Here is a 52767-nt window from a genome sequence, read left to right on the forward strand (position 1 = left end):
CACCTCCACCGGTTCATCCGAGGCGACTGCCAGGACCTCTTCGAGGCGGCGGGACTTCTGTGCCACGTCGTCCGGGTCTGTGCCGCGGATGGACACGGGTAGGTACATGTCGGTCTCGTCGAGACGCTGCGACCGCAGGACGCTCCCGTGTGCCGCGGGGAGGGGCGTGGACTCGATGGAGCGTTTCGGGATGCCCAGGCCGGTCACGCCGTCGAGGAGGACGAACCCATCCGCCGAGGTGACGGTGGTGAGTTCGACCTCCCCGACGGTGGACCGGAGGATGACGCGGAGCCACGGGAGACCATCAGACCGGAACGGCCTCATCGGAAACCTCCCCCATATAGTGCCTGCGTCTGAGCGATGCGGTCCACGGCTTCCCCCGCGATCCTTTGGGCCTCGTACGACGACCCGTCGATGTGCTGGACCACCTGCGGGTGCTTCGCCATCTCCTGCGCCACGGCACGCGCGATGGCCTCCACATCGACGCCGCCCCCGTTCGGGATGAAGGTGCGGTTTGCGGCGAGCATCGCTCGTGACTGCGCGTTCGATCGGACTTCGGTGCCGCCTGGGAGACGGACCAGTTCCGGGCCATCCTCTCCGACCACCGCCCACCCGTCGCGCGCGGACCGGGTACCGTCGGCGTACCAGTTGTTCCGTTCGTGGAACCTCCGCGCCGCAGCCGGATCTCCGTAGCGGTCACGGATGTATTGGTAGCCGTACTCGATCTGTTTCCGCGGATCGGCGGTCTTCGGCCCGTAGGGGCCCCATGTGCCGTTAAGGAACTGGAACAGGCCGAACGCCGTCGAGGTGGGGTTCTGCGCGGTCGGGTTCCAGGACGATTCCCGCTGCACGAGCCAGTCAATGTCCGGCCAGAACTCGCCCCAGCCGATCGATTCGGCCATCTCCCGGGCCATCTGACGAGCAGGTCCGTCGGCGACGTTCCCGAAGCTCATGCTCGCGGTCTTGCCGTACTCAGCGGCCTTCTCCACGAGACCGGCCTTTGTGGCCTCCATGACCCCGGTACCGAGAGCACGCATGACGGAGTTGTCTCCGAGCTGGGCAGAGTGCTCCCGGATGATGTCCCGCATGAGGCTGTTTGCCGCACGCCGGTAGGACTCTTCGAGGTCCGCTCCAGCTGAGACTCCCGCACGGTCCAGGAACGGGTGCGAAACCGGCATGCCGTCCCACACGCCCATCGGGCCGGCAGGGACCGCGCCGGCACCCATCGGCGGTTGCATCGCCGCGAGGTGGATGTGGTCCCAGTGCATGTTCCGGGTGACACCGGTGTACATGTGAGGACGGCCACGGTGAAGCTGCCGGTTGTTCGCCGGGGAGAAGATCAGCTCCCTGGTCTGGGGGCCGTAGTTCGCGGCGAGCCAGTTGAAGATCGCCATCGATGGGGTGATGTCGATCGCCCGGCCGGCCCCGTGGTGCGACGGGTTCCCTGTCGCGGTGATGCTGCCCGGACGGTACGCAGAATGCAGGCGAGCGTTCGGGAAGTTCTCCCGAACCAGCGCCCACCACGGCCGCCAGATACCCGAGTCCCGGAAGGCGTTCACCCCGTCAAGGGCAGGCATGACCCCGCCACCGGCGAAGTGGAGCATCTGGTGGACCACTTCGTGATCCCCGCGGCGAGCTGCGTCGTTCATAGCCCGGACTGTCGCTTCGCCGCCGACCATCTGTGTCCACTCTGGACGCATGATTGCTTCTCCACCCGACAGGTAGAGATCACCTGCAGTGCGGGACCGGAAATGATGGACGTCCATGCCAGGGGTGTGCCCAGGAAGGACGCCACCAGTCGCCATGCGGATCTGCGCCGGCGCCTCCAGGTTCACACCCACGTCCCCAAACGCTTCGTTCACGGACGTCGTGAACCGGCCGAATACGTCGATCAGCCGGTTCAGGGAGTTCACCAGTTCAGGACGTGCCTCGCCCATCTGCGCGTTCATCCCGGACCGGAGCCCCGAGAACGACTCGCGGCCGACCCGCTCGATCTCGGCGAAGCCTTCACCCGACGTGCGTCGTAGGCCTTGCATGTGGGCGGTGTAGTCGTCGCGCAGGGCCCTCATGGTCGAGTCGGTCCCGGAGCGCATCTCGGTCAGCCGCAAAGCGGCGGTGTCCTTGACTGACTGGAACCCTGTGGCCGACGTCGTCTTGAGGGTTTCGTGGTGTGCGGCGGTGTCCGCGTTGATTGCCTGCCAGGTGGCGAGGTTCCCCGCCTTCATGGCGTCCTGCTCAGAGCTCTGTGCCGAGCTCATCCCCCGAAGCCCGTCCAGGGTGGTGAACCCCATCTCGGCGTAGGCTTCATTCACCGCCTGGCGCATCTCAGCCATCGCCGTGAGCGTCACGTCGGACATGCCCGTGACCATCTCGGTTGCCTCCGCGGCATCCCCGGTAGAGACAGAGATGGCGCCAACTTGGAGGTCGGGGACCACGGCGTCGGCGAGCAGATTGGATGCCGCTGCCACGTCGGCGATTGAGCCAGCCAAGCCTAGAGCCAGTCCGTGGCCCGCGTACCCGCCGAGTTCCGCCATGACGCGAGACGGTGAGCGGATCCCAAGGACCTGCTTGAACGTGTTCTCAATCGACCGAGCGAGATCAGCGATCTGCCGCTCGACCCGCTCTTGCTGAGACTCCAGGCCACGTACCACTCCGTCGGCGGCGTCCACTCCCCCGTCGTAGAACGCATTGGTCACGTACCGGCCAGCCGCGGTGGCGTGCTTCTCGTAATCCTCGTAGGCAGAGATGTACGCTGACACGTCCGCCTGGGAAGCAGTCAGGAACTCGTCCGCAGCGAGGGAGCCGGCCTCGACTCCCATGCCGGCGATCTCCTGCACAAGGGCACCGGGCAGCCCGAGGGCGGCGAGGGACTGCAACTTCTTGGCGAAGTCTCGGAGCTTGCTTCCGTCCACGCTGAGCCTGCGGGTCGCGCCCTGAATGCCACCGTCGGTGACCCACTCTCCACCCTCGTATCGCGAGTAGTCCCCGAAATCCAGGCGACGTTCATTCAGAAGGCCGCTAGTGACGGACTGCTGAATGCCGCGGAGCTCCTCAGCTCGCTCCTGGGCATCACGAAGACGCTCGTCCAGGGCCTCTGCCTGCTGGTATAGGCGACGCAGGTCAGCTTCAAACCGGCGCGCCGACGACATCGCTCGGTTCTGCGCGGAACGGGACAGGTCATCGTTCTGGCCCAACCCAAACAGCCGATCAACAGCTGCGTAGCCGCCGCCCAGGTCCCTGGTGACCTGATCCTGAATCGTCCCACGGCGCAGGTCCGTCCGAAGGTCAGTACGCAGGACGTTGAGGCGTTCGCGGCGTTCCTGCTCCGCACGTGCGCTGTCTAGCGCCTCCCTGGCACGGTCGACACGGATCTGAGCCTGCTCACGACGGCGCTCCTCGGGCGTGACGCTGCGGTTCGCCCGCGTGATGTCTTCCAGAGCCCGTTGCGCCTGGTCGAGCCGGGCCTGCGCCGCGGCGACAATCCCGCCAGACGCCATAGGGAACGCCCCGGGCATACGGGCGATGGCCTCGGCCAATATCTCCTTGGACCGACGCGACCCGTCCAGAGGGATATACGCTTCGTCAACGTCCGGGCGGTCACCGACGATCCGCCACGTGTTGGGCGGGACCATCTGCGCGACCGGGGACATAGGACGCATGCCGCCGCGGTCCATGAACTCGACGATGCCGCCGGAGTACATGGCGGCCATGCCGGTGTGCGGGTTGGACCGGTACTGGCGCTGGCCTCCCTCTTCGCGGACCCAGGTTTCGTTGACGCGGATCCACACTTCACGAATGTCGGGAAGATTGACGAGCTCTTCCTTGACAGCCTCGATGATGGCCGTGGCGTTGTCCCGCGCCCAGATCTCCGTTTCGACGTTGTCCGGGATACCCATCAGCGACCGGGCGTACTCTTCGGCTTCCTCCGCGGTGGCGCCCATCTGGCGGGCGGAGTCGACAAGGACGTCGTACGTGCTGATCAGGTCGTCCTGGACGTCCTGCTGAGAAGCGCCCATTCGAGCGGACGCTTCAGCGGAGTCTTGCGCGGCCTGCGCGAGCTTGATCAGCTCTTCGCGGTTGGAACGGCCCTTCTCCGTGGTGACGTCCCAGGCGGCGCCGTTGTCCTCGATGGCATCTCGGACCTTGTCGAGCTGCTCCTCGTACCGGATGGTCGCTTCCTCGGCGCTGATGAACACTCCGGAGAGTTCCCAGAGGGCGTCGAGTAGATCTCGCGTGGACATCACAACGCTGTCGGTGGATGACGCCATGCCATCCAGAGCTGCGGAGTGCTCTTCTTCCGCGTCGATAGCAGCCTGGACATGCGGCGGGATGTCTCCCATTGCCCATGCGAAGAGCTGCGCATCAGATACGGTCACGCCGAGCTGTGTGGCCGTGTCGCGCAGCGCGTTAATGTACTCCGGGTAGACCGAGGCCGTCTCCTCGATCGAGATTCCATTCGCCTCGGCTTCGTCCGCCATCAGCCGGAAGTTGTTCGCGGCGGCACGGAAGTTGCCGGAGGCGACGAACCGGGCGAGCGCCTGGTCGGCGGTCTCAAGGGTCTGAGTGGTGTCCGCGATTTCAGATCCCCACCCGGTCCAGGAATGGACCCACATGTTGAAGCCGTCGTGCCAGCGGCCATTCACAACTCGGTCGATGGCAGCGCCGAAGTCGTCAATCTCCTGATGTCCAAGCCAGCGGGACGAGTCTCCCCACACGGCCTCGACGCCACCGAGGGCTTCGGTGAGGTCTCGGCCTCCCGCGGCGGCGCGGATCATGCCCTGTTCCATCTCTTCGACGCCGTCGAAACCGCCCCGGCGGAAGACCGTGTGGCCCGCCGCTTGCATGGCGATGATGGCGCCGGTGACGACACCTGCGGCGATGCCTACGTTGCGAAGGCCTCGGGCTGTCCTTGGGAACTGAGTCGACAGTTGCACCATGTTTGTGTGCAGGTCGATCATCCGGGGAACGAGCGCCGCGGTCGCACCGACTGCACCGACGCCGGCGGCGCCGAGCCCCACGATTCCCAGCGCAGTGTTACGGATGGGTTCCGGGAGCTCCATGAACAGTCGCATCGCGTCAGCGGCGAAGTTCAGGACATCTGCGCCGAACCCGCCACCATTGGGATCTACGAGGGGACGAGCGAGTTCGCCTGAAAGGTCACGCCAAGCGGCCTTGATCCGGTCAATGGCGCCCTCATGCGTGTCCTTGACGTTCTCTGCGGCACCGCCGAAGCGCTCCGTAAGGCCGTCAACTAGCGGATCCCAGATCTGCTCGACAGGAATACCGCCGGGGCGAGAGGCCATCTCCCGGATCTCTGCGCCCGACTTACCCATCTGCGCCCCGATGATGGCGGCAGCGTCGACGCCGTAGTAGCCCATCCGCTGCAGTTCTCGTCCCGAGAGCCGGCCCTGCGACTGCACCTGGGACAGGATCTCTACCAAGGATGCGATGTGTTCATTCGATCCGCCGAATGCAGCAACCGTGTCCTGGATGGCGTCGAGCGTAGGCAGGACCTTGTCCGCTTCAACGCCGAAGCCGATCATCTGCTGCTGCGCCTCGATGAACACCTGCTTCGCGAACGGGCTGTTGACTGCCCACTCATCCAGACGGTCCATCTGGGCGTTCGCTGCGGTCGCGCCGCCCAGGAGGGTCGACATCGCGGCGCGCGCGGTCTGTTGAAGGGTGTTGTACGAGACGCCCGTCTTCATCGCCGCAGCGCCCACGCCCAGCACGGCCGCCGAAGCCGCCGTAGCGGTCACACCTACGCTGGTGAGCGCAGACGAGTTCTGCTTGATGGTGTTCGCAGTCTTGCCGAAGACACCCTCGGACTTCGACCAATGAGACTCGACCTTCGCCGCGGCGTCCTGACTGGCTTTGGCGGCGGCGGCCATGTCCGCGCGGAACTGCGCCACCTCTGCCCTGAGGCGGACTGAGACGGATCGAGTCTGATCGGCCATGTGTCCCTCCTCTGGGCATAGATGGGGTCTCGCCGGTTGGCTAGAATCACGGGGAGGCGAGTGGGTAGGAGATTGAGATGAGCCAAGACGGCACGCGGCTGAGCACGAAGCTGTTCACCACGGGAGGGCTTCTAGCCGCGGTTGGCGTTGCCTTGTCGCTTTTGGATGGGCGAGCGACCGGGACAGCCGTTCTTCTCTGGGCCCCCGCGGTTGTGACGCTCATTGGCGCAGTAATCGCATTGGTGTTGGAGAAGCTGGGCTATCAGTTCCCTGAATCCACCCGCCGACCAGCCGGCGGGTTGCTCCTCGCCGGGGTCCTGGCCGTAGTGGTGGGGGTGTCGATCCTCGTGTTTGGGCAAGCAGTCGGGGCCGCGCTGCTATTCGGGGTCATCGGCGTGGTGATGATCGTCGGCGCCCAGGTGATCCGGTCCCGTCATTCCTCTGGGAACAGATAGACCTTCTGCCCCGGCTCGTGCTTCTTCGTACGGGACTCCAACTCGTAGCAGCCTGAGCAGTGGTACTCGCGCACTGAGTAATCCCGCGGCCGCTCGCCCGTGGTGTGGTCGAGGGGCTGCCCGCAGCCCTTGCAGAGCCCGCTCTCGTAGACGGTGAGGGCCAGAGCGATGAGGCGGTCCTTCTGGGTCCACTTCTGGGTGGGCTTGCGTTCACCCCGAAGGGTCGAGATGGACACACCCCACGCCCTGGCCGCACGCGCTTCGACTAGAGACTGGTCTCCCCGGCCGTCGTTCCACGCCTCGACGATTTTGGGACAGACTCCTCCGGGCTGCCCTGCGTGACCTTGCGGAACGCGTCGTTGAGCTTCCTCACCTGGCCGTCGCCGAGCTTGTTGTTCAGCTCTCGCAGGTGCTCAGGGGACAGCTTGGGCTCCACGACCGCCGCGGCGAGGATGTGGAGGCTGGTCTCGAATGAGAGGTACGTGTTCGAAGCGTTCGATGCCACGTCGCGGACGATCTTTTCCACCTCGCGCTGTTCCGTGATGCCCTGGCGCTTGCACGACACCTTGGCTTCCTCGCGGGCGTCCTTCGCGATCTTGTCGGCCTTCTCGCGGTGCTCCTTCCGGACCCGCTTGGAGATCTCTTCTATCTCATCGGGGCCGAGCGGCTGAATCCAGAAGGTGACCGCGGAGTCATGGAACTCCTGGGCGAGTGCGTCAATGCGGTCATTGAGATCCCGCACGGGCCCGCCGCCCATCGGCGCCTCGTCAGGCACGTCCAGCGCTTCCAGTTCGTGTTCGAGGGCGGCGATCTCGTCGGCGAGGTCCGGCTTGGTGTAAATCTTCACCGGGGTGCGTCGACGGCGGATGCCAGCAAGGAACTCATCTGGATTGAACTCGGTTTCTGCCACGGGTCTTTCCTTTCTCAGTACACGGGTGGTCACGGGTCGATGAAGGCGGACCTGTGGGGCCGGGGACCCGTGTGAAACCCGGCCCCACAGGCGTTTTGGGGTCAGCCGCCGCTACCGCCGGCTGCGGCCGTGACCGTGCCGTTGAGCCACATGTCCTGATAGGCGCCGACGATCTTGCGCTTGACGTAGCCGGACCGGTCGACCTGCTGAGGGTTGTCGGTGAGGAACTCGAACCCGTCGACCTCGTCGCCTTCCTCCCACGGGTCAGTGGACTTCTTCGACGTTTCGCGGTGGTAGATCCACAGCCGCGTGCCCTTGACCTTGGTGGCCTGGAACACTGCGTCGCCGATCTGGTCCGCTTCGGTCGGTTCCGCAGTCCCGTCGTCTGCGAAGTAACGGAAGGGAGTGAACTCGATCGTCGCGTTTGAGGCGCCGAATGCCTGCGCGTTGCCTTCCACGCAGAGAGGCTTCTCGTCCACGGTCTCTGACGCGGTCGGGGTGACGTTGTAGTCGGACGAGAGAATCCGGCACGACGCGTCGATACCGTTGTTGAGTTCCTGCACCGTGGGGTGCAACGGATCAGCGGGCTTCTGGTTCAGCAGGGCCACTCGGGTGTGGCCATCAGCCAGAGACAGAGGCATGTCAGTTCTCCTTCTTCGGTTCTGTGACCCGAGTGACCTGGGCCTTGGGTTCCCGCTCCTTCTGTTTCTGGAGGGGGGTCTTGCGGAGGTTCGGGAAGATCGCGAAGTGCGACTCCGGTACCTTGTGCGGGAGCTTCTGCCCGGTGGTCGTGTCGTAGGCGTCGCGGAACACGGTCTTGTCGTCAGCCATGAGGGGCCTCCTGAAATGACGGAAGCCGCCCCGGCGGGAGCGGCTTCAACGGTTACGGTGGTCAGTGTGTCGTGAGGGCGCGGAACTCCATCGGGAGGAACTGCCGCGGTGGTGTTTCGTCTGGGTCTTCCCCGACTTTCGCGCCGTTCGGGACCTGCACGTACGTGGTCCCGCCCGGGCCGTCCTGACGGTGGAGCCTCGCACGGACCGTGGCGGCGGTGGTGAGGACTTCCATCGCGGTGTGGGCTGCGACAGTCACGATGCAGCCCCAGGAGATCCCCGGCGCAGTCATATCCAGCGGCGCCTCTGCAGGCTCGTCTCCCGCGTCTGGCCAGAGCACGATGTACGGTTTGATCCGTCCCTCGCCTGTCGTGGGCACCGTTTTCGGGACGGACCCGACATAGACGGTCGTGTGGGGGATCCCAGTGAGCTTGTCCCGGACGTCCGCGGTAAGCGCGCTTCCAGTGGTCATAGCTCGACGATCTTCGCCATGGCCTGTTCGAGTGCAGGCAGCTGCCTGTCGAACGCCGGGCCCATGAACGGGTGCGGGCGTGACCGTGACGTCCCGTACTCAACGAATGCCCCGTACGCGGCGGTGGGGCCCGCGACGGCTGTCGTCCCGCCGGTGTCTTTCGTTGCGTCGAACCCGATGCTGTTCTCCAGGTTGCCTGTCTGGTTCTGGAAAGTGTGGTTGCGTTTCGCGTCAGAGACGATAGATGCTGCGGTGGCCCGGACTGCCTTATCCGCGAGGATTCCCGCGCGGCCTGACGCTCGGGTGAGATCCGCGGCGAACGATCGCAGTTCAGATGCGTCGATCCTGGGCATCACGCCTCCTGGTTCAGGTTGTCGATGCACACGAGGTCGCGGGTCCAGTTCGTTGAGGCGTACTGGACATCAGTCACCTTCAGCTGGCGGCCGACGAACGCTGGGTCGTCAGGGCATTCGGTGATTCTCACGAGAGGTGATTCTGCTTCTGCTCGTACCCGCTGCACTGTCAGTGGGAGAGAGACGAGGTACGGGCGTACGGTTCGTGTCTCGGCCACGACTTCGTTTGAGGTGGCGGTGTTGATGGGCTGGACCGAGCATGGGCCGGTGTACAGCAGTTCACCCTCGGGTGGGTTGTCGTAATCGGGGACTTCTGGCCAGTCCGGCTGGGTTGTGATTCGGCACCGCGCAGTGAACCATGCTTCGGCGGTCTGGGTGTGGTGCTGGGACCAGCCGTCAGGGACGACCTTGTGATTCGGGAACGGCATCAGAGCCTCCCGTACGGGGAGAACTCCACGATCCCGAAGTGCGAGTCCTCAGCTGCAGACTCGTCCTCGGCGGCCGCCTGTGCCCGCAGGGACGCGGCATGCTTCCTCAGAGCGTCAGCCACCGCGGCGCCGTTCGTCTGCCTGTCCTGGGTCCGCATGACCTTCGACAGCAGCGCCTCAGACGAGGCGATCGCGTCCAGCGCGTCCGCCGCGGCACGCTTCACCGACAACTGCATGTCCAGGAACCCCCGGATCATGTCATCCGACAGGATCGGGGGGTCTCGCAGGTCGGCGATGAGGAGGCGCACCTGGCCTGTGGGAGTCGAATAGTCCATCATGCACCTCCAAGGGAGGCCTGGCCGGGACGCCGGGAGCAGACGCCCCGGCCAGGGGTAGGTGGTCAGCCGCCCGTCGAAGCGAACGTGCCGATCGGGTCCAGGGTCGTGCCACCGAGGATGTGGCGGACCCGGTAATCGGTGGTGTCGTTGTCGAACGACCCCTCCGCCGGGGAGATCGCTCCGCCACCCACAGCGGTGCCCTGGTCGGCCTTCACTCGAAGGTCCGGGTTCTCCCGGCCCCGGAGGAACCCAGCCACCAGCGCCGGACGGGCAGCGTTCGGGTCCGGGAAGATGTACCAGGTCTTGTTCGCGTTCTCCGACCGGTCCACCACGGGCAGCCAATGCTGGATCACGAGCTGGATCTGCGAGGACAGCCAGTTCCGCGACCGCAGCCTCCGGTTCCCCTGGGTCGTTTCGATCTCCACCGCGTTGAGGATGTTCTGCGCACGCGGCGCCAGACCCGGCGGGACGACGAGACGCAGACCCGGGAAGATGATCGGGTTGCCGTCTTCATCCTTGCGGGAGGTGATCGTGGTGATCGCCTCCTGAAGGGAGTCGACGGTGAGTTCCACGTTCACCGGGGCGTTGCCGTTGTCGGCGTTGAAAAGGTCCGGGTTCGGGCCTTCGGCGGTGGTGTGGAGACCGACAATGGTGTAGTCCTCGGTGTTCCGGGCTGCCTGCGCGAGACGCTGCGGCAGGGACGTGAAGTCACCGAGTTCGTCGTTGACGATCGCCTCGAACGTGATCGGCAGCCGCCGGCCGAACTTCGCGACAGTCAGCTGATACTCGCGGTCGTTCAGCTTCCCAGCCGGGTACGGGGCGCCCTGACCGACGCGCTCCAGGATCTCCTGCCCACCCAGGAGGTCCACGAACTTCTTCGGCCGGAAGTCCGGCACCAGGGAGCGGCGGACGTACTGGGACCACACCGGGGTGACGGCCTGGTAGTTCGGCAGGAGTTCACGACCCAGGACGTCCCCCAGGTAGTACGGGAAGTCGCTGGTGGACATGGCCTCCTGCAGGCGACCCAGACCGTAGTAGGAGCCGGAGAACGCGCCCTGGATGATGCGGGCGGTTTCCAGGACCTTCTCGTGGTAGTCAGCGGGGCGCTGCGGGCGGCGGAAGAACGCCGACTCGCGGAGGGCTTCCGTGCCGGCGGTGACAGCGTCACTGCCGGTGAGGATCTGCACTTCGCCCTCGATCATGGTTGCGGTGCTCATGCTTTTTCCTTTCTCAGACGAGCCGCACGCGGGCGGGTGCGGTGCCGGCCGGCTTGGAGCCACCGACGAAGTGGCCGAACAGGGTGTTCTCTGCCTCGGTGGCGGTGAGACCGCCAGAGCCGTTGACGTACACGGGCTGCCCCTCGGTGAGGGCGCCGGCGACGTCAACCTCTGCGACGGGTGCGGGGCGCACAGCGACGGTGGCCTTGGTGGGCTGGTTGTTGATCGCGCCGCGGGAGGTGATGGCGACACCGACGATCCCGCCGATAACGACCGGCTGGCCGGATACGGTGCCTTCGGGGACTTCGAGTTCGAGGGTGGACGGGGAGTCGAAGATGATGTTCTTCGCCATGATCAGGCCTCCTGAATCTGACGGCCGAACACGCCCGCGATGGTGGCGTTGACGTCGGCCTCGCTGATGGTCTTAGGCTCCGTGGAGCCGATGCCGCGGACCTGCCCGAGGCCGGACTCCTCCGCGATGCGGGCGAGGTAGGTTTCCTCGGTCTCACGGGCCTTCGCCACGACCGTGGTGAGATGGTCGGTGTCAAGGCGGCCGTCGTCGGTCAGGCGGATCTTCGGGAGGGACTCCCCCACGATCCGCTGCACCGCGGCTTCGGACAGCTCGCTGTTGGCGGAATGGACGAGGTTCTCCGCGAAGTCGCGGGCGTAGTCCTTGGCCTCGGCGAGCTTCAGCTTGGTCTTCAGGTCGGTGTTCTCGGTCTCCAGCTCGGAGGTCTTCTGCTCCAGTGCGGTGACCCGACCGGCAGCCTCTTCGAGCTCACGGAGACGGGACTCCTGAATCTCAGGCATGGTGTTCTCCTTCGTTTCCTTGTTCTCGGTCGGGTTGACCGAATCCTGTGCAGGCTTGCTCTCGGTGACCGGGCCATCGGGTTCGTCCCAGAGGTCCCGCTTGTACAGCTGCGGGGCGTCAGCCTCCAGCTTCTGGACGAACGCAGTCAGGGCGTCCCCAATAGCTCCGGAAAGCGTGATGCGCTCCTCACGGGACAGACGTCCATCGCCGTACGAGTCATCGGCGATGTTGGTGAACGTCTGATGCAGGCGCGCTTCCATCCACCCGCCGATGGACCGTGCTTCCTGGACCGGCTTGGCCGCTTCCAGGACTTCAGCGATCCGGCCACCGCGGCCAGCGACCGTGACGAAGTCGACCCGATTGAACGGTGACGGGAGGAGGCGTTCGATGATCCGGTGCTGCTGCCCGTTGACTTCGCCCGTGCTGACTTCAGCGGACGCGACGATCGAAGTGCCGAGGGTGTCAGCGAAGTCCGCGATGAGGTTGCGGTATGTGGACCCCACACGGGCTTCCGCGACGAGGGCACCATGCTCTTCAGACCAGTGGGCGTCCTCGGTGAGGACCGCGGCGAGGTTCCGCACACTGCCCTCGGGCCGGTTCTCTCGGTCCAGCGCGGAATCGTGGTCGAGGTGGCATTGAGTGCCCTTCGGCCACACCCGGTCGGCTGCTGCCTGCTGGAGGACTTCCTTGCTGTAAAAACCGGATGCGCCGATTCCGGGGCTGCACAGCACGATCTGAATGCGTCCTACACCTTCGGTGGGCGAGGCGGCTTCAGATAGCGCGGTGGTCTCGCGTATCTGCGTGGTCATTCAGGTCTCCTTCGGGTGTGGCCGGTCGTAGCTGTCGCTCTAGGGGACGTGCGCCCACGCTTTCCGGCGGACAATTGAGCTGATATGGGCCTGGTCGACGCCGAACTGTTCTGCGAGGGCCACCTGCGTCACACCGCCGGTCGCGTACCGGCGCCGGATCTCGGAAACTTGCTGGGCGGTGAGTTTCGCCGCGGAGTTGTTCTCGCCTTGGACCCCTTCTGGGTTCCTCACGGTCCAGTGGTCGCTTCCGCGGTTCTGGCGGCGGCGGGACACCATGTCGCGTGCGTTGTCCGCGGGGTACCCGCGCAGCAGGTGGTTCGGGTTGCAGCAGATGGGGTTGTCGCACGTGTGCCGTGTGACTTCATCCGGTTGAAGCGGCCCGACTTTCTGTGTCAACACCCAACGGGCGACCCGCCACCTCGTCCCTGCAATCTTCTGCACGCCGTACCCGTCTGGGTCGGTGGAGTGCGTCCAGGGCCAGCATTCGTCTGGTCCCCGCTGATCGATCCTCGTCCATGGGTCGACGGGGTCGGGGCCTTTCGGTGGGAGCACCACGCTGGGGTCCCCGAATTTCATGTATCGCTGGTAGTGCTTAGCGCAGAACCCGCGAGCGAGATGGCGTCCTTCGCACTCTGGGAAGGTGCAGGTACGCTGGGGCATGTCGAGTACCTCCATACTCGGCCGTGGTCCCGGACGGTTGCAGCCGTCGCGGGACCTCTTAACTTGGGCGATGCCGTACCCGGTGCTCCTAGCGGTCACGCGATGGTCGGCATAGGGTCGAAGATGTGAGGGAGTACGGGCACTGCGATAAGCACGCGTGGAAAGTGCGGATGATCAACCTCGACACGTCCCCGTCGCAGCTGACCGTTGAGTGCCTGGAGTGCGGCATGCTGAAGATCGTCGAGCCGCACCGGACAGGCCCCGACCTGGACTAGGTCAGCTGCGGCACGGGTGTGGGGATCATGGAGTCCCGCCAGTCCGGGTTCGTTTTCCGGACCGTCAGGTCTTGCCAGGCGACGTCACCGTTCAGGTAGAGGTCGAGGCGTTTCGGGGAGCCCATAATCGCCAGCTGGTCCGCTCTCGGGAGAGCGTCGAACCACGCCTGCGCGTCAGGGATCGCGTCGTCAGGTTCATCCAGGTCCAGGCCGAGCAGATCGGACATGGACTTGACCTTGTCGACCCGGGCGCAGCGGCCATTCGGGTGGTCGATCGGCCCGAACTCCTCCACCGGGTATTCACGGCCGTGGTTGGCGAGGCACGAGATGCACGTGTCCGTGTCGAGGGTGGCCTGCCACACCCATCCGGTGAGGATGTCCCGGTTGGCGAGGGCGTTGCGTCTGGCGGCTTCGCGGTGCGCGTCGAGCATCTCCGTCCGCGCGATCCTCGCCGCCCTCGTCAGGCCGCCGTTGAATCCCCACTCCGTCCGACGGAGGATCAGCCGAGCGACAGCGTCAGGGTGCTCCCCCAGGAAGATCCCCCGAATGATTGACTGCCGCATCACCTGCGCCTGCTCGGCAGGAATGGGGAGAGTCCGTGAGGTGATCTGCTGTGTGGAGCGATCAACGATCGCAGCCATCGCCTGCGGGTCCGTCCGGGTGAAATCCACCGCCCGAATGTCCCCAGTGGGGAGCTGGGATTGGAGGACCTGCACGTGCCCTTCAGCGGCCTCCAGGATCACCCTGGCAAGATCATCCACCAGAATCGAGTCAGTATGCCGGGAAAGCTCCACCAGGACCGCTTCCGCGTGCGTGAGGGCGTCCTGCACGCGCCGTGACCTCGCGACCATCGACGCCGGCACCCGTGTCCCCTCCGCCGTGGACAGAAGGTCCGTCAGCGCGGCGGAGAACTCCGGGGCGAGTTCGTCCCAGGCTTCCACCCACGCGGCGGTGAGCCGCCCAACCTCAGCATCCGTTAAGGACCGGATCTGCTGCCGCATCCACGCCACAGCCGCGAGAGTAGCGCTATTGATCGCCATCCGGGTCCTCGACATCGTCAGGATCCTGATAGTCATCCCTAGCGCCGGCAGCCCGGCCACGACGGAAGTCGTCAGCGAGAGCCTGCCCGGCGTTCATCTCCGGTGGGATGAACTCACCCGTCTCCGGGTCGGTGACCTGCGCGAGGATCTCATCCACATCCCGCACCTTCAACGCGCGGAGGACGAGGCGCAGCAGCACCAGCGGCGGGACGATCTCCAGACTGCCGGCGGTGGCGATCGCGTCGATGATTTCCTTCGGGTCGTCCTCGTCGATCTCCGGCCACGTGATGTCCAGCGTCCGGTCCGTGCCGCCCGCAAGCTCCACGATGATCCGGTCCCCGTCACGCGAAACCGTGCCGTTCAGGGGGCCTTGGGGTGCGATGACAGCCTGATCGATGACGTACCCGAGTGCCGCGCGGTAAAAATCCGTCCACACCTCACGGCGGGCACCGAACTCCAGCTTGGTGGGGGTGTTGAGGGTCTCAGCGACCGCGCGGGCACCAGTCTGCCCTGGGTCTGCTGAGAGGGTCGTGACAGGAAGACCGAGAGCCGCCGCGACCATCGCCAGCAGCGGACGGCCCGACTCAGCGTCGATCGTCGCGCCGGACTTCGAGACCGCTTCGATCTTCTGGTCTTCAGTCGCGACAACAGTGGCGCCGGCGCCGGTGGGGTTCGCGGGGTCGTGCGGACGGGATTCCAGGGCGAGTTTCTGCCGTTTCGCCTGGGCTTTGTTCTTCGACGACGCCTGCCACGCGATCCGCGACAGCGCCTTCGTCAACGCGGCCCACGACTCCAGGAACTCCTTGTAGCTCCTGGCCCACGGCAGTGCCGCGTAGTCATCCCCGATGCCGAACTTCCAGTGCCGGCCCCCATTGACCTTCACGTGGTAGATCGGCATGTCCCATCGCACCTCCACCCCACCGATATGGCGGGGACGGGAGCGGGGACGGTATCGCAGGTCCGGGTAGTACGCGGCACGCGTCACTGTCTCCTCGCGGCCAGTCGCCACGTCGAGGGTCGTGACGTTCCAGTCGCGGCGGTAGTACCAGACGGTGGCGCGGTCCTCCGGGTCACGGATGACGTCGGTGATCTCATCGAAATCGATCAGCCGCGGGGTGACCTTCCCCGTCAGGGGGCGGGTGACGAATGCGCAGAACAGGTTGCCGTCGGTGGCGAGAAGGTTCTCGTTCGCGATCTGCGCCTGCGCGCCGGAGAAGCACGCCCTCGTGGCGTCGTCATCCAGGAACTCCTGGATGAGGGAGTTGACGTCTTCGGTGCCGTCCGTGCCGTCAGCACGCGCCGTGACACCGATCCCCTTGCCCCACACGTACGCCGCACGGACAGCGTTGCCACGCTTAATCAGCGGACTTGCAATCGCCATCACGCGGCACAGCTCGGCGGCGCGCTGCAGCCCGTCACGGGAGAATTCCTTGGAGGACTCCCCTACAAGATTCCAACCCCTGTCTTCGAGGGCCAGCTCCATGTCAGCCAAGCTCTCGGTCAGCAGTTCAATCCGATTTAGTGCGTCTTCCAAGCGCGATTCAGAGGTAGCCTCAGACATTCAGACACCACCTCCCATCAGGCTTATGCGGCACGATCACGGTCGTTGTGAGTGAACAGGCGGTTTCGGAGTGCTATAGCGGCTTCGTTCGCGGCTTCAGGAGAGTCGAAATACCCGCCGTGGTACTGGTGGCCGTGGTGCTTTGCTTTCGCGAACCATTTGCCGCGGCTGGCGGACCAGTAGACGCCGCGGTACCCCGAGGTGTTGTTGGACGGTAGCCGGACCCTGTTTTCGGCGTTCTGCTTGGCCGAAACAACCCGTAGATGCTCTGGGTTGCAGCATGCGGGGACACCGCATCTGTGATCCAGATCGAGCTCGTCTGGGATAGGGCCGCGCTCACGTTCCCAGTTCCACCGATGGACAAGGCGTGTGCGGTTGCCGTCCCAAATGACGCCGTAACCGTGCTCGTTCCTAGCCCCTGTCCAAATCAGGTGGCCGTCGAGCATCTCGGTCCGGTGGGAGAACGCCTCTTCAGGAGTCTCGTACAGGGCACTCGCTCCGGCTTCCGGGTCTCCGTGCCGATACCAGCGTTTGTAGTGGCTCGTGCACCATCCGCGAGCGGTAACGCGTCTGTCGCAGCCGTCAATCGTGCAGGTAGAATCAGGCATCGTAGCCACTCCTCGTTAGTGGTTGCCACGCCCCCGGACGGTTGCAGCCGTCGCGGGGGCCTTTCACACAGTGCTAGTGCGGGAATATGCTCCAGCCCAGCTCGTCGATCTCATCGAACTCTTCGGCCTGCCCGGACGCGTCTTCCGTCAACGGGTTCAACAGGAGGAGGTTCACGCACTGGCTCATCGCGTCGATCATGTCGTCATGCGCGCCACCAGCACCGAAGCCCTTCGCCTCTTCCAGGAACTCCCCTACGCTCGGAAGGAGATCCGACGTGGGAAGGACAATGTCCCCGGAGAACGCGAACGGTGACACGGCCGACGCGCGTGCCATCTTCGAACCCTCCGGCTCAACCGGGATCAGACCGTTGATCTGCTGCGCGAGAGCGTTCATCACCGCGGGGCCGTTCGCGCGGTTCTCCACGAACGTCTGCACCGCTTCCGGCCAGCGAGCCCGCATGGCTTTCATCGCCTCGCACGTCGCGGTGAAGTTCATCCGCGCCCGCACCTGATCGAGCAGGTACACCTTCACGCCGACCCGAAGCCACACCTGCCCGACGACGTAATCCGAGCCCTTGGTGTCGGAGAACGTCAGATCCCACGACTGGGCGAGCTCGGTGTCGAGACGGTGCAAGCCAGGGACCGTGCGGACGCCGTTGTCGTGTTCGATCCACATCGGTTGCGAGTACCGGGCCCACTCAGCCGGGAACACGCCGCCCTCTTCCGGTGACGGGCGTCCCTGGTACAGGGCAGCCCAGTCCCGCGGGCTGGTCTCGCGTTTGCGTTCTTCCCACTGCTCCGGCGTCATGCCTCGGGTCGTGGTCAGCCACTCCCCCGGCTCACGGCCGAGCGGGTCTGTCTCCCCGAGTTCGGGCCGGTGGTCCGCCTGGGCGGGAACGTTGATGACGCGCCATTTCCCGGCCGGGTCGTTCGCGAGGATCTTCCCAAGCAGGTCTGCGGACGACCAGCGTGTCGCGGTGATCACCACAGGGGCGCCGGGCGCGAGACGCGTCAGGGCGGTCGAGGACCACCATTCCCACGCTCGTTCCTGGTAGATCGGGGAATCCGCCTCGTCACGGTTCTTATGGGGGTCGTCGATGATCATCAGCTCGGACGGTCGGCCTGTGAGGGCGGACCCGATTCCCGCGGTGAACACACCGCCCTCGTGGCCCTCTAGAGTCCATTCGGACTGGGCGGACACGTCTTGCCGGATGTTGATGTCGAGGACGTCCTGATGCATGCGGATGTCATCACGGACGGCGCGGCCCCACCTGCGGGCGACACCAGTCTCATAGGAGGCGATTGTGACGCGGGTGTCTGGCCTCTGCGTGAGGACCCAGAGCGGAAATCGGCGAGACACCCGCTGTGACTTGCCGGACTGTGGCGGGCAGGAGATCATCAACCGGGCGTCGGGGGTGTTGAACGCCCACACCAGGGCCTCATCGAACAACCGCATGAGGCCGGTCTGGTTCGTGCGGTGGTCGAGTGCGACAGCCATGTCGCCGGGAGTGTCCCACTGTGGTTTCGGTGGCTCGAAGTGCCTGGCGGCGGCCTCTGCCCAGTCCAGTGACATCACGCCGCCTTCCTGGGGGCCTCCTGCCGGTCTTCGTCGTTGTGGGTGAAGAGCTTGTTCCGCAGATCGATGATGGCCTGCTCTGGCTCTGCGACCGTGTCGAAGTAGCCGGCCACGTATTCCCGGTAGTTGTGCTTGAGCCGGGCCCGCCACTTGTTGCTCTTCTTGGACCAGTCGGCTCCACGTACCATGGTGTGCGCCCTAGGTAGCGGCTTCCGGGGTTGGTGCGACAGGAACCACCGGCAGCAGCCGGCGGGCCTCCGTGTGCGGGCAGACATGCGGCACCCGATCAGCAGTGGTCGCGGTGACACGAAACCCACACCGGTGGCAGAACCCAACGTAGACACGAGACATGGGCGGGGCCTTCCAGAGAGTGAGGGGGACCCCCGATCGGGGTTCGGGGGTCCCCTCCTGGGGTCCCCGGGCCGGTGACGTCCGCGTGTGACCGAGACCGGGGAGACTATGCGGGCATGGGAAAAGCCCCGTCCCAGTGACTACCGGGCGGGGCTTCTGATTTTTGGGCGCGCTAAACTCGAACGCCTCGATTGTACATCACGCCGGCAGGTCCAGACGAGTACCAGACGGCGCGCGCCGCCCCAACGTCTCCGCCAACTCCACCAGCGCCTCCCCACCAGGCCACGTCTCATGACACACCTGGCACTCCGCCCACGACTTCTGCGTCATCCGGTCCGTCAGAATGTGCAGCGCAGCCGTACGCCGGTCGCTGATCGTCACCTCCCGGGCGTGGCACTCCGGGCATGGTCGCTCCCACAGCTGAATCGTCCGCGGCGGGTCCAGCAGTGCACGGATCCGCTGCACCCACCCCGCCAGGAGCTCCTCCGCGTTCGCCTGCTGGCGGGGCTTCGTCATCGACCCCACCCAGATACGCAGCTTCCCGATCACGGGCCGGCGGGTGTCGTCACGGCCAGTGAGGAGGTAGTACTGCGTCGCGACGGTCTCCGCGATCTCCATCCACAAGTCCAGCGCGTCGAGCGCGACGGGAGCCTTCTCGCTTCTGCGGGAGGTGCCGCGGGCCTGCTCCCCACCAGCCTGCCTGGCGTCCTGAAGGAGTTGCAGCAGTGGCGCTTCGGCACGGGATCGCATCCCCTCGCCCTGGACGTGGTGTTGCACGTAGTGGGTCTCAGTGAGCTGGTGGAGAGCGTGGTCGAGGTTCATCAGTCGCCTTTCACGTTGACGATCTGCCGGAACTGATGCTTCACGGTCACCAGGTCCCGGGCGTCCTCCATGACCTGGCCGATGTCCTTGTACGCCTGAGGGATCTCATCGATGAAGGCGTCGGTGTCGCGGTATTCGATGCCGGCCATCGCTTCGCGTAGCTGCTGGATCGTGAACGTCTTGCGGGCTTTCGACCGCGAGTAGTTCCGTCCGGCGCCGTGCGGTGCGCTGGTAAGCGAGGCCGGGTTGCCCAGACCCTCAACCACGTACGAGGCGGTGCCCATCGAACCGGGGATCAGGCCAAGCTCGCCCTGGCGGGCGGAGATCGCGCCCTTCCTGCTCACCCACACGTTCCGCCCGAAATGCCGTTCCTTCTGCGTGTAGTTGTGGTGGCAGTTGACCTCCTCGAACCGGTCCGCCGGCACGCCCATGAGGCTGGACAGCGCCGCGAGGGTGCGGTCCATCATCTCCTCGCGGTTCAGGCGCGCGAACTCCTGCGCCCACCTCAGTTCAGCAACGTAGTGGTCGAACTCGCCCGTGCCTTCGACCAGGTACGCGAGATCCGGGTGCGGGAGGTCGATCCAGTGTTTCCGGCAGTAGTCCTGCGCGACCTTGATGTGATGCTGAGCGATCTTGTTGCCGACTCCTCGGGAGCCGGAGTGGAGGAACGCCCACACCCTAGACTCTTCGTCGACGGTGATCTCGATGAAGTGGTTCCCGGAGCCGAGACTGCCGAGCTGCAGCTCCCAGTTCGCGGCGTAATCACCGGGGGACTTCGCCCCGAACGGCGCGACCGTCTCGCCCCACGCGTGATCCAGGGCGCCGGCCCGCACCGCGGCGGACGACGTTAGTCGTCTGTTGTACTTGCCTGCTGAGAGGGGAACGGCTTCCTCGATCTGCCGGCGTAGCTCCTTCAGATCGACCCCCGAGCGGACCTGGTCTTCAGTCCACTGCGTGCGGACCGCGATCATCCCGCACCCAATGTCCACGCCCACAGCCGCCGGGATCAGAGCCCGATCCGTGGGGATCACACTCCCGACCGTCGCGCCCTTCCCAAGGTGCGCGTCCGGCATGAGAGCAATGTGCGGGTAGATGAACGGCATGCTGCTGGACGTCCGCGCCTGGTCGAGAGTCTGGTCGTCGACGATGGACGCCCACGAGTACAGGCGGTCGGTGAGCTGGTTCATTGTTCGAGCCTTTCGGCGTAGGCGTTCACAGTAACGTGCAAGGGGACCCCGCGGGCGAGGGCGTCACGGGTGGCGTAGTGCATCGCGGCTTCGAATGTTGCTTCCGTGAAAGCGGGGATGCGGGGCTCTCTGATGGTGCCGGCGTGGCGGCGGGTTGTCGCGTCCAGGCAGGCCCGGTAGAGACGCTGGCGGGCTTCCTCGCCGGCTTCCCATAGGGCGGCTTCGGTGCCCATCACCGTAGGACGCTCCGGTCTCGGACGAGAGCGGTCCAGTGCTGCCCGAACCGGACCCCGCCGGTAGGGTCGGGGAGCGCCCGGGTGAACCGCTGAACGTCCTCGCTGGAGACTTGGGTGTTCTGCGCGTAACGCGTCATGCTGCCCTCCCCAACGCCCGAAGTTCACGAGGCACAATCTCTCCGACACTCTCCACCCACACAGACGACACCTCACCCTGCACAGCGTCAGGCACCACCGTGAGGACACGCGCCAACAACTGATCGAGGATGCCCTTCAACGCGGTAGCGATGAGGCTCCCCTGCTGCTCCGCGATCCGCACCTGACGCTCCGCGATACCCGCATCCAGAGCGGCCTTCGCATACCGGGCCAGCTGATCCTCAGCGGCATGCAGCAGCCGATACCACGTGTGCTGGCCAGCCTGCTCCACCGTCTCCGATGTCGGCCCCAGCGCGCCCTCGCCGGTCTTCTCCTTCACCGTGCCGAACACGAGGTCGTCCTGCTCGATCTCCGCGACCCTCTCCCGCAGGACCAGGATCTCGGCCCGTTTCCACGCGACCAGCTGCAGCAGCGCCTCCGCCGGATCCACCGGTTCGGGCTCCCCCAGGTTCGCGAGGACCTTCATGGCTTTCTCCCGGGCGAGGTTCCGCTCTGCCGCCTGGCGGGACCGTTTGTTCGCGGACCCGTGCATCCGGCATGTCTTGGAGCCCTTCATCGCGTACGCGCCACACGGCTGCCCGGTGCGCTTCGAAACCGCGGAACAGCGGGGTTGTGAGGGGTTCCCATCCCCGGGAGGGGTTGCGAGAGGTTCGGTCATGCTCCAAGCGTGGAACACACCGGGCGGGGATTTCTAGAACCACCGGTTGAAGGCCCGCTGGTAGGTGATCGTCACACCAGTCGCCTACCCCGCACTCACTGCGCCAGCTCTGAGAACCTGACGATGCTGCGAAGCCGGGTAAGCCCGGTTTTCACCTGCCGGGGGATACCATGCGGCGCTTGTCGAACAGCTCCTTGGCGTCGGCGACAAGGAGGAATGCGGTCGCAATCATCTCTTCGCGGAATTCACCTGGTGGCGGCGTCAGCTGCGGTTCGTATTGCCACGCCAATGCATGCGCGTATGCGGACCCGGTTCGCCAATGGTCTTGTATTTTTTTGCGGTAGTCGTCAGGGTCGCCGTTGACCCCGTTCAGTCGGCCCGATGACTTGAAGATCGTCTCGGTGTTCTCGACTTTGCCGGCGAGTGAGAGGCCGTTCTTGTGCGCAAAGTCCTCAATGAACGCGAGTTCGGCTTTCGCTAGGTCGCGGTAAAGCTTGGCTATCTCCGGTAGTTCGGGTGAGATCGTCTTGGCATACACTCCGTCTTTGTGGGCAAGTGATTTCATCTGGCGAAGGTTTTCGCATGCCATCTCAAGGCCGCGCTGGAACCGAACATCAGCGTCATCGGACTCGAGCAGCCATGTGACCGTAGCCCCAGCTATTATCGCTGTGCGCGACAACGCCGCGATTGCTACCGCGTTCACACCACCAGGTTCCGTACCTGCCTCTAGGTCAAGCAGACCATTCAGCGAGTGCACACCTGCTGACATGGCTCGCACCACGATTTTTGCCAGATTGAAGTTCGCGCCGCCCTCAAAGTGCGGGTATCGAAGCGAGTCCTTGTGGAGATCTGCCCCCTCGTCGCAGTGGGGGTTTCCGCTGAACTCACGGGCCCACGACCGAATTGACGCCTGATAGTCAGAGGTGTCCTCCATGTCCATATGGTAGCCCCATGCGACACGAGTGCTCATCGAGCTCTCTCAGGTCCGTCACCGCACCAGCCCGTAATCCCGTCGAGCCGCCTCCCGCGCCTTCACCAAGCCAGGGGCGAACGCCGCAGCCATAGATTCACCAGCAGCCACAGCAGCACGGGCTATCCCCCACATGGCCTGGACCGACCGCCGCGCCTGCCGGCGCCGCTCCACGACCCCGTTGCGCTGCACCGCCATGACGTGTGCTGTCTCTCGGGGCATCCCTGCCCGGATCAGCTGGACGCGGGTCTTCTTGATCCGCCGCCGCTGCGGCTTCGGAGTCGACGCCATCTCAGTCCCCCTCCAGCGCCTCGGTAATGGCCCACACGGTCGGGCATGGGTACGGCTTGGGGCCGCGCTCGTCGGCGCAGACATCGCACTCCACACCGCGCCCGCCGATGGATGAGTGCGCCTCCAGCACAGCCCGCAGGGCCGCGACGAGGCGGGGCACGTCCTCACGGGTTTCGCGCCAGAACGCGCACGGCCACTCCACCTCGTCCTCATCCTCGCCACCCGAGCACATGTCGCACACGTACTCCACGTCGAGCAGGTAGGGAGCGTCGGGACAATGCCTGGTCGCCGCGTCCGCCCGGGCCTGCACCTGATCCAGATAGTCGGTCGCGTCACTCATCGTCGTCTCCAATCACCGCGCGGAGGGCAGCGCGGGCCTCATTCAGGCGGGCCTCGCGCATCTTCCCTTCCGCCTCTAGCTCCGCCGACTCGCCTGGTAGCAGGGCGTCGATGGCACCCGCCGCCCGCTCCACGGCCCTATCGGACAGCAGCGCCTCACGCTGCCAGCGGGCCATTTCCACCAGGCCCGCGCGCATATCAGCCGCAAAATCGGAGCCACCTAAGATTCGCCGCCCGGCCTCCCCCTCGGCCCGCTCGTCCCAGCTAGTCATCGCTGCATCAGCTCCGTCAGGTGACGGTCAGCCCGGTGCACGCACCGCGTGCGCGCGTGCTGAGCCTCCTGGTCAATCTCGCCAGCCCCGCGATATGGACCGACCCACCCGTCCAATCCGGCACCATTTCCGTCATCCCAGGCTCCGCCGACGAGGCGTATCGCTTCCTCCACAATTAAGGCGACCTCAGCCCGCGTGAACACGTCGTCACTCATCGTCCTTCTCCAGCTTCTCGATTGCCTCTCGGTATGCCTGCACCTGCCGCAGTGCCTCGTCGCGCGACTCGCGCGCGCCCTCCAGCTCGACCTCTTTCACGGTCAGCCGCTCCGCCCTGTCCGCGAGGCAGTCCTGCCACCAGGCCAGCTTGTCGCGTAGCACCTGTACTGGTGTGAGTCCCTTACTCACCTGTCCGTCACCACCCTCACGCCGCGCTCGGCCAGCCGGTCGGCGTACTCGTCCACGGCCCTCTGACTCAGCGCGTAACCGGCGAGCTCCCGCATGACATCAGCCAGCTCCTCGGCTCCCTCCGGGCGGCGCGGGGCACGCTGGAGGATGCGGACCTTCCCCCAGTCCACTCCGAACAGCTTGTGCTGCTGGTAGGCCACCCGAAACTCGACGTGATCGCCCCACCCGCGCCTCTTGATGACGAGATCGCCGCGACGAGGAAAGTCGCCGCTCTTCTCCGCCTGCTCCCAGGCCGCTTCCAGCGCCTCCAGGGTGATCGGGGCGGGGTCGCGGACCGGAGTCCAGTGACCGTCTGCCATGTCCTGGTCTGAGCGCCACGTGATGCCGCCGGGGGATGTGACCCGCCACTGGTCGGGGTCGTCAGGGTCTACCCTGGCGGCAATCCGCCCGTCCGGGTGCCGTGCGAACTCGGCCCGCGCGAAGTCCTCGGCGGTGTACTTGGTCTTGTTAGTCATTGGTCTCTCCCCACTTCTCCCTCAGCTCAGCCAGATAATCCGCGTAATACGCCTCGGTCGCCTCCGCCTGAGCCAGCACCGCAGCCAGGAAAGGCCGACGACGCTCACGCTCCTCGCCCACAGCATTCGGCCACTCAGCCTCATCAGCCAGCAGCGCCCGCAGATCGTCCAGCGACCGTTCATCCCAGCAGCCAATAGTGAGGCGTAGGCCGTCAGGCGTCGGGGCGCAATACCCCGGGCCGGAGGGTGTCTGGATGGGGAAATATCCCCACAAGTCCGTGCTCCACAGGTTCGCGACCCGCAGGTCCGCGTACCGCAGGTTCGCGCCCCACAGGTTCGCGGAGCGCAGGTCCGCGCCCTGCAGGTTCGCGGAGCGCAGGTCCGCGTACCGCAGGTTCGCGACCCGCAGGTTCGCGGAGCGCAGGTCCGCGCCCTGCAGGTCCGTCCCGATAAGCGCCCGGAGCGTCGCCTCAGTCAGCCGCTCGCCAGGGTGATCTTTACGCCACCCGGCGATCAAATCTGCATTAGTCATTGCCCTCTCCCCACTTCTCCTGCACCGCGACCAGCTTGTCGTGGTGATACACCTGATGAGCCCGCAGCACCGGCACCAGAGCCAGCAGCAGCGGACGCCGCGCCTCACGCTCCTCCCCCGTAGCCTCGGGCCACCCCTCGTCACCGGAGGCGATCTCCTCCAGGCGGTCCACGCTGCACGGCAGACATCCCACCTCCAGGTGCCACCCGTCCGGCGTCGGGACCATCGTCACTTGGCCAGACGGCAGACCCTCAAGCCGGAAGCCCCCCCACAGGTTCGCTTCACGCAGGTTCGCTCCCCGCAGGTCCGTGTACCGCAGGTTCGCTCCCCGCAGGTCCGCTTCACGCAGGTCTGTGTGCCGCAGGTTCGCTCCCCGCAGGTCCGTGTACCGCAGGTCCGTGTACCGCAGGTCCGCTCCCCGCAGGTCCGTGCACCGCAGGTTCGCTCCCCGCAGGTCCGCTTCACGCAGGTCCGCTTCACGCAGGTCCGTGTACCGCAGGTCCGCTTCACGCAGGTCCGTGCACCGCAGGTTCGCTCCCCGCAGGTCCGCTTCACGCAGGTCCGCTTCACGCAGGTCCGTGTACCGCAGGTCCGCTTCACGCAGGTCCGTGTACCGCAGGTCCGTGTACCGCAGGTCCGCTCCCCGCAGGTTCGCTCCCCGCAGGTCCGTCCCGATGATGTCCCGCAAGATCTGCGCCGTGATTCGGACATCAGGATTCTCGCGCCGCCACTTGGCGATGATCAGGGCCGCATTACTCGTCATTGGTCTCTCGCTCTCTTAGCTCTCGCCCGTCCAGGCTGTGATGGGTAATCACCCAGCCGTCACCGTGATCCGTGGGTACGTGCCCCACCTCTCCAAGAAGTCCTTCGCCACCCGCTGGTCAATCTGGCTGCCGTGGATCACGGCCTCGGTCGCCCACTCGTGTGCCATCTCCGGCGTCGCACCCTCATCCCACGAGTGCGCCCACAGGCATACTCGATTCGTCACCGCATCGTCATCGCAGGCCTGGCAGGTCACCCAGTCGTAGACTCGTCCGTCGTGGACCAGTGACGCCCGCACGTACCTTTGACCTGCCTCGATCACTCCGGTGCAGGTGCCGCACCGGTGGAGCTTCCGCGCGACCGGGGATGACTCACTCAGCAGCTCAGGCATCACTCGTCCCTCTCCGACCCGAAGGCCGTCACAAACAGCCGCCCGATGAACCGCGGCACATGCCTGATAGCCAGCCACGCGACGACCACCGGCCACACGGGAGCGGCCAGCGCCAGGCGGGCTCGGGTCCGAGGAGTCCCCTCGCCGTCTGCCCACAAGGCCGCAGCGAGCCCCGCGCAGCCAACCACGCCAGGGGCGTACACGAGCGCCAGCAGGAACTCGATCAGGTCGCTCATCGCCCCTCCTTCGCCATCTGCACAGCGGCATCCATCGCTTCGGGGAGGGTGGCGCACCGGATGTAGGCGCTTGTCCTTCCCTTCGGGATTGATGGGTGCGCCCAGCTTGCGCCCGCAGCTACGACCACGAGTGGCACCGGATGGCGGGGACACCCCCGCAACCCAACGCACTCGGCGCGGTGCCGGTCACGCTCGATCACCAGGCGCATCTGGTCGGGGGTGAGTCGCAGGCGGATATCGCCGACGCACATCCAGTACGTCACGTGATGCCGGAAGTAGCCCACGGCCGCCCACACCCGCCCCTGCCGATCTCGGTACCGGCCAGACGCCAGGATGTCGTCAACGGTCGGGTTCATCGCCCCTCCTTCGCCATCAGCACAGCGGCATCCAGGGCCTCGGGGAGGGTGTCGTGATTGTCGATAAGCTCCCACGGGCTACCCGTATAGGCCGCGAATGCCCAGCCCAAGGCGATGACATGCGGGACCGGATGGTCACCGCACTTCCGCAACCCAGGGCACTCGGTGCGGTGCAGGTCACGGGTGATCAGGGTGTGCATGGCGGACATGCCTATCGTGGGGCCGTCGATCTCGGGACCAAACACTGCGTCGATTCGGATCTCGGACCAGGTATCTGTGACTTCGCAGTATTCCCACACCCGCCCCCGCCGATCCACGTATCGGCCGGACGCCAGGATGTCGTCAACACTCACACCCCCATCGAACCCGGCCCGCCCAGGTTTCTCTAGAACCACCGATCACACCTCCCCAGGACGCTTAAACAGATCCCGAATCCGGCGGCGGACTTCCTCCGGCATCCCCGTGCGCCGGCGCCGGCGAGCCTCCAACTCCCGAAGACCCTTCTCCCTGGCTTCCCGCTGCAACCGGGCATCCCGGACGCCCCGTGCCAGGTACACCACGTGCCCCGGCTTCACCCAGTCAGTCGACTCGCGGTGGTGTTTCTTCACCGCCTCGAAAGCGTCATCCACGTCGATGTCAGCCAAAACCTGGTGCCAGGCGATGATTGTCTCCGGGGTGAGGCGCCGGCCGTCCAGCTCCCCAATGAAGGCCAGGAGCTTCCCCGTCTCGTCGGGTGTCATGGGTGTCTCCTTCGGTCATGCGTCGTACCGCCTCCACGGCGGCGAGATTGCCTTGGATCCGGGACTCAGCCCGGCTGGGTGGTCGCCCGCCGCGGGGCGGCTCTGGCGGGTTAAGCCAGGCGTCAGCGTTGAGCCACGTAGCGGCGTTCTTCGTGAACTCGTCCTCGCGGTTCGGATCAGCCGCGTACCTGACGGCGCCGGCGAGGATCTGTTCCCGGTCGGCCCGTTTGAGTGCTCGCTCCCACGCTCGGAGGGCTGCGCGCTTGTCGGCCTTCTTCGGGTACGCCTGCCAGAACTCCTCGAACGCCTCCGGGTACGATCCGGCGCCGTTCTCGGCGCGGAGCAAGGAGCTGGAGTTAGTAGCAGGAGCAGGAGCAGGAGTAGGCGAAGTTTGATTCGGGCCTAACTCAACTTCATCCGAACTTTGATTTGCCCCTAACTGAAGTTCGGCTTGGCCCTGCCCGGGCTCCTCGTGAGGGTCAATGGAGGGCTCATCTAAGACCTCCAGCAACTTCGATTTGCCCCAACCCCGGAGCTGCGGCTGAGCCTCTCTCAGAGACCTCAGCTCGTGGACGATCAGACCCCGGAGCCGGATCGATGACGTGGCCGCGTACGCGCTCGCCACGGACACGGCCATCCGCTCCTGCCCGATCAGGCCATCGTGCTTCATCCACTTCCGCACGAACGCCTCTTCCGTGTCGTCATCGAAGAACACCACGCGCTGCTCCTGCAGCTCCGCGGCAGCCGCTTCGACCTGTCCCAAAGTCCACTCCTCCGACAGCGCAGCGAGCCGCTTGGGGCGCCAGTCGGCGACACCGCAGTAGGAGAGGCTGGGTGAGGTGACCAGGACGAAGTAGAGGTGCTGGGCGCGTGGGGATAGCCGGCGGAAGCCAGCGGACCCCCAGATCCCGATGTTGATTCGAGCGTGGTCACGTGCCATTACGCGCTCCGTGGTCGGTTCACGTACAGCATCAGCTTGTCCGGCCGGAACCCCGACCAATGGTCATCACCCGTCACCACAACCGGTGCCTGCGAATACCCCATAGCCCGCACCGCCTCCATGTCCATGGGTGACTCCGACAGGTCCACCACCCGCGGGGGCTCCCCCGCGTCCCGGAGGTACTTGATGGTCTGCCGGCACTGGATACACCCCGGCAGCGTGTATACCGTGATCATGGAATCTCCTCGATCGTGAATGTCATGCCCGGCTTTCCGGGCTCTCCAGCCCGCATATCCGGCCCCAGAAGATGGTCGTCGTTGTCGTCAGGGATCAGGCCGTAGTCCACGAGCCCGTCAATGCAGCTCTTCGCAGTCAGGAGGACGTTGTGCGCGTCCGCCCGGCCTCTCCTGGACCGGTGGACCTCCACGGTGATGTGGACCCGCTGGAGGCCCTTCGGAAGCTTCTGCGCCTGCGCACATGTCCGCGCGAGCATCCGCCATTGCTTCACCAGGCGAGACCGCTGCGCCCAGTGGATCCGCTGATTCGAGGACAGCCAGAGAGCTTTCTGCCGGCCGGTCTTCGTGTACCCCATCGGGGCAGGTATGAACAGCCTCATTGGCGCCCCTCCTTCGTCAGCCGGGCGCGCTCCGCCCGCCACTCCACCGGATGACACACCGGCGCCGGCGGCTCCCCAGGAGCATCCGGCACGAATGAACAGCAGTGCCCGCCATGCGGGAGCTCGGCCTCCGGGTGGATCAAGCACACACAGGGCGGCTCCACCTCACCCAGGAAGGTCAACAGCTCGCTCATGCTGCTGCCCTCCCATCCCCGGTCAGGTCGAACAGCGACGGCATGTCCCGCTTCCGCTCCTCGGCCTGCAGATACTTCACCGAGTCCATGAAATAGCCGGTATTCAGCTCGGCGCCCCGCGCACGCCGGCCAGCCCGCAGCGCCCGCACACCCACCGTTCCCAGGCCCATGAACGGGTCCAGCACCAGATCACCTTCGTTGCTGTAGCGGGTGATGAGGCGGTCAACGATGTCGAACTGCAAAGGACATAAATGGAGCTGCACACTGCGTTTCGCCTGCTCGCCGTTCAACGTGAGCATGCGGTTCACGTCATGCCACACATCCGGATGCCACGACCCCGGCGCCAAAGCCATGAACGTGCTCGGCAGCGCCCCACGGCCGTCCAGCATCTCCCCGATCCGCACATGCGACTCGTAGTCGTAGACGCCCTTCAGCGTCTCCGCAGTGAAGACCTTCGCGAGCTCGTCCGGGCCCATCGCCGCCAGCTCATCCGGCGTCAACGGGCGGTCTCCTGAGGACCTCCAGAACGCGTGCGCGTCCACCTGCCAGCGGGCGCGGGAATACTCGGCTTTGTCCTTCGTCACCGGGACATCCGCGTACCCCTTCGACCTGTCCGTCTGGGGCTTGTGGAACAGCAGCACGTATTCGGGGCTCCCGACGCCCACCTTCGTGCCGTCCTTGCACTGCTCGCTCCACCCGAGCCTGTAAGTCTGGTTGTTCTCCCGGACCACATCAGTGATGACGGTGATCATGCCCATGTAGTCGAAGCCGTGCTTCCTGGCGTGCTGGATCGCCTCGACATGAAACGGCGACACGGTCGGCACGCCGGCGCCGGTCACCGCCCCGAAATTGATCCGGTCTTTGACGTGGCAGGCGTAGATCCGGCCCGGCTGAAGTACCCGCAGCAGCTCCGGTGTCAGGTAGTCCATCTGCGCCCAGAAATGCGGGTTGTCGTCCGTGTGACCGAAGTCGTTGTAGCTGGGGGTGTACTCGTAGTGGTTGGCGAAGGGGATGCTCGTGACGACCAGCCCGACGCTGGCGTCGTCGATCAAGGCGAGCTCTTTGACGCAGTCGTTGTTCGCCAGCGTCCAGCCCTCCCCAGACGCCTCGATCCGCTCCACCCCCATCGACCGGGTCAGCTCCGCCGCGATCGCCTCCGGGTCCAACCCGTGCTCGCGGATGATCTCGCTCATCGTGTCCGTCAACTCCTCATGCCGCTGCCATTTCTGCCGTAGCTCCTGCACCACACCCGCCTCGCTGTTTGCGTGGATCAGGTACACGTGGCACTCCCGCGTCTGCCCGAAACGGTGAATCCGGTGCACCGCCTGGATCGTGTCGTTGAACTTGTAAGTGATGCCGGTGAAGATCGCGGTCCGGGCCTGCTGGAGGTTCATGCCCTGCCCGAGCATCACCGGCTTACCCACCAGCGCCCGCGTCCGGCCGGCTTTCCACTCCAGGAGGAGTTCTTCCTGCCGGTCAGGGGACTGCGAGCCACGCACCGACGAGAACGACACACCCCGCGCTTTAAGGGCCTTCTCGATGGCGTCCTGCTCGTCGTTCAGGTCGCACCAGATCAGGACCTGCTCACCGTCCCACTCGTCTACGAGCTCCATCACCCGCGCCACCCGGGCCGCGATCGACAGGCGTTTCTCCCTCGCCGCCTCCGCCAGACCCAGGTCAGCGGACCGGAAGATATGCCCCTGCCCGTCACGGTCGACAGTGTCGTCCGCGATGGAGATCTCCACCTCCTCAAACCGCGTGTGCAGGGCGGGGAGGTCGTAGCCGGTGGCGTCCAGACCGAGGTCGGCCGGGGACTGCACGAAGCACGCCCACGTGTTGAGCCACAGCCAGAACTCGCGTTCCTTGTGCGGGTAGAGGGTGAGGTTGTTGGCCTTGGTGGAGTCCCGCTGGAAGAACCGCGTGTTGTGCGTGACTATGAAGTCATCTGTCACATAGAGGTGCTCGTCATCTTCCACGGCGATGCACTGAGCCTGTTCCGCGCCGTCCGGCTCGACAGCGACGATGTAGCGCACAGGATGGTACTTCTGCCGTTCCACCACCAAGTTGGCCTTACGGGGCAGACGGAACGGTACGCATCCGTTCGGTAGTCGCAGGGTCACCACATACTGGAGGCGACCGGCTGCGCCGCTAGGCGTTCGCCCGTTGCGCTCGACTATCTGTGCGGTCCCGCCCAGCGACTGCGCGATGAACTGCACGCCTTCGGCCAGCTGACGCGATGTGGTGCACAGTCGCGTCGTGCGGTTCCGCTCGTCGGTCGACACGGTGCCGTCTGCATCCATCAGCCCCTGGAGGATTGCCAGGCGTATCTCCGGAGAGTTGTACAAGTACACGTCAGGGATGAACTTCTCCCAAGCGCGGCAAGTCAGCAGGCCCACGTCTCGCGCGGCGCGGAGAACCGCGTTCGACTGGTGGCCGCGGCCCGTCCTGCCAGACGCCCCCGCTGAGATGCGGTAGTCGTAGTTCGGTTGACCGTCGCGACGGACGTGCTCGTTCTTTACCACCTGGAGCCCGTCACGGGCCACGATGTCCCGCAAGTGCTCCACGACCCATTCATCTGCCGTCGTGAAGTTGATCGAAGTGGGACGGAAGTTGCCGTCTCCCAGCAGGAATCCCAACAGATAGGGGTCTACTGGCACCTCCCGCTCCGGAAACTGCACGGGCTCCACCATGGGCACCATGTGATTTTTAGATCCGGTGGACTTGCAGCGCAGAGTAGCCATCACTTCGCGGGTGTCCTTGACGGTCCAGTAGTGATCGGCAGACTTTTCCGGGTTGCGGAGCTGGAACTTCCTCGCTGCGTTGCGCTGGTACTGCGTGCGGGTCAACCACAGGTGATCCTCGGTGCAGCGCGTCGAGCTCCCGTCGGAGAACGTCACCTTGTAGATGGACTTCTCACCCTGCGGGTAGACGCCTAACACCTTGGTCGGCTTCCCGTTGCGGCCAATGACGTCATCGCCGACCCGGATATCACCCATCCTGGCCCACCCGTTAGGGGTGAGCACTTTGGAGGTCAGTGGCTGGGCAAGCGCTTGGCCGGTGTCCATCACACCGAGGAATCCGGCATAGTGGATCAGTTCCTTGTAGCGGTTCGGGGAGGGCGTGGCCGTGGCGACGAACCGGTACGGCACCGCATCGAACAGGCCCATGAACGATTGGAACGTCTTGCTGCCGTAGGAGCGCAGCACGCTCGCTTCGTCCAGCGACACCGCCGTGAACCGCCCCGGCGTGAGCTTCCCGTCACGGATGGACTCGTAGTTGGTGACGTAGATCCCCGACCATGCGGGGTCGATCTCCTCATCCCGCCGGACGAACCTTGTCTCCACGCCGAGGATGTCCCGGGCGTCAGCTGCGATCTCGATCCGCACGCCCAGCGGGCACACGATCAGCCCAGAACCCCCAGCCCGGGCCAGGGTGAGCCGGAGAGCTTCGAGCTGCATCACCGACTTACCCAGACCGAACCGCGCGAAGATCGCACGCCGGCCACCAGCGACAGCCCACCGCACAATCTGCGCCTGGTGAGGCTTCAACGCCGGGTGAGTGTCCGCGAGCGCGACCGGGTGCCCTTGCTGGGGTGCCGCGGCGATCTTGTCCCGCAGGAACTCCTCGTAGGTGAGTGTGGTCACGTGGTCACCTCCTGGTTGGCGATCTCCAGCAGCACATCCGCATGACACGGGGCGTCGAGCCGGCACCAGCACGCCAGATCTCGGCCGCGCAGAGGGTGAACCCACGCGGCGAACTCGTGTTTGTGGTCGCGGTCCATCACGTCGCAGTACGTGCGGAACAGCTCCACCGCATGTGCCGCGCTGGCATGGGGATCAGAGTTCGTTCGGTACAGGTGCACCTTTTCGTTGTCGCTGGTCCCGCGGGTGACTTCACTCATCGCCCGGCTGCGGTACTCCCACCACGCCGGCCCGTACGTCGTGCCGCCCCGCCCGTGCCAGGGATTGCCCCACCGGGTGCCGCGGCCGACGTAGATCGTGTCGGCCGGCATGCGCCAGCCCTTCACGAGGCGGCGCTGGATCCTCCTGGGCGCGTTCACGCCATCACCCCAAGCTGCGCGTCTAGAGTGATGCCATGGCAGCTGTGAGACGCCCCAAAAGAGAATCCGTTTCCGAACGGCTGGGGCATGAGATCGTCGTCGAGGCCAGTGCCGCCGCGAGTCGCGGAGCACGGACCTTCACCTGCACCGTCGTAACCGGTGAGACCAAGCCCAAGGGTGGCGTCGTTGGAGAGGGCCAGCTGTACATCGAGTATGAGTACGGCACACTGGTGGATGCGATCGAAAGCTGCGGTTGGTTGCTCCACAGCGTCGACCACACCTGGGCTGCAGGCGTCGAGCGCACCCATGGGATGGGTGGGAACTCCGGCAGCTATCCCAGCGGATTCGTTCGAGCGCACATGGTCTTCCGTCGAAGCTAACAGCGGTCTCAGCATGGTGGCTCCATTCCGACACGCCCCGCGTCTAGCAGGTCTCCCACAGCGGCCCACGCCGCCTCAGCAGTGGGATACTCCACCGTCCTGACCACCACACCCCCACCCGGCTCCCGCACGGGCAGGTCCACATGCCAGTAGCCGGAGAACGGCGACTGCCACACCCGGATCCGGGGAGCCCCCGTCAACACCGCCACCGCGATACCGAACAAACGCCGCCGGCTCCGATGCACCCGGACGCTCTCCACGTCATCCCGGCCCTCAGCCAGCCGAGCGAAATCCGCCTCCGCCGCCGCGGCCGTCCGCAGCAGCCTCACCGCCGCCCGATGCGGCACAGACCTCGGCGGGTCTGTCACAAGTACTGTCATTTCCTGCTCCCATAGATGTCTCGGACGATCGCTTCCAGCCGCGCCGCCCCCTCTGGGTCCGGTCCGCCGGCTGGCGCCGCCGGTTTCGTTCTCACCGCAGCCCGAGCCTCCGCAGCACGACGGCGCTCCCGCTCCCGCCGCAGCCGCGCTTCAAGGCGCTTGTTCTCGCCCTCCAGCCAGTGCACGCGCGCGAAAAGCCGCTCCAAAGTGCTCACGCGGCCACCCCCACATGTGCGAGGCACACCAGCCCATCCGTAGGGGTGCCACACTCCCCGCACACCGGGACGCCGCGTTCCCGCTCACCGGGTGTGGTGCCGCCCCAGATCCCGAACCTGTACCCGGTGCGCGCTTCGACAGGCTCGGGGAGAGTCGCGCAGAGCGCCTTGATCGGGCACGCGTCGCACAGCGCTCTCGCTCGCTCTACCGCGCGGGGGTTCATCTGGTCGGGGAAGAACAGCTCATCCGCGACGGACGCCGGCAAGCGGGCGCAGAGCGCGTCAGAACGGGGGTTCAGCGCCATTCGGGTCTCCCCACCCGCCCTGCTGGACTCCTGCATGCTGCTGAGGGGCCCCGCCCTGCTGCCGGGGCGGGTACACCGACACGAAATCCACGAGGAGTTTGATTGCGGAGCGCTTCTCCCCCGTCTGCTTGTCCTCCCATTCCTCGGTCTGCAGCCGGCCAATCAGCCGGACCCGCTGCCCCTTGGACGCGTTGCCAAGGGTCTCGGCGTTCTCGTTGAAGGCCGTCGCCCCCAAGAACAGACTCCTGACGGTTTCCCACTCGCCAGACTGATTCCGCCGCGAGTCGTTCGCGGCGATGTGGACATTCGCGATCGCCGTCCCAGACGGGGAGAACCGCAGATCCGGGTTGTTCGTGAGGTTTCCTGTGATATCGAGTACAGGCAAAGACACTTTTATGCTCCAATCTGGGCGCTCACGAGGGAGCGGCCACCGTTGTCATCCAGGAGCCACGACCGGCCCTGGTAGTCGATCACCGGCACCTCAGCCGGCGTGAGGATTCCGTTCCGGGAGACCTTCCAGCCCCTGTCCCGGCCGAGACGGGCGAACTCCGCGTCCGCCTCCAAGCGCGTATTCGAGACGAGACACAGCGTGAGCCAGTTCGAGAACCGCTCAGCGGCCTTAGATCCACCCATTCCGCGGCTCGCGCGGTGTTGGATCGTCAAGGCATCCCACGCCCCGCAATGGACACACCGGCCACCGTCACGCTCGTACACGGTCTTGCGCTGCTTCGCAGTGATCACGACTGGCCCACCGCCCCCGCAGCCCACTCCGACCGCACCGCGGCACCCAGAGAGCGGCCGATCTCCAGTCGATCCCGCAGCACCCGGATGGTCTCCCGAGCCGCGCGGACCTCCGCCTCAGCCAGCTCAGCGGCCAACTCCAGGTCGTAGGACGCGTCAGCGGCGAGCTGTTTCCGCAGTTCCACCGCCCCGGACGCCTCCAGGAACGCCCTCGTGTAGGCCCGCTTGAAGGCGATGCGGGCGTTGATCGCCTTCTTATCCAGGCCCGCGATGTCACTCTGAAGCTGGTCCAGGCGCCTGCCGATGTCCTGCAGCTGGATGACGATTTCGCTCTGAGATGGTGGGAGGCTCATGCCGCACCCACCGACACGTCTGGGGAACGACCGTCGTCGAGCTCGTGCCACTCCACTCGCCGGCGGACCCGCAAGGCCACGTCCCTACCCATCACCCGAGTCAGGAGCACCCGCTCCACCACGGAGAATCGCGGGTTCACGCCGCCACCCCCTGAGGCTTGTCGGCGGAGAGGTTCTTGATCTCGTCGAGGTAAGCCGCCGGCGCGCCATTCGCGCTGGCCTGCTGCCAGATAGCGCGGACCTCATCCAGCGTCGCCGCGTCCCTGGCCAGTCCGAGGTAGTCCTCCGGCGGCTGCCACTGCTGCCGCTGCCGCACAGGCTGCCCCTGAGACTGGGCACGGTCGTAGACTTCCGCATCCGGGTCGGTGTCCTGGGTCGGCAGAGCGAACGCCTGCAGCAAGAACGTCCGGAACGCCACACTCATGCACTTCGGCGTGGCCTTGTCGCCGTAGTCATTCGCCTCAGCCGCGACCACACCCGTGAGCGAGTCCCCTTCGGGGCCAGTGAGGGTGTACTCCACGACCATCCGGCACGCCACACCCTGGGACCCGCTCTTCGAGGTGAAGTGCTCGTAATCCCGGGAGAGGATCTGTGAGGGTCGCACTGACACGCCGTGCTTCCGCATCACCGGGGCGAGAGCGTTCACAGTCGCGTCGACGCCGCGGAAGTTGAAGTGCTGCTGCTGGTTCCGCTCGGTCTTCCCAACTGCGCGGACTTCCTCCATGACCTTGGTGATGGCCTCTTGGATCTTCACGCCGCTTCCTCCTTCGCGAACGTCACCGACACCCGCGGATCCGGGGTCTTGTCGGAGGTCTTCGTGAACTCCTTGGCCAGGGCCGGGTGCGCCTTCTTGAAGCCCGCCTGATCGAACCGCGACGCCGGCTTCGGATGGCTGACTTTCACCCGCGCCACCGGAGAGGAGTACTCCCCGCTGTGATGCGCGTCGACCTCCTTCAACAGGAGCTCCTTGACCTCGTCCGCCTCCGCCCGAGCCGACGACGCCAGGGCCTCCAGCTCCGCGGCGCGCTCGTCGAGGGCGGCGTACTCCCCGAGGAGCCGGTCGACTCCCGTTGGTGGACCCTCCTGCAGGAACCGGTCCGCGGTCTCCACCAGCTGCCCGATGCGCTCCTCATCGCGGACGATGTTGATCAGGTGGGCGTCGAAGAACTTCGGGCGGAAATCCTCGTGGTACTCCACCGCGAGGATCGCCTCCTCGGAGTCGGTGACCATGAGCGCCCACTGGATCTGGTCGTAGTAGCCCTTCGGAGCCTGGGACCACTTCTCGCCCTTCCACACGGCGGTCTTGATCTCGCCGATGATCCCCATCCCCACCAGGTCAGGGGTCGCGGCGTAGCGGGTGCCGTCCTTCTGCAACACCCACGTGTTCGGGTCGAGGCCGTACGTGTGGAGCTGCCGGGCGATCACAGCCTCCCGCTCGCTCCCCCACTGGGTGTAGCGGTTCCCACCAAACCCCCGGGCGCCGTTCTTCTCCGCCGCGACCGCGGCCCAGGTCTTCGGGCCACCCGAGGCGAGCCTGGCCACGTCCGTGGCTGTCACGAGGCCGCGGCGGGCTTCGAGCCACGCCTCACGGTCCTCAGAGCTAGCGATCCGCGTGTACGCCATCGCCGTCTCCTTCCAAATCAGAATCGAAATCAGTGAAGAGCTCGTCGAGCACCAGAGCCCCCAAGGTGGTGGCGGTGAGGATCAGCACGACCCCAGCCGCCCACACGGTGAAGGTGAACCCCGGAGACGACCAGGACTCCCGCCAGATGAGGAGCGCCCCGCACCAGCCAGTGACCACCGTCAAGACCGCGAGGATCTTCTGCGACCGGCTCATGCCGCCTCCTCCGCGGGGCACGGCCACAGCACCGGCACCTCCACACCCCAGTCCGGGTCCACCTCCCGGCAGGTCGAGCACACCGGCTCCCCAGACGGGTAATGGGTGACGGGCTCGTGGTCAGTCGCAGTCACGAAGATCACCGTCCAAACCCACGAACCGCGTCCCAGATATGTGTTTCCCCTCCGCGATGGCGGTCTCCAGCGCCTCCACCCGGCGCCGCATCAGCGTCGCGGTCCGCACCACGAGGATGATCGACACCGCGTTGGCGATCACCGCCAGGCTGAGAATCACCGTTGCCATGCCAGCCGCCTCTCGAAATTGATGTCCGCCCACACGTCCAGGGCCCGGTCTTCGAGCTGATTCACGAGATCCCGCGCTGTGGACTCGTCCAGCAGCACCCGGATCTTCTCCCCGCCGACCGTCAGGCGGAGTTCGGCCACCGGGTCGTCCTCCAACGGGTTCGGCGGCTCCACGTCCACGTCAGTCACGCGCTTAGCCACGGCCACCACCCCAGACCGTCCCCAGCACAGCGGCGATGATCAGCAGAGACAGCACCAGCCCCAGCAGCCCGCCGGCGATGAAAGGCAGCCACTTCATGCCTCTTCACCCCGCAGCCGCTCCAGGTCTTCTGCGACCTCGCGTGGATCGAAGAGGTATCGGCCTCCGAATGGGACGGCGCGGAGTTTCCCGGCTTTCCTGAGTTCGTAGATCTTGTTCTTGCCGCACCTCAGCCGTTTCGCGACCTCCGGGGCCGTCAGGAGTTCCTCTGGCAGCGTCTGGTTCATCGCGGTCCCCTCGTCAGACGGGCGAGGTCATCGCCGGAGATGGGCGACCAGGAGCGCTCCCCGTTGAGCCACTGCGCAGACCACCGGAAGCCATCACCGTCATAGGTGCTGCACACATGGCGTGTCTCATCAGCGACCCTCATCGCCTCCGCCGCGATGCTGCTAAGCGCGCTCATGACGCCACCTCCAGTTCTCCTGCGAGGCGGCGGTAGATCATGTCGATGCCCTTGCCGGTGATCCGCACCTGCGGGGCGGAAGACTCCCGCCGCTCCCCCGTGATCTGGTCCTGGTATGTGCGGATCTTCTCCACGAAAAGGCCCTGCTCCAGGTACTTCTGGTAGGCGTGCGGGCGGCCCTTGTGGTCCCGGAAGAGGTAGCCCCAGGTGACGAGTGCCTGGACGAGGCGTTTCTCCCCGATGACGATCCGCTTGTGCTGGTGCAGGGTGTGCGCCACATCCCGGTACGACCAGGAGCCTTCGGAGGAGACAATGTCGTCCCACGCCCGGGCCTTCGGTGCGAGTGCCCGGTTCACGGTCTCCAGCTCCTGGACCTTCGCCACGGTGATCTGTAGCGCGCGGTGGACTATCTCGTCCTCAGTGAGTGCCGGCGCGGCGCCATAGGATCCGGTCTTTCGGATCTCTGGAAGAACCTCGCTTGTGATCCATCGGCGGAAGGCTGCGGCTTCGGGCTTGTCGGAGCGGATCACCACTTCGTACATGCCCGCTTCGGACACGATGGTCACGTTCTGCGTCCGCCCAAGCCTGTCTTGGATGGGGTGCGTCTGGCGCACCCCATCGTCGAGGCGGGAGTTCAGGCGCTGGACGTCTTTGATGCCCAGCACTCGTGCGAGGTCTGCGAGGACAAACCACGGTTCGCCGTCAATCAGCACCGTGCGGACTGGCGTATTCTGGTAGTTGAAGATCGTCAGATCCTTCATTGGTCATCCCTTCTGGGTGATCTGAGTTCTGGGCTGCTGACACAGCCCGGGGCTCGCGCCGTCCTCTGTTCCCGCAGCAGGGCGGCGCTTTGACATAGGAAAGGAACAGTCGTGGCGAACCCGGCGAGTGAGCTCATCGGCATTTTCGAAGAGTGGGAGACAGCTACCCGAGAAGCTGGGAATGTATCGATGCTCAGGATTCGTGGTCTCGACACGGACGACGGGTTCCGGAAACAAATCACGGCATGCAGACTCATCGCGGAGATCGAAGCTGAACTCGACCGTCTCACCGACGCCGGTTCCGAAGTAGGGTTTTACCGTCGAAGCCTCAAGTCGTGGCTTAAGACCGTAGTCGGGTGCCCCGGTGCGTGGCAGTCGAAACCCGAACCGAATCACCAATTCGCTGGCGACAAGATGGATCTTCTGCGCAGTCTCGCCAGCCTCATCGACGGCAGTGCTCAACGTCCCCGACGGCCTCTGGAAGACATCCTCCCAATCCTTGACCAGGCGGAAGAACTCCTCGACAGCGACAAAGAGCTGAGCCCCGCCTTCGTGGCGTACTTCCGAGGCCTGATCGAGGACGCCAGAACAGCGATCCGGATGCACGAGAAGAACGGCGTTGCCGGCGCATACAGGGCCGTCGACCATGTCATAGTCGCAGCGAAGGCCGCGGAGGGCTTCTCTAAGAGTGAAGAAAGCAAGCGCCGCTGGAGCGACTTCTTCCGCGATGCCAGCGCTAACGCCGCAGGCGGCGCCGCCGTTGCACTCGCCGGTAACGTGCTCCGCCAGATCACGGGTTAATCTCCCACGAGGGCTTCCAACTCTTCGATCACAAGCGCCTCGAATTTCTTGAAGGCGTACGAAACTGCGATTGCCGTGGTTCCGTCGAACTCGCCCGTCTCGTTGATCTGTATTGCTCGGCCGTGAAGCCACCCAAGCATCTGGATGCACGCGGAGCGCTGCTCGTCGGTCAGCGTTGAGTAGTCCATTCACCGTCTCCGCTCCTTTCTCATTTCTTGGTCGCCCTCAGCCGTTGCCGCGGCTGGGGGCTTTCTCGTTCACAGGCCCCTCGGGGCCTCCCCCTCGGTAGGCTCGGCAGTGCCACCTACCCGCCCGTCTAGGGCACCCACCGAGGAGGAAGAATCATGGGAGTTTTCACTTACGGCTCCGGCGAAGCCACATACCGGACTGGGCTCAACGACGAATGCCTACAAGCGCTGGAACTTCTCATCTGCGAGGCGTATGCGCTCCACGACGCTTTCCGTGTCGTGATTGCCACGGACGAACACACTGACGTTCTGTTTGTCACGCAGGGAGTCCCCTTGCAGATCCACTACGATGCGAAGCCGGACGTCGATGCCATTGATGAGGACGCTCTGCAGGCCTCGAAGAAGACCATGAAGGACCGTGCCGTCATCGTCGTCGGCGGGACGACTGTCCCGGGGCCCGTCTGATACGGACTCAGTACTACTGGCCGGGGTGGGAGTGGTGTCTCCTGCCCCGGTCTCGACCTTCTCAGCGAGCCGCATAATCCGTTCCGCGAGCTCCACGAGCCGAGCGACAGACGCGCCGTCATCCGGGTCATTGAGGTCCTGTGTTGTCGTTGCCATAACTCCCCCTACGCCGCATAGTCGATCTCTTCGAGGGTGAAGAGACGCTCCGTCTCCACACCCAGGGCCTTCGCGATCTTCGCGGCGGTCTCCGGGTTGCACGTCTCGCGCTTACCGAGGATGTTCCCGACCGTCGACGGGCTGATCTTTGCCTTGAAAGCCAGGTCCGCATTGGTCAGTTGCTTGAAAGTCATCGCCAAGCGGATCTGGTCTTTGTGAGGTCGGGCAGTGAACCCGCGTCGGGAAGCCCTGTACGCAGGACTCATCTGGGCTCCTTTCGTGATGTGATTCATGTATGGATTGGGGTCTGCTTTTCACTGGAGTGGGAGCCGTAACCGGGATTGGTTTCGGCGTGTGGGGTGTTGTGTCCGGGATCCGTGGTCAACGACGCGCACAAGAGGCTCAGGACGCTGCGAGCCGACTCGGTGAGCAAGTGACGTTGATCAGTGGTGAGATCACCGAACTTCGCAAGGTGTCCGTAGACGCGCGTGAGTTGGCCAAGGAAGCGAACGCGACGCGTGACCGGCAGCTGGAGGCCTTGACGGAGGAGCACATCGTGACCTGGAAGCACGAGTGGGAGAAGCGCGGTTCTTTTCACGTCGAGCAAACCGGTCGCCATGACGCTCTTAATGTGCGTGCCATCGTCTTCGTGGACGGCGAGTGTCAGGTTTCGGAGCGTGAACGGGTCAGGCCAGGTGACTACATTCGCTTCGAATTCCCGGAAGCCAACCTCAAGGAGGAGGCGGCGGACCGTGCACGGCTCCGGGACAGTGCCCCCGACAGGTACGGCATTGAGGCCCCATATGCGCCGGAGCTGTTCGAGACCAGCTTCGAGGTCCACTGGCGGAGTGCTGCTGGCGTTCAGCATTCCTACGGCCCCGTGGAGACGACCGAGAGCTACTGAGGTCTTCCATTCAAGGTTTGCCCCGCCCTGCTGGCGCCCCATCTCGACCACCTCCCGCGAGCCAGTTTCGTTAGTTTCGTGAACTCTTTGAACCTTACCCGCGTGTCTGCCTGGTTGCAACTATCCCCTGGAACTTTTTGAACTTTCCCGCCACGACGCGAATTACCCCGGTGTTCTTCGTGTCTAGGCACTACACACGTAGGCTTGTGGTGCCCCTGCACCTGCTGGAAAGTGGAAGCCCGTGAGCAGACTGTCCGATGTTCTGAACGAACTGAGCCGCACCAAGCGGATGAATCAACCTCAGATCGTGCAGAGGTCGAGCGAGCTCGGAGTGCCACTGTCGAAGGGCAATGTGTCGCGATACCTGAGCGGCAAGCACCCTGAGAAGCCTCAGCAGGCTACTCTGGCGGCTTTCGCGAAGGTGTTCGGCGTACCAGTAGACCAACTGGAAGAAGCAGCCCGACACACCGGCCGAGAGCCGTTCGAACCCCACCGGTCAGCCGACCTGCTCACCGCTCCGCAGCGCGCCGCTGTGAACGAGATCATCCGCCTACTGGCGGAAGGAAACGTGAAAGCAGGTGATGGCAGTGACTCTCGAAGTGCCACCTCCATGAACCAGTCCGGCCCCCGGCCGGCACCAGTACTCGAAGAGGACCACACGGCCCCGCCCACCCCTGATGAAGAGATACTGCGGTACGCGGCGGATCGTGGACCGTCTGAGGGGAAGTCGGGGTGGGGTCGGGGTGAAGAATCCCAAGACCCCAACGACTGGGACAAGACGGAGGGTGAAGGGTGACGCCATCCTGGGATGACATCTTCGCCAGAGGCACTTCGGGCAAGCCTCCCATCGGTCGCTGGAGTCTCTCTTATGACGAAGCAGAAGAGCTACTAGTTGACGCGCCCGCCTTCGCCAGGTCTACTACACGGCGCGGACTATGGCGTGGGCTGGGCTTGTACCTGGCGGAGTTTGTCGAGATGGAAGAACGCTTCAAGGATCGACTCGACCGCGGCCTGCTCGTCCAGATGTGGATCGGTGGAAGCTTCGCCAGTACCAAACTGGATCCGCGCAACATCGACGTGACCCTGTTCATCGACGTTGAGCAACGAAACAAGCTCAGTGGGCTGGAAGGCTCAGGCAAACTGCGTAAACTGATGAAATCGCGAGACCGTATCGCGCGCAACTACGGGGTGTCGCCGATGTTCGTGGACTACCGAGCCGTAGCCAATGTCTTCCAGCCCGACCAGATGACTACGGAAGACAGAGACTACTTCTTGGGGCGTGGCATCTGGGATGACTGGTGGCAGAGAACGCGTTCTAGTGACGACCAGCCCCCAACGCACGAGTCCGCAGCTAGCAGGAGAGGCTATTTGGAGGTGAGGTTGCGATGAGCACAACATGGCGTGAAAAGCTGCTTGCCAACCTCGCAGAAGAGGGCCCGAATCCCGATTTCGAGACTGACGCCGCCGCCACAGCCGACGAATTCGATAGCGCCGCACGCCGCTTCAACCTGGAGGCCTTGCGCGAACTGGATCCGATGAGTTCTTACGCCGAAGAACTACGGATACACCTCGCCAGTGAGACGTACCCGCTCCGGGCTGCGCTTCCCGCCTCCCTCAGCACTCTGCTGCCCCCGGTGCAGAGTGTGGTTGCAAACCTTGCCGAGAAGACGCTTGAGCTTGAGCTCTCTGAGGTATCAGCCGGGAGCACCGTCCTTCACTTTCGGGCACGCGAGACCGAGTCAGAAGGCACGGGCGAAGTCGACGAGCAAACTCCGCTGCCCACACCCGTGGACGAGACGCCCCTTGCGACTGCCGCTCGCGCCCTGCTGGAACTAGTCAATCGTCTTGAGAACCACGCCGACGCCCATGCGCTCTCAGTGTGGAAAGATGCAGTACTCGAACTAGGCAAGTTCACTGATGAACTTCAGAAGGTCGACGCGTACGCCGACTTCGCGTGGTTTGGCCGGTCTGGTGAAGTTCGGCGGATGCACCTAACCCAATCAGGCGTCGAGTATCTAGACGCCCTCCGGCAGACAAAAGACTCCACCACGTCACAGCGAATCAGCGGGCGCATCACCGAACTCAAGGAAAGCGGTCACGCGAAGGTAAAGACAGGCACGCAGCGCAACGCCCCCGCATACGACGTCCGGTTCCCACCAGGAAAGATCACCCAGATGGGACTCACCATCGGTGAGTCCGTCCACTGGCTCGTCAATGCAAAGCTGCGGAAAAACGGCCTGGGAGAAGTGATGGAGGGCGAGTATACATACGTTGGACCCGCTCCCGACGAACCAGCCAACTGAAGGCACCACGCCGCACGGTGCCTGATCCGTAACCAAACCGTTTTCGCGCCGTGATGGTCGAACACTAGTTCGATTCCTAGGCTCAAGGGCATGCACCACTTCCCCGGCATGCCCCCTCGCGTGACCATCCACTGGCAGCACCTCCCGGACGACCTTCGCGGCGCCACCGACGGCCGCGAACGGATCTGGATCGACCCTCGCCTGACCCTGGTCGAGCAGCGGTGCACCCTCGTCCACGAGCTCGTGCATCTGGAGTGGGGGCATTACGGCTGCCAGCCGGCATGGTCTGAGGCCCGTGTGCGCCGCGAAACCGCCAGACGGCTCATCACCCTGCCCGCACTCTACGAGGCCGCCACGTGGGCGTACAGCGCCGCTGAGGCGGCTGCGGAGCTGCAAGTCACCGAAGATGTCCTCCACGACCGCCTCGCCGCGCTCGATGCCCGCGAGCGCTGGGAGCTCCACGAGACCATCCTGAGAGTGAGGAACCATGGCTAGGCCTCCGCTGCCGCTGGGGACTTGGGGAACCGTGACGACCCGGAAGGTGCGTGGCGGGTGGGAGGCGCGGGCGCGGTTCCGGGACATGGACGGGGTGACTCGGCTGTACAGTCGGCGTGGGAAGACTGCCGGCGGCGCGCGGGACGCGCTGACGGAGTACCTACGGGACAAGGCTGCGGTGGACCGTGAGGGCTTGGTGCAGGACACGTCGACGGTGTCGGATCTGCTGCGGGCCTGGTGGGAGATCAAGGAGCCCGACCTGGCGACCAACTCCCGGGACAGGTATCAGGCGACGATGCGGCTGCATTTGCGGCCCAGGTTGGGGCATGTGCGGCTGCACGAGGCCACCACGGGTCGGCTGGACCGGACTATCCGCGCGATCGCCACAGAGGTCGGTGCCGAGACCGCCCGGCAGGCGCGGAACATCCTCGTCCAGGCTTTCGGTCTGGCGCTGCGGCAGGGCGCGGTGACGACGAACGCCGCGGCGGGCATCGAGACCGTGAAGGTGGAGCACGAGACCGCCCGGGCACTCACTGATGACGAGGTGCGCCGCCTCATTCAGGCCGCCCGGGAATGGGAGGCCGCCGGTCACAACTCCAGCCGCCCCTACCAGCGGGAGATCCTCGTGTCGATCCTCGTCATGCTCGGCACCGGCCTGCGGATCGGGGAACTCCTGGCGCTGCGCTGGAGTGACCTCAACCTCGCGGGTGACGCGGCGACGATCACGGTTACCGGCACCATCGTCAAAGGCCGCCGGCAGCCACTGCCGAAGACCCGCGCGTCGGAGCGGACCGTGTACCTGCCCCGGTTCGTCGTCGCCGCGCTCACCGCGTGGCGGGACTCCAGGCGAATCGCTACGGAGCAGGTGTTCCCGTCGATCAACGGCCGCTGGCGCGACCCCTCGTCTTACCGGGTGCATTTCCGGGAGGTCCGCGCCCTGGCGAAGCTCCCGGACGTCACACCCCACGATCTGCGCGCCACCGTGGCCACGGCGCTCGACCGGGCCGCCGGCGTCGACGCTGCTGCCGGGCAGCTGGGTCACTCGTCGCCGGCAGTAACGACCCGGCACTACATCGAGAAGCTCAACATGGGCCCGCGTGAAGCGATCGACGTCATGGACAGCTACCACGACAATCTCGGCCTGGCAGCGTAGGCGCTGGTCAGACGGCTGTGGTTTCCGATGGATTTCCGATGGAAGCGGGGGAAGGACGGCGGAAACGAGAAGACCCCCACCCGGCGTCATGCCTGGTGGGGGTCTGAATCCCGTAGCGGAGGCGGGGCTCGATCCCGCGACCTCACGATTATGAGTCGTGCGCTCTAACCACCTGAGCTACTCCGCCGCAGTGCGAAGAGCCTCCTCCGCACGAGAGCCCCGAAAGGGAATCGAACCCTTGACCTTCTCCTTACCATGGAGATGCTCTGCCGACTGAGCTATCGGGGCAACGGATAGATACTTTACGGTTCCGTCCGGCGGTTGGCAAATCGGCTTCCCGGGGCCGGTTCCGGGGCTCTCCGCCGCCCCCGGAACCGGCCTCTCGGGGCACCTGTCAGCGGCCTGCTCCGGGACCGTCGAACAGGCCCTCACCAGGTCCTCTGCCGGGTTCGCGAGCATGTCCGGGGCGCTGTTCCCCGACGTTCCCGGAGTCGGTGCCGACCGCCCGGTCGGCCGCGTCCCGCGCCTTGCGGACAGTATCGCTGTGCTTGCCCCCGGTGACCCTGTCAACCGCGCCGGCGGCCTTGTCCAGAACGGCGTCGCTGGCGCGTTCCGCTTTCTCGCTGCCCAGCGCGTTCTTCACCTTGGGATCGTTCGCCAGATCCTTGGCCTTGCCCACGATCTTGTCGAGCCCCATGTCGTCACTCTCCTTCCTCGTTCACGGTACCCGGCCGGCCCAGGTCCCGCGCTGCCAGGAAACCCTGCAGTCGCCCCGGCTGATTGGTGATGATGCCGCTGACTTCGCCCTCCGCGAGCCGGGCCCATTCCGTAGGCCGGTCAGAGGTCCAGACGAGTACGCCCAGTCCCGCCGAGAGGAACTCCTGCACTGTCTCCTGTCGTGCACTGTAGCCCCGGATGCTGGGATTGCACGCGATGACGTCGTAATGCTCGATGTGCGTCATGTCCTCGCGTCTGGGCAGATGCCGCAGCAGGCAGCGCGGAAGCTCCGGCACCACTCGATGCAGCGCCTCCAGGGTGTCCAGGTTGAAGCTCTGGGCCACCACCCGGCGCATCAGGCCCGCTTCGCGGATCGCCTCGGCCACCTGCTCGATCTGCGCCGGGCTCCAGAAATCCTTGAACTCCAAGAGCAGCCGTCCGCCGCCGGCCAGGCTGCTGAGCACCGCCTCCAGCGAGGGGACGCCGATGTGCCCCTGGGCTTCCGGGAACCGGCCGGGGAAGGAGCCGGCCCAGAGCCAGGAGGCGGCATCGGCGGCATGCAGATCCGCGGCCTTCAACGCGGAGACGAACCCGGTGGACCGGGTGGTGCGGTCGATGGTCGGGTCATGGATGACCACGGGACGCCCGTCGCCGCTGACGACCAGGTCCACCTCGACGAACTCGCAGCCCAGCGCGAGCGCGGCATCAACCGCGGGAAGGGTGTTCTCCGGCGCCACCCCGGAGTAGCCGCGATGCGCCACCACCCAGGGGCGTCGCCGGCTCAGATCCGGGTGCGCGCGAAGAAACTCCGACCAGGCTGCCATCGCGGCGAACCTACCCGGCTTCTGCGACCTCTCCCCTGCGCGCAGGAGAACGGCAGATGACCGGCAGCCGACGACTTGGCGTCGCCGGCGCCCGGGCAGAGAACAGGCCGGGCACCCGCTCAGCGGGCCCGGCTTCGCTCAGCAGCGCCGGCCCCGCTCAGCGGGACCCGGGCTCCGGCGGCGAGATCGGCGCTGCGCCGTACCAGGCGGTCAGGAGCAGCACCAGCGCGCCCCCGGAGAGCAACCCGTCCGCGATGCCGGCCGGCAGCAGTAGGATCATCAGGACCAGGGTCACGGTGCACATGATGACCGCGAGCGCGAAGCCCCACAACCGGTCGCGCAGCAAACCGATCGCCGCTACGACCCGCAGCGCGCCGAACACTCCCGCCATCACCATCATGAGATACAGGTATTCGTTCAGGTACGGGACGACGAAAGCGAAGCGCTCGGCGGCGTCCGCCTGGTCGATACCCAGGATGAGCAGCACCGGCAGCGCCAGGAACACCCCACCTTCCATCAGGACGCCCTGAATCATCAGGAGCACGGCCGCCAGGCGGATCCTCCTGCGCGGCGTCCTGGCACGCGGTTCGGTCCCCATGGCCTCCACGCTAGCCGATTCGCGGCCGGGCCCTCAGGCCTTTCCCGCAAGCACCGGTCAGCCAGCGAGGACCCGTCCCGAGCCGGGCGGCATTCCCCTTGCGCCGGTGACGACGTGCAGGTGCGCGACGCTCGCCTGGGGCCACACCGGGCCATGCCCCGCCGTACCGCGCTGCCGCAGGATCAGCCCGCCAGGTGCCCTGCCAGTTCCTCCAGGATGACCTCGGCGCCGAGCGGGCCCACGCCTGCGATCCAGCTGGCGTGATCCACCTCGATGATCCGGCTGCCGCCCGCGTCGAGACTCTCCCTCACCCACGCGGGAAGCTCCGGTTCGGCCTCGCCGCCACTGACGAAGACCACATCGGCGGCGAGTTCGCCGCTGAACTCCGTGGAGACTTCCAGGATGCCGTTGTCCTCCCATTCCTGCTCGGGAATCGTCAGCCCGGCGTCCGTGAGCACATCGCCGGTGAAGGTGCCCGGACCGTACAGCCGGATGGCCCCGCCGTCGCGCGGCCTGATCACCTGAGCCGTCAGCGACTGCGGTTCCACTTCCGTGCGCAGCGCCCCGGCCCGCTCGTCGTACTCCTCGAGCACCGTCCGCGCCCGGTCCGTCTGGCCGAGCGCCTCGCCGACGATGCCGACGCTGCCGCGCCAGTCCCCGCCGGGCGCCTCCACGAACACGGTCGGGGCAATGCCGGACAGCTCGTCATAAAGATCCTCGTGACGGGACTTAGCACTCAGGATGAGATCCGGCTCCAGTGCGCCGATCGACTCCAGCGACGGCTCCATGATGTTGCCGACCGACTGCACCTCGGCGACGTCCGGGCCCAGGTAGGCCGGCAGCCCTTCGGTGCCTTCCACCAGCGCGGCGCCTACCGGGACCACGTCGAGCGCCACGGAGGCATCGAGCAGTACCGTGTCCAGGACCACCACGCGCTGCGGGTCCGCTGGCACGTCGGTCTCCCCCATCGCATGCGATACCGTCCTGGTGTGGCCTGCGGCGGCCCCGGGCTCGGCGGCGTTCCCGCCGCATGCGCTCAGGCCCAGGAGGACGACGGCAGCCAGTGCCGCAACCGGCCGTACGGGTTGCCGGCGACCGCGGCGGGCAGGCTGGATCGGGGAACGAGGAAGGGTCACGAGCTTCGCCTTTCGTCAGCGGCGCCACCATCGGCACCTTAGCGAAGCCTACCCTAATGATTATGCGCCGAGGCGCTCGGCTGCCGCCTGACGCGCGGCGTCGACCATGCCCGCCCGGGTGGCGATCTTCACGCGCTCGCGGCCCTGCGGCTCGCCCAGGGCCCGCTCCGCGGCGTCCAGGTTGTGATAGCCCTCCCAGTCGATGAAGTCCACGCCCCGGGCCTGCAACAGCCCCACGATGGCCTCCTCTTCAGGCGCCTCGGGCTCGGGCAGGCGTCCGGCACCGGCGTCCTCGATCAGGTGCCCAATGGTCTCCAGCGCATCCCCCTTGGTGTGGCCGATGAGCCCCACCGGACCGCGCTTGATCCAGCCGGTCGCGTACACGCCCGGAACGGCCGCCGCACCGGGTTCATCGGAGGCCAGGACCCTGCCGCCGTCGTTCGGGATGACGCCCCGGGCGGCGTCGAAGGGGATCTCCTCCAGCGGCGAGCCGAAGTAGCCGACCGCCCGGTAGACCGCCTGGACCGGCCAGTCGTGGAACTCACCGGTGCCGGTCACACCGCCGGAACCGTCGAGCTGCTGCCGCTCGGTGCGCAGGGCGCTGACCCTGCCGTCCTCACCGAGGATCTCCACCGGGGCATGCAGGAAGTGCAGGTGCAGCCGGCGCGGCGCCCCCGAAGGCTCCTTGAGGGTCCAGTCCGTCAGCGTCTTGGTCACCTGCTTGACCTGATTGGAACCGTGAATGGCCTGCATCGAGCCTTCATCGAACTCGAAGTCCTCGGGGTAGACGATGACGTCGACGTTCGGGACATGCCCGAGTTCGCGCAGTTCCAACGGGGTGAACTTCGCCTGCGCCGGGCCCCGCCGGCCGAAGACGTGCACGTCCGTGACGGCGGAGTCCTTCAGCGCCCGGTACACGTGATCCGGGATCTCGGTGGGCAGCAGGTCGTCGGCGTGCTTGGCGAGCATCCTGGCGACGTCCAGGGCGACGTTGCCATTGCCGATGACCGCCACCTCCCGCGACTGCAACGGCCACTCCTGCGGGTAGTCCGGGTGGGCGTCGTACCAGTTGACGAAGTCAGCCGCGCCATAGGAGCCCTCCAGCTCGACTCCCGGGATGGACAGGCGGGCATCGGCGATGCAGCCGGTGGCGAAGATGACGGCGTCGTAGTGCCGGCGCAGATCGCCCAGGGTCAGGTCCGTGCCGTAGTCGACGTTGGCGAACACCCGCACATCCCCACGGTCGAGGACCTTGATGAGGGCGCCGATGATGCCTTTGATCCGCGGGTGGTCCGGGGCCACGCCGTAGCGGACCAGTCCGAAGGGCGCCGGGAGACGCTCGAAGAGATCCACCCGGACGTCGAAGGCCCGTTCCGCTTTGTGAAGGAGATCAGCGGCGTAGATGCCGGCGGGGCCGGCACCGACGATGGCCACGCGGAGCGGACGGTTCATGGATGCACCTTCGGGTCTGAGACGACATGGAGACGATATTGAATACGCCAGTCAATCCTAATTCACCGGCCCGCCATCGTCCCAGCCCGGGCCCGCTCCACGTGGCCAAGGTCACAGCGGTCAGCCGACCTGCAGCTCCCCCATCGTGTCCCAGTCGTCACCTTCGACCTGACGGGAGACGATCCGCGGGGTGGCGGTGAGGTACTGCGGGAACTCCTGCTGCATCTTCTTGAAGTGCTCGGAGTTCACATGGGGTCCGGCGCCGTCGTCGTCGAAGGCCTCCACGAGCACGTACTCGTTCGGGTCCTCCACGCTGCGGGACCACTCGAACCACTTGTTGCCCGGCTCGGCGCGCGTGGCCTCGGTGAACTCCCGCGAGAGCTCGGGCCACTGATCGGCGTACTCGGGCTTGATCTGGAACTTCACCACGATGAAGTACATACTGCCTCCCCTGACGGTGTCATCTGTGCTGCGTGGGCACGGCGGTGCCGTGCCCCACCCTTGGCCCGGCCACCGGGTCCTGCGCCGGTGACGCGCCGGCCGTGCGCTGGTGAAACACAACGGCGCGTTGCCTCCTGTCTACCGCACCGATGAAGAGAGTCGCCACCCCCGGCCTGCGGTGCCCCGGCACTCAGGTCGCAGCAGCGGCTCCCCCGTTGTATCCCACAGCATCGGTACGGCCCGCATCGCGCCCGGCGCACGATGGACGGCACCCCTGCCGGAAAACACATCCGGAGCTCGTCATAGACTCCGAGCATGGTCGTGAGCCCGGATCTGAGCGCGGAGAAGCGCCGTCGCACAGGATTGCTCTTCGGACTCACGGCGTACCTGCTCTGGGGCGTGCTGCCGCTGTTCTTCGCCGCAGCGGGTGCCGCCGGGCCGCTGGAGATCATCGCGCACCGCGTCCTGTGGTCGCTGCTGTTCTGCGTGCTGCTCCTGGCCGTGGCCCGCAGGTTCCGGGCCACCCTGAAGATCCTCGCCACCCCGCGGCTGGCTCTGGCGCTGCTGCTCTCCGCGGCGCTCATCCTGGCGAACTGGTACGGCTTCGTCTACGCCGTGCAGAGCGGCAGGGTGCTGGAGGCCTCCCTCGGCTACTTCATCAACCCCCTCGTCACGGTGGGACTGGGCGTGCTCGTCCTGCGCGAGCGGCTGCGCCGGCTGCAATGGGTCGCGGTGGGCGTCGGGCTGGTGGCGGTCGTCGTGGTCGCCATCGGCTACGGCACCCTGCCGTGGATCGCGCTCCTGCTGGCGTTCTCCTTCGGCTTCTACGGGCTGGTCAAGAGCAAGATCGGCGGCCCCGTCGGAGCACTGGAGGGGATGACCATCGAGACGATGATCGTCGCCCCGGCCGCGGCGGCGTACCTGATCGCGCTGACGGTGGTGCCGCTGGGCGGCGGCAGCACCTTCCTCTCCGAGGGCGATGGGCACACCGTGCTGCTCATCAGCCTGGGGGTCATCACCGCCGTCCCGCTGCTGTGCTTCGGGGCCGCGGCCCGGCGGGTGCCGCTGGTGTGGATCGGGCTGATGCAGTACATCGCGCCGTTCTGCCAGTTCCTGCTGGCCGTGTTCGTCTTCCGGGAGACCATGGACACCGGACGCTGGATCGGCTTCAGCCTGGTGTGGCTGGCGCTCGTCCTGCTCACGGCGGACATGATCCGGACGAACCGCCGCGCCCGTGCTGTGGTGGCCCGGAAGCTCTGAGACCTCAGCTCGTCCGGGAGACGACGCCCTCGGCGAAGGTGCGCAGCCCCTCACGGGCAGGCCCCTCGGGAAGCGCGTCCAGCGCCGCGGTGGCCTCCTCAGCCCACCGGCGGGCCTCCCGCTGCGCCCTGCTGGTGGCCGGCAGCGCGGCGAGCGCCTGCCGCGCCTCCTCCAGCGCCTCGTCCCCGCTCAGGTCCGCGTCCAGCAGCCGGACCACATGCTGGGCCTGGCGGTCCCCGGCAGCAGCGTCCTGACGCGCGTAGAGCGCCGGCAGCGTCGGCACTCCCTCCCGCAGATCCGTGCCCGGGGTCTTGCCGGAGATGGACCCGTCACTCATCAGGTCGATGATGTCGTCGGCCAGCTGGAACGCCACGCCGACCTTCTCGCCGTACTCCTGCAGCGGCGGCACGAACTTCGGATCCGCGCCGGAATGGCGCACGCCGTACTCGCCGGAGGCCGCGATCAGGGAGCCGGTCTTGTCGCTGAGCACCTGAAGGTAGTGCGCCACCGGGTCCTCGCCCGGCTGCGGGCCGCGCAGCTCATGCATCTGACCGGTGACGAGGCGATCGAACACCCGCGCCTGCAGCCGCAAGGCCTCGCCGCCCAGC

71 protein-coding genes and 2 tRNA genes (2 of these 73 cut by a window edge) are annotated in these 52767 nt (G+C 65.8%); 11 read left to right on the forward strand and 62 right to left on the reverse strand.

The window, feature by feature from the left end:
• On the reverse strand, positions 1-324 hold the 5' portion of the coding sequence (locus tag IEW13_RS05850; RefSeq protein WP_188550004.1) for a phage tail family protein. The gene continues 1170 nt to the left of window position 1, outside the view; the window shows 324 of its 1494 coding nt (coding positions 1-324); the start codon lies at positions 322-324; its stop codon lies beyond the left edge, outside the window.
• Positions 321-5957 carry an aggregation-promoting factor C-terminal-like domain-containing protein gene (locus IEW13_RS05855; protein WP_188550005.1) on the reverse strand — a complete coding sequence of 1879 codons (5637 nt, stop codon included), beginning with the start codon at positions 5955-5957 and terminating at the stop codon, positions 321-323. Before IEW13_RS05855 ends, IEW13_RS05850 begins: the two co-directional genes overlap by 4 nt.
• A 77-nt stretch (positions 5958-6034) precedes the next feature.
• Between IEW13_RS05855 and IEW13_RS05860 the strand changes: the two genes are divergently transcribed.
• Positions 6035-6412, forward strand: coding sequence for a hypothetical protein (locus IEW13_RS05860; protein ID WP_188550006.1), 378 nt, complete (start codon positions 6035-6037; stop codon positions 6410-6412).
• Here the strand turns inward: IEW13_RS05860 and IEW13_RS05865 are convergent.
• The 38 genes from IEW13_RS05865 to IEW13_RS06045 form a co-directional block, all read right to left on the reverse strand.
• On the reverse strand, positions 6391-6648 hold the full coding sequence (locus IEW13_RS05865; protein ID WP_188550007.1) for a hypothetical protein: 258 nt from the start codon (positions 6646-6648) through the stop codon (positions 6391-6393). The genes IEW13_RS05860 and IEW13_RS05865 overlap by 22 nt on opposite strands.
• Positions 6649-6677: 29 nt before the next feature.
• A complete protein-coding gene (locus IEW13_RS05870; RefSeq protein WP_188550008.1) occupies positions 6678-7322 on the reverse strand; it encodes a hypothetical protein in 645 nt (214 codons plus the stop codon).
• A 101-nt stretch (positions 7323-7423) separates the two neighbouring features.
• Complete coding sequence (locus tag IEW13_RS05875) at positions 7424-7963, reverse strand: phage tail tube protein (RefSeq protein WP_444544407.1); 540 nt, start codon at positions 7961-7963, stop codon at positions 7424-7426.
• 1 nt (position 7964) lies between these two features.
• Entirely contained in the window at positions 7965-8153 is a 189-nt protein-coding gene (locus IEW13_RS05880; protein ID WP_188550010.1) for a hypothetical protein, read from the reverse strand.
• A 61-nt stretch (positions 8154-8214) separates the two neighbouring features.
• Positions 8215-8625: a hypothetical protein gene (locus IEW13_RS05885; protein ID WP_188550011.1), complete on the reverse strand. Its 411-nt coding sequence runs from the start codon at positions 8623-8625 to the stop codon at positions 8215-8217.
• Positions 8622-8978, reverse strand: coding sequence for an HK97-gp10 family putative phage morphogenesis protein (locus IEW13_RS05890; protein WP_188550012.1), 357 nt, complete (start codon positions 8976-8978; stop codon positions 8622-8624). The genes IEW13_RS05885 and IEW13_RS05890 overlap by 4 nt, the downstream gene beginning before the upstream one ends.
• Positions 8978-9406 carry a DUF6093 family protein gene (locus tag IEW13_RS17350; RefSeq protein WP_229744957.1) on the reverse strand — a complete coding sequence of 143 codons (429 nt, stop codon included), beginning with the start codon at positions 9404-9406 and terminating at the stop codon, positions 8978-8980. Before IEW13_RS17350 ends, IEW13_RS05890 begins: the two co-directional genes overlap by 1 nt.
• Positions 9406-9744: a hypothetical protein gene (locus IEW13_RS05895; protein WP_188550013.1), complete on the reverse strand. Its 339-nt coding sequence runs from the start codon at positions 9742-9744 to the stop codon at positions 9406-9408. Before IEW13_RS05895 ends, IEW13_RS17350 begins: the two co-directional genes overlap by 1 nt.
• A 62-nt stretch (positions 9745-9806) precedes the next feature.
• Positions 9807-10961 (reverse strand): phage major capsid protein, encoded by a 1155-nt coding sequence (locus tag IEW13_RS05900; protein WP_188550014.1) that lies wholly within the window; start codon positions 10959-10961, stop codon positions 9807-9809.
• A gap of 13 nt (positions 10962-10974) precedes the next feature.
• Positions 10975-11313: a DUF2190 family protein gene (locus tag IEW13_RS05905; RefSeq protein WP_188550015.1), complete on the reverse strand. Its 339-nt coding sequence runs from the start codon at positions 11311-11313 to the stop codon at positions 10975-10977.
• 2 nt (positions 11314-11315) lie between these two features.
• Positions 11316-12581, reverse strand: coding sequence for a hypothetical protein (locus IEW13_RS05910; protein WP_188550016.1), 1266 nt, complete (start codon positions 12579-12581; stop codon positions 11316-11318).
• A gap of 931 nt (positions 12582-13512) precedes the next feature.
• Positions 13513-14556 carry a phage minor head protein gene (locus IEW13_RS05915; protein WP_188550017.1) on the reverse strand — a complete coding sequence of 348 codons (1044 nt, stop codon included), beginning with the start codon at positions 14554-14556 and terminating at the stop codon, positions 13513-13515.
• Positions 14543-16039, reverse strand: a complete 1497-nt coding sequence (locus tag IEW13_RS05920; protein WP_188550018.1) for a hypothetical protein — start codon at positions 16037-16039, stop codon at positions 14543-14545. The genes IEW13_RS05915 and IEW13_RS05920 overlap by 14 nt, the downstream gene beginning before the upstream one ends.
• Before the next feature lie 101 nt (positions 16040-16140).
• On the reverse strand, positions 16141-16725 hold the full coding sequence (locus IEW13_RS17805) for an HNH endonuclease signature motif containing protein (protein WP_188550019.1): 585 nt from the start codon (positions 16723-16725) through the stop codon (positions 16141-16143).
• 73 nt (positions 16726-16798) lie between these two features.
• The gene (terL, locus tag IEW13_RS05930; protein WP_229744958.1) at positions 16799-18223 is read right to left on the reverse strand and encodes a phage terminase large subunit; all 1425 of its coding nucleotides are present in this window, start codon (positions 18221-18223) and stop codon (positions 16799-16801) included.
• A 74-nt stretch (positions 18224-18297) separates the two neighbouring features.
• Entirely contained in the window at positions 18298-18489 is a 192-nt protein-coding gene (locus IEW13_RS05935; protein ID WP_188550021.1) for a hypothetical protein, read from the reverse strand.
• A 361-nt stretch (positions 18490-18850) separates the two neighbouring features.
• Entirely contained in the window at positions 18851-19474 is a 624-nt protein-coding gene (locus IEW13_RS05940; protein WP_188550022.1) for a DUF7341 domain-containing protein, read from the reverse strand.
• Positions 19474-20661 (reverse strand): RtcB family protein, encoded by a 1188-nt coding sequence (locus tag IEW13_RS05945; protein WP_188550023.1) that lies wholly within the window; start codon positions 20659-20661, stop codon positions 19474-19476. The genes IEW13_RS05940 and IEW13_RS05945 overlap by 1 nt, the downstream gene beginning before the upstream one ends.
• On the reverse strand, positions 20658-20897 hold the full coding sequence (locus tag IEW13_RS05950) for a hypothetical protein (RefSeq protein WP_188550024.1): 240 nt from the start codon (positions 20895-20897) through the stop codon (positions 20658-20660). Before IEW13_RS05950 ends, IEW13_RS05945 begins: the two co-directional genes overlap by 4 nt.
• A complete protein-coding gene (locus IEW13_RS05955) occupies positions 20894-21034 on the reverse strand; it encodes a hypothetical protein (protein ID WP_188550025.1) in 141 nt (46 codons plus the stop codon). Before IEW13_RS05955 ends, IEW13_RS05950 begins: the two co-directional genes overlap by 4 nt.
• Positions 21031-21585, reverse strand: a complete 555-nt coding sequence (locus IEW13_RS05960) for a hypothetical protein (protein WP_188550026.1) — start codon at positions 21583-21585, stop codon at positions 21031-21033. Before IEW13_RS05960 ends, IEW13_RS05955 begins: the two co-directional genes overlap by 4 nt.
• Before the next feature lie 277 nt (positions 21586-21862).
• The gene (locus IEW13_RS05965; protein WP_188550027.1) at positions 21863-22645 is read right to left on the reverse strand and encodes a hypothetical protein; all 783 of its coding nucleotides are present in this window, start codon (positions 22643-22645) and stop codon (positions 21863-21865) included.
• Positions 22646-22973: 328 nt separating this feature from the next.
• Positions 22974-23312 (reverse strand): hypothetical protein, encoded by a 339-nt coding sequence (locus IEW13_RS05970; RefSeq protein WP_188550028.1) that lies wholly within the window; start codon positions 23310-23312, stop codon positions 22974-22976.
• Entirely contained in the window at positions 23305-23583 is a 279-nt protein-coding gene (locus IEW13_RS05975) for a hypothetical protein (protein ID WP_188550029.1), read from the reverse strand. Before IEW13_RS05975 ends, IEW13_RS05970 begins: the two co-directional genes overlap by 8 nt.
• A gap of 207 nt (positions 23584-23790) precedes the next feature.
• Positions 23791-23988, reverse strand: a complete 198-nt coding sequence (locus IEW13_RS05980) for a hypothetical protein (RefSeq protein WP_188550030.1) — start codon at positions 23986-23988, stop codon at positions 23791-23793.
• Positions 23985-24503 carry a hypothetical protein gene (locus tag IEW13_RS05985; RefSeq protein WP_188550031.1) on the reverse strand — a complete coding sequence of 173 codons (519 nt, stop codon included), beginning with the start codon at positions 24501-24503 and terminating at the stop codon, positions 23985-23987. The genes IEW13_RS05980 and IEW13_RS05985 overlap by 4 nt, the downstream gene beginning before the upstream one ends.
• The gene (locus IEW13_RS05990; RefSeq protein WP_188550032.1) at positions 24496-25035 is read right to left on the reverse strand and encodes a pentapeptide repeat-containing protein; all 540 of its coding nucleotides are present in this window, start codon (positions 25033-25035) and stop codon (positions 24496-24498) included. The genes IEW13_RS05985 and IEW13_RS05990 overlap by 8 nt, the downstream gene beginning before the upstream one ends.
• A complete protein-coding gene (locus tag IEW13_RS17355) occupies positions 25028-25798 on the reverse strand; it encodes a pentapeptide repeat-containing protein (RefSeq protein ID WP_229744959.1) in 771 nt (256 codons plus the stop codon). Before IEW13_RS17355 ends, IEW13_RS05990 begins: the two co-directional genes overlap by 8 nt.
• 48 nt (positions 25799-25846) lie before the next feature.
• Positions 25847-26188: a hypothetical protein gene (locus IEW13_RS06000; RefSeq protein ID WP_188550033.1), complete on the reverse strand. Its 342-nt coding sequence runs from the start codon at positions 26186-26188 to the stop codon at positions 25847-25849.
• Positions 26188-26424 (reverse strand): hypothetical protein, encoded by a 237-nt coding sequence (locus tag IEW13_RS06005; RefSeq protein ID WP_188550034.1) that lies wholly within the window; start codon positions 26422-26424, stop codon positions 26188-26190. Before IEW13_RS06005 ends, IEW13_RS06000 begins: the two co-directional genes overlap by 1 nt.
• The gene (locus IEW13_RS06010) at positions 26421-26780 is read right to left on the reverse strand and encodes a hypothetical protein (protein WP_188550035.1); all 360 of its coding nucleotides are present in this window, start codon (positions 26778-26780) and stop codon (positions 26421-26423) included. The genes IEW13_RS06005 and IEW13_RS06010 overlap by 4 nt, the downstream gene beginning before the upstream one ends.
• The gene (locus tag IEW13_RS06015; protein WP_188550036.1) at positions 26777-27133 is read right to left on the reverse strand and encodes a hypothetical protein; all 357 of its coding nucleotides are present in this window, start codon (positions 27131-27133) and stop codon (positions 26777-26779) included. The genes IEW13_RS06010 and IEW13_RS06015 overlap by 4 nt, the downstream gene beginning before the upstream one ends.
• Before the next feature lie 45 nt (positions 27134-27178).
• Positions 27179-27520 (reverse strand): replicative helicase loader/inhibitor, encoded by a 342-nt coding sequence (locus IEW13_RS06020; RefSeq protein WP_188550037.1) that lies wholly within the window; start codon positions 27518-27520, stop codon positions 27179-27181.
• Entirely contained in the window at positions 27417-28460 is a 1044-nt protein-coding gene (locus IEW13_RS17885; RefSeq protein WP_505952477.1) for an LvrA C-terminal domain-related protein, read from the reverse strand. The genes IEW13_RS06020 and IEW13_RS17885 overlap by 104 nt, the downstream gene beginning before the upstream one ends.
• Positions 28460-28696 carry a glutaredoxin family protein gene (locus IEW13_RS06025; RefSeq protein ID WP_188550038.1) on the reverse strand — a complete coding sequence of 79 codons (237 nt, stop codon included), beginning with the start codon at positions 28694-28696 and terminating at the stop codon, positions 28460-28462. The genes IEW13_RS17885 and IEW13_RS06025 overlap by 1 nt, the downstream gene beginning before the upstream one ends.
• Entirely contained in the window at positions 28693-29076 is a 384-nt protein-coding gene (locus tag IEW13_RS06030; protein WP_188550039.1) for a RusA family crossover junction endodeoxyribonuclease, read from the reverse strand. The genes IEW13_RS06025 and IEW13_RS06030 overlap by 4 nt, the downstream gene beginning before the upstream one ends.
• A gap of 190 nt (positions 29077-29266) precedes the next feature.
• Positions 29267-32986: a DNA methyltransferase gene (locus IEW13_RS17360; protein WP_229744960.1), complete on the reverse strand. Its 3720-nt coding sequence runs from the start codon at positions 32984-32986 to the stop codon at positions 29267-29269.
• Positions 32911-33330, reverse strand: a complete 420-nt coding sequence (locus IEW13_RS06045; RefSeq protein WP_229744961.1) for a DUF4326 domain-containing protein — start codon at positions 33328-33330, stop codon at positions 32911-32913. Before IEW13_RS06045 ends, IEW13_RS17360 begins: the two co-directional genes overlap by 76 nt.
• A 35-nt stretch (positions 33331-33365) precedes the next feature.
• Here IEW13_RS06045 and IEW13_RS06050 point away from each other — a divergent pair, with 35 nt between their 5' ends.
• The gene (locus IEW13_RS06050) at positions 33366-33710 is read left to right on the forward strand and encodes a hypothetical protein (RefSeq protein ID WP_188550040.1); all 345 of its coding nucleotides are present in this window, start codon (positions 33366-33368) and stop codon (positions 33708-33710) included.
• 591 nt (positions 33711-34301) lie between these two features.
• Here IEW13_RS06050 and IEW13_RS17810 read toward each other — a convergent pair.
• The 11 genes from IEW13_RS17810 to IEW13_RS06105 all read right to left on the reverse strand — a co-directional run bounded on the left by IEW13_RS17810 (position 34302) and on the right by IEW13_RS06105 (position 39266).
• A complete protein-coding gene (locus IEW13_RS17810) occupies positions 34302-34646 on the reverse strand; it encodes a WhiB family transcriptional regulator (protein WP_373283552.1) in 345 nt (114 codons plus the stop codon).
• Complete coding sequence (locus IEW13_RS06060; protein WP_188550042.1) at positions 34588-34995, reverse strand: single-stranded DNA-binding protein; 408 nt, start codon at positions 34993-34995, stop codon at positions 34588-34590. Before IEW13_RS06060 ends, IEW13_RS17810 begins: the two co-directional genes overlap by 59 nt.
• Positions 34996-35003: 8 nt before the next feature.
• Positions 35004-35174: a hypothetical protein gene (locus IEW13_RS06065; protein ID WP_188550043.1), complete on the reverse strand. Its 171-nt coding sequence runs from the start codon at positions 35172-35174 to the stop codon at positions 35004-35006.
• Between the two features lie 173 nt (positions 35175-35347).
• On the reverse strand, positions 35348-35704 hold the full coding sequence (locus IEW13_RS06070; protein WP_188550044.1) for a hypothetical protein: 357 nt from the start codon (positions 35702-35704) through the stop codon (positions 35348-35350).
• Positions 35705-35840: 136 nt separating this feature from the next.
• A complete protein-coding gene (locus tag IEW13_RS06075) occupies positions 35841-36458 on the reverse strand; it encodes an ERF family protein (protein WP_188550045.1) in 618 nt (205 codons plus the stop codon).
• Positions 36455-37327: a YqaJ viral recombinase family protein gene (locus IEW13_RS06080; protein WP_188550046.1), complete on the reverse strand. Its 873-nt coding sequence runs from the start codon at positions 37325-37327 to the stop codon at positions 36455-36457. Before IEW13_RS06080 ends, IEW13_RS06075 begins: the two co-directional genes overlap by 4 nt.
• On the reverse strand, positions 37305-37541 hold the full coding sequence (locus IEW13_RS06085) for a hypothetical protein (protein ID WP_188550047.1): 237 nt from the start codon (positions 37539-37541) through the stop codon (positions 37305-37307). Before IEW13_RS06085 ends, IEW13_RS06080 begins: the two co-directional genes overlap by 23 nt.
• 120 nt (positions 37542-37661) lie before the next feature.
• A complete protein-coding gene (locus IEW13_RS06090) occupies positions 37662-37844 on the reverse strand; it encodes a hypothetical protein (RefSeq protein WP_188550048.1) in 183 nt (60 codons plus the stop codon).
• Positions 37832-38032, reverse strand: a complete 201-nt coding sequence (locus IEW13_RS06095) for a hypothetical protein (RefSeq protein ID WP_188550049.1) — start codon at positions 38030-38032, stop codon at positions 37832-37834. The genes IEW13_RS06090 and IEW13_RS06095 overlap by 13 nt, the downstream gene beginning before the upstream one ends.
• Positions 38033-38137: 105 nt before the next feature.
• Positions 38138-38329 (reverse strand): helix-turn-helix domain-containing protein, encoded by a 192-nt coding sequence (locus IEW13_RS06100; RefSeq protein WP_188550050.1) that lies wholly within the window; start codon positions 38327-38329, stop codon positions 38138-38140.
• A 172-nt stretch (positions 38330-38501) separates the two neighbouring features.
• Complete coding sequence (locus tag IEW13_RS06105) at positions 38502-39266, reverse strand: phage antirepressor KilAC domain-containing protein (protein WP_188550051.1); 765 nt, start codon at positions 39264-39266, stop codon at positions 38502-38504.
• Positions 39267-39377: 111 nt separating this feature from the next.
• Between IEW13_RS06105 and IEW13_RS06110 the strand changes: the two genes are divergently transcribed.
• On the forward strand, positions 39378-40067 hold the full coding sequence (locus IEW13_RS06110) for a hypothetical protein (RefSeq protein ID WP_188550052.1): 690 nt from the start codon (positions 39378-39380) through the stop codon (positions 40065-40067).
• Here the strand turns inward: IEW13_RS06110 and IEW13_RS06115 are convergent.
• Positions 40064-40255, reverse strand: coding sequence for a hypothetical protein (locus tag IEW13_RS06115; protein ID WP_188550053.1), 192 nt, complete (start codon positions 40253-40255; stop codon positions 40064-40066). The two genes, IEW13_RS06110 and IEW13_RS06115, sit on opposite strands and share 4 nt — an antisense overlap.
• Before the next feature lie 156 nt (positions 40256-40411).
• Here IEW13_RS06115 and IEW13_RS06120 point away from each other — a divergent pair, with 156 nt between their 5' ends.
• Positions 40412-40720, forward strand: a complete 309-nt coding sequence (locus IEW13_RS06120; RefSeq protein ID WP_188550054.1) for a hypothetical protein — start codon at positions 40412-40414, stop codon at positions 40718-40720.
• A 164-nt stretch (positions 40721-40884) separates the two neighbouring features.
• On the opposite strand, the gene IEW13_RS06125 is transcribed toward IEW13_RS06120, so the two are convergent.
• The gene (locus tag IEW13_RS06125) at positions 40885-41070 is read right to left on the reverse strand and encodes a helix-turn-helix transcriptional regulator (protein WP_188550055.1); all 186 of its coding nucleotides are present in this window, start codon (positions 41068-41070) and stop codon (positions 40885-40887) included.
• Positions 41071-41309: 239 nt separating this feature from the next.
• On the opposite strand from IEW13_RS06125, the gene IEW13_RS06130 reads away from it, so the two are divergent.
• The 6 genes from IEW13_RS06130 (at position 41310) to IEW13_RS06155 (ending at position 45731) form a co-directional block, all read left to right on the forward strand.
• Entirely contained in the window at positions 41310-41780 is a 471-nt protein-coding gene (locus tag IEW13_RS06130; protein WP_188550056.1) for a hypothetical protein, read from the forward strand.
• A gap of 241 nt (positions 41781-42021) precedes the next feature.
• Positions 42022-42576, forward strand: a complete 555-nt coding sequence (locus IEW13_RS06135) for a hypothetical protein (RefSeq protein WP_188550057.1) — start codon at positions 42022-42024, stop codon at positions 42574-42576.
• Complete coding sequence (locus tag IEW13_RS06140) at positions 42573-43169, forward strand: DUF6932 family protein (protein WP_188550058.1); 597 nt, start codon at positions 42573-42575, stop codon at positions 43167-43169. Before IEW13_RS06135 ends, IEW13_RS06140 begins: the two co-directional genes overlap by 4 nt.
• Positions 43166-44083 carry a hypothetical protein gene (locus IEW13_RS06145; protein ID WP_188550059.1) on the forward strand — a complete coding sequence of 306 codons (918 nt, stop codon included), beginning with the start codon at positions 43166-43168 and terminating at the stop codon, positions 44081-44083. Before IEW13_RS06140 ends, IEW13_RS06145 begins: the two co-directional genes overlap by 4 nt.
• Before the next feature lie 90 nt (positions 44084-44173).
• Complete coding sequence (locus tag IEW13_RS06150; protein ID WP_188550060.1) at positions 44174-44578, forward strand: ImmA/IrrE family metallo-endopeptidase; 405 nt, start codon at positions 44174-44176, stop codon at positions 44576-44578.
• Positions 44571-45731, forward strand: a complete 1161-nt coding sequence (locus IEW13_RS06155) for a tyrosine-type recombinase/integrase (protein WP_188550061.1) — start codon at positions 44571-44573, stop codon at positions 45729-45731. Before IEW13_RS06150 ends, IEW13_RS06155 begins: the two co-directional genes overlap by 8 nt.
• Positions 45732-45844: 113 nt before the next feature.
• On the opposite strand, the gene IEW13_RS06160 is transcribed toward IEW13_RS06155, so the two are convergent.
• From IEW13_RS06160 to IEW13_RS06195, 8 genes are all read right to left on the reverse strand, one after another.
• Positions 45845-45918, reverse strand: a tRNA-Met gene (locus tag IEW13_RS06160).
• Positions 45919-45946: 28 nt separating this feature from the next.
• Positions 45947-46019: transfer RNA gene (locus IEW13_RS06165), tRNA-Thr, on the reverse strand.
• A 106-nt stretch (positions 46020-46125) separates the two neighbouring features.
• The gene (locus tag IEW13_RS06170) at positions 46126-46428 is read right to left on the reverse strand and encodes an antitoxin (RefSeq protein ID WP_188550062.1); all 303 of its coding nucleotides are present in this window, start codon (positions 46426-46428) and stop codon (positions 46126-46128) included.
• A 4-nt stretch (positions 46429-46432) separates the two neighbouring features.
• Entirely contained in the window at positions 46433-47272 is an 840-nt protein-coding gene (locus IEW13_RS06175; RefSeq protein ID WP_188550063.1) for a glycerophosphodiester phosphodiesterase, read from the reverse strand.
• A 157-nt stretch (positions 47273-47429) separates the two neighbouring features.
• Positions 47430-47870 (reverse strand): hypothetical protein, encoded by a 441-nt coding sequence (locus IEW13_RS06180; RefSeq protein ID WP_188550064.1) that lies wholly within the window; start codon positions 47868-47870, stop codon positions 47430-47432.
• A 182-nt stretch (positions 47871-48052) separates the two neighbouring features.
• Positions 48053-49006 (reverse strand): ABC transporter substrate-binding protein, encoded by a 954-nt coding sequence (locus IEW13_RS06185; RefSeq protein WP_188550065.1) that lies wholly within the window; start codon positions 49004-49006, stop codon positions 48053-48055.
• A 60-nt stretch (positions 49007-49066) separates the two neighbouring features.
• On the reverse strand, positions 49067-50458 hold the full coding sequence (locus IEW13_RS06190) for an FAD-dependent oxidoreductase (RefSeq protein WP_188550066.1): 1392 nt from the start codon (positions 50456-50458) through the stop codon (positions 49067-49069).
• A 120-nt stretch (positions 50459-50578) separates the two neighbouring features.
• Positions 50579-50899 carry a putative quinol monooxygenase gene (locus IEW13_RS06195; RefSeq protein WP_188550067.1) on the reverse strand — a complete coding sequence of 107 codons (321 nt, stop codon included), beginning with the start codon at positions 50897-50899 and terminating at the stop codon, positions 50579-50581.
• A 315-nt stretch (positions 50900-51214) separates the two neighbouring features.
• Here IEW13_RS06195 and rarD point away from each other — a divergent pair, with 315 nt between their 5' ends.
• Positions 51215-52159 carry an EamA family transporter RarD gene (rarD, locus tag IEW13_RS06200; protein ID WP_188550068.1) on the forward strand — a complete coding sequence of 315 codons (945 nt, stop codon included), beginning with the start codon at positions 51215-51217 and terminating at the stop codon, positions 52157-52159.
• 4 nt (positions 52160-52163) lie between these two features.
• On the opposite strand, the gene IEW13_RS06205 is transcribed toward rarD, so the two are convergent.
• Positions 52164-52767 carry the 3' portion of a polyprenyl synthetase family protein gene (locus IEW13_RS06205; RefSeq protein WP_373283554.1) on the reverse strand. 503 nt of this gene lie beyond the right edge of the window, so only the last 604 of its 1107 coding nucleotides appear in the window; its start codon lies beyond the right edge, outside the window — the gene reads right to left on this strand; the stop codon is at positions 52164-52166.

The sequence above is a fragment of the Sediminivirga luteola genome, assembly GCF_014639315.1.
GTDB lineage: Bacteria > Actinomycetota > Actinomycetes > Actinomycetales > Brevibacteriaceae > Sediminivirga > Sediminivirga luteola.

Bases quoted from the DNA above. Each gene is read 5' to 3' on its own strand.
- IEW13_RS06180 (WP_188550064.1), bottom strand. From the start codon at position 47,870: ATGGGGACCGAACCGCGTGCCAGGACGCCGCGCAGGAGGATCCGCCTG.
- IEW13_RS05915 (WP_188550017.1), bottom strand. From the start codon at position 14,556: ATGGCGATCAATAGCGCTACTCTCGCGGCTGTGGCGTGGATGCGGCAG.
- IEW13_RS06080 (WP_188550046.1), bottom strand. From the start codon at position 37,327: ATGGCGTACACGCGGATCGCTAGCTCTGAGGACCGTGAGGCGTGGCTC.
- IEW13_RS05860 (WP_188550006.1), top strand. From the start codon at position 6,035: ATGAGCCAAGACGGCACGCGGCTGAGCACGAAGCTGTTCACCACGGGA.
- IEW13_RS06100 (WP_188550050.1), bottom strand. From the start codon at position 38,329: ATGAACCAGACGCTGCCAGAGGAACTCCTGACGGCCCCGGAGGTCGCG.
- IEW13_RS17355 (WP_229744959.1), bottom strand. From the start codon at position 25,798: ATGACGAGTAATGCGGCCCTGATCATCGCCAAGTGGCGGCGCGAGAAT.
- IEW13_RS06170 (WP_188550062.1), bottom strand. From the start codon at position 46,428: ATGGGGCTCGACAAGATCGTGGGCAAGGCCAAGGATCTGGCGAACGAT.
- IEW13_RS05935 (WP_188550021.1), bottom strand. From the start codon at position 18,489: ATGGTACGTGGAGCCGACTGGTCCAAGAAGAGCAACAAGTGGCGGGCC.
- IEW13_RS06175 (WP_188550063.1), bottom strand. From the start codon at position 47,272: ATGGCAGCCTGGTCGGAGTTTCTTCGCGCGCACCCGGATCTGAGCCGG.
- IEW13_RS05960 (WP_188550026.1), bottom strand. From the start codon at position 21,585: ATGCACGGGTCCGCGAACAAACGGTCCCGCCAGGCGGCAGAGCGGAAC.
- IEW13_RS06050 (WP_188550040.1), top strand. From the start codon at position 33,366: ATGGCAGCTGTGAGACGCCCCAAAAGAGAATCCGTTTCCGAACGGCTG.
- IEW13_RS06105 (WP_188550051.1), bottom strand. From the start codon at position 39,266: ATGAAGGATCTGACGATCTTCAACTACCAGAATACGCCAGTCCGCACG.
- IEW13_RS05890 (WP_188550012.1), bottom strand. From the start codon at position 8,978: ATGCCCAGGATCGACGCATCTGAACTGCGATCGTTCGCCGCGGATCTC.
- IEW13_RS06125 (WP_188550055.1), bottom strand. From the start codon at position 41,070: ATGACTTTCAAGCAACTGACCAATGCGGACCTGGCTTTCAAGGCAAAG.
- IEW13_RS05900 (WP_188550014.1), bottom strand. From the start codon at position 10,961: ATGAGCACCGCAACCATGATCGAGGGCGAAGTGCAGATCCTCACCGGC.
- IEW13_RS17885 (WP_505952477.1), bottom strand. From the start codon at position 28,460: ATGGCACGTGACCACGCTCGAATCAACATCGGGATCTGGGGGTCCGCT.
- IEW13_RS06020 (WP_188550037.1), bottom strand. From the start codon at position 27,520: ATGACACCCGACGAGACGGGGAAGCTCCTGGCCTTCATTGGGGAGCTG.
- IEW13_RS05875 (WP_444544407.1), bottom strand. From the start codon at position 7,963: ATGCCTCTGTCTCTGGCTGATGGCCACACCCGAGTGGCCCTGCTGAAC.
- IEW13_RS05965 (WP_188550027.1), bottom strand. From the start codon at position 22,645: ATGGAGGACACCTCTGACTATCAGGCGTCAATTCGGTCGTGGGCCCGT.
- IEW13_RS05970 (WP_188550028.1), bottom strand. From the start codon at position 23,312: ATGAGTGACGCGACCGACTATCTGGATCAGGTGCAGGCCCGGGCGGAC.
- IEW13_RS06155 (WP_188550061.1), top strand. From the start codon at position 44,571: ATGGCTAGGCCTCCGCTGCCGCTGGGGACTTGGGGAACCGTGACGACC.
- IEW13_RS05855 (WP_188550005.1), bottom strand. From the start codon at position 5,957: ATGGCCGATCAGACTCGATCCGTCTCAGTCCGCCTCAGGGCAGAGGTG.
- IEW13_RS06120 (WP_188550054.1), top strand. From the start codon at position 40,412: ATGGGAGTTTTCACTTACGGCTCCGGCGAAGCCACATACCGGACTGGG.
- rarD (WP_188550068.1), top strand. From the start codon at position 51,215: ATGGTCGTGAGCCCGGATCTGAGCGCGGAGAAGCGCCGTCGCACAGGA.
- IEW13_RS05955 (WP_188550025.1), bottom strand. From the start codon at position 21,034: ATGACGCGTTACGCGCAGAACACCCAAGTCTCCAGCGAGGACGTTCAG.
- IEW13_RS06070 (WP_188550044.1), bottom strand. From the start codon at position 35,704: ATGAGCCTCCCACCATCTCAGAGCGAAATCGTCATCCAGCTGCAGGAC.
- IEW13_RS05910 (WP_188550016.1), bottom strand. From the start codon at position 12,581: ATGACCACGCAGATACGCGAGACCACCGCGCTATCTGAAGCCGCCTCG.
- IEW13_RS05880 (WP_188550010.1), bottom strand. From the start codon at position 8,153: ATGGCTGACGACAAGACCGTGTTCCGCGACGCCTACGACACGACCACC.
- IEW13_RS06145 (WP_188550059.1), top strand. From the start codon at position 43,166: ATGAGCACAACATGGCGTGAAAAGCTGCTTGCCAACCTCGCAGAAGAG.
- IEW13_RS05945 (WP_188550023.1), bottom strand. From the start codon at position 20,661: ATGAACCAGCTCACCGACCGCCTGTACTCGTGGGCGTCCATCGTCGAC.
- IEW13_RS05905 (WP_188550015.1), bottom strand. From the start codon at position 11,313: ATGGCGAAGAACATCATCTTCGACTCCCCGTCCACCCTCGAACTCGAA.
- IEW13_RS06025 (WP_188550038.1), bottom strand. From the start codon at position 28,696: ATGATCACGGTATACACGCTGCCGGGGTGTATCCAGTGCCGGCAGACC.
- IEW13_RS06115 (WP_188550053.1), bottom strand. From the start codon at position 40,255: ATGGACTACTCAACGCTGACCGACGAGCAGCGCTCCGCGTGCATCCAG.
- IEW13_RS17350 (WP_229744957.1), bottom strand. From the start codon at position 9,406: ATGCCGTTCCCGAATCACAAGGTCGTCCCTGACGGCTGGTCCCAGCAC.
- IEW13_RS05920 (WP_188550018.1), bottom strand. From the start codon at position 16,039: ATGGAGCTGGCCCTCGAAGACAGGGGTTGGAATCTTGTAGGGGAGTCC.
- IEW13_RS06000 (WP_188550033.1), bottom strand. From the start codon at position 26,188: ATGCCTGAGCTGCTGAGTGAGTCATCCCCGGTCGCGCGGAAGCTCCAC.
- IEW13_RS05975 (WP_188550029.1), bottom strand. From the start codon at position 23,583: ATGACTAGCTGGGACGAGCGGGCCGAGGGGGAGGCCGGGCGGCGAATC.
- IEW13_RS05895 (WP_188550013.1), bottom strand. From the start codon at position 9,744: ATGATGGACTATTCGACTCCCACAGGCCAGGTGCGCCTCCTCATCGCC.
- IEW13_RS05990 (WP_188550032.1), bottom strand. From the start codon at position 25,035: ATGACTAATGCAGATTTGATCGCCGGGTGGCGTAAAGATCACCCTGGC.
- IEW13_RS17810 (WP_373283552.1), bottom strand. From the start codon at position 34,646: ATGCAGGAGTCCAGCAGGGCGGGTGGGGAGACCCGAATGGCGCTGAAC.
- IEW13_RS17805 (WP_188550019.1), bottom strand. From the start codon at position 16,725: ATGCCTGATTCTACCTGCACGATTGACGGCTGCGACAGACGCGTTACC.
- IEW13_RS05940 (WP_188550022.1), bottom strand. From the start codon at position 19,474: ATGAACCTCGACCACGCTCTCCACCAGCTCACTGAGACCCACTACGTG.
- IEW13_RS06190 (WP_188550066.1), bottom strand. From the start codon at position 50,458: ATGAACCGTCCGCTCCGCGTGGCCATCGTCGGTGCCGGCCCCGCCGGC.
- IEW13_RS05885 (WP_188550011.1), bottom strand. From the start codon at position 8,625: ATGACCACTGGAAGCGCGCTTACCGCGGACGTCCGGGACAAGCTCACT.
- IEW13_RS06005 (WP_188550034.1), bottom strand. From the start codon at position 26,424: ATGAGCGACCTGATCGAGTTCCTGCTGGCGCTCGTGTACGCCCCTGGC.
- terL (WP_229744958.1), bottom strand. From the start codon at position 18,223: ATGGCTGTCGCACTCGACCACCGCACGAACCAGACCGGCCTCATGCGG.
- IEW13_RS06085 (WP_188550047.1), bottom strand. From the start codon at position 37,541: ATGAGCCGGTCGCAGAAGATCCTCGCGGTCTTGACGGTGGTCACTGGC.
- IEW13_RS06010 (WP_188550035.1), bottom strand. From the start codon at position 26,780: ATGAACCCGACCGTTGACGACATCCTGGCGTCTGGCCGGTACCGAGAT.
- IEW13_RS06090 (WP_188550048.1), bottom strand. From the start codon at position 37,844: ATGGCAACGGTGATTCTCAGCCTGGCGGTGATCGCCAACGCGGTGTCG.
- IEW13_RS05985 (WP_188550031.1), bottom strand. From the start codon at position 24,503: ATGACTAACAAGACCAAGTACACCGCCGAGGACTTCGCGCGGGCCGAG.
- IEW13_RS06030 (WP_188550039.1), bottom strand. From the start codon at position 29,076: ATGAGGCTGTTCATACCTGCCCCGATGGGGTACACGAAGACCGGCCGG.
- IEW13_RS06150 (WP_188550060.1), top strand. From the start codon at position 44,174: ATGCACCACTTCCCCGGCATGCCCCCTCGCGTGACCATCCACTGGCAG.
- IEW13_RS06195 (WP_188550067.1), bottom strand. From the start codon at position 50,899: ATGTACTTCATCGTGGTGAAGTTCCAGATCAAGCCCGAGTACGCCGAT.